Origin of the sequence: Plantactinospora soyae, assembly GCF_014874095.1 — a bacterium.
GTDB classification, from domain to species: domain Bacteria; phylum Actinomycetota; class Actinomycetes; order Mycobacteriales; family Micromonosporaceae; genus Plantactinospora; species Plantactinospora soyae.
On record NZ_JADBEB010000001.1, the window covers coordinates 9,415,353 to 9,473,023 of the forward strand.

A 57,671-nucleotide genomic window follows, 5' to 3' on the forward strand; every position below is an offset into this window, starting at 1 on the left:
TCCTGCACCTGGGCGACTACCAGTACGAGTACACCAAGGACTCGTACAACATCCCGGGCGGCAACCCGCGCGACCACGAGGGCCCGGAGACCGTCACCCTGGCGAACTACCGGCAGCGGCACGCGCAGTACAAGTCCGACCCGGACCTCCAGGCGGCGCACCAGGTCGCCCCCTGGGTGGTGGTCTTCGACGACCACGAGGTCGACAACAACTGGGCCGACGAGGTGTACGAGCGGCCGGACATCCCGCAGCCGGACTTCCTGGCCCGGCGGGCGGCGGCGTTCCAGGCGTACTACGAGAACATGCCGCTGCGCCGTACCTCGATCCCGCGCGGCATCGACCTCCAGCTCTACCGCCGGATCCGGTGGGGGCGGCTGGCCAACTTCCACATGCTGGACACCCGGCAGTACCGGGACGACCAGGCCTGCGGCGACGGCACCCGGGACTGCCCGGCCGCGCTCGACCCGGCCCGCTCCATCACCGGCGCCGAGCAGGAGCGCTGGCTGATCGACGGCTTCCGCCGCTCGGAGGCCCGCTGGGACGTCCTCGGCCAGCAGGTCTTCTTCGGCCAGCGGGACACCGACGCCGGCCCGGCCAAGTTCACCTCGATGGACAGTTGGGACGGGTACGTCGGCTCCCGGGACCGGATCACCCGGGGCTGGGTCGAGGCCAGGGTCCGGAACCCGATCGTGCTGACCGGGGACGTGCACGCGCACTGGGCCACCGACCTCAAGCTCGACTACGACGACCCGACCTCGCGTACGGTCGGCAGCGAGCTGGTCTGCTCCTCGATCACCTCGGGCGGCGACGGCGCCGACTCGGTGACCGGCAGTCACCCGTACTTCCCGCACAACCCGCACCTGAAGTTCCACAACAACCAGCGCGGCTACGTGCTGACGAGGTTCACCGAGCGGGCGTTCAGCGCGGACTTCAAGGTGCTGCCGCAGGTCACCACGCCGGGCGCCCCGGTGCACACCCGGGCGTCGTTCGTGGTCGAGGACCGGGTGCCGGGGCTACGGCAGACGTACGACCGACCGGTCGACCCGGCCACCGCCGCCGCCCGGTCCGCCGTGGACCCGGCCGCCGAGACCCGGGCCCAGGAAACCCTCCGCCCCTAGTTCGGTGCAAGGAAGGGCCCCTTCCTATCGCTTTTTGTAGAAGAAGGGGCCCTTCCTAACACCCTGGGCCCCCGTGATCAGCCCGGCAGGAACGAGAACCGGACCTGCCGGGTGGTGTTGTCGCCGTTGGTGTCGACCAGGCAGATCGACTGCCAGGTGCCGAGTGCGAGCCGGCCGCCCAGTACGGGCAGCGTCGCGTACGGCGGCACGAAGGCCGGCAGTACGTGGTCGCGCCCGTGCCCCGGTGATCCGTGCCGGTGCCGCCAGCGCTCGTCGGTGGGCAGCACATCGTCCAGCGCGGTCAGCAGGTCGTCGTCGGAGCCCGCCCCGGTCTCGATGATCGCCAGCCCGGCCGTGGCGTGCGGCACGAAGACGTGCAGCAGCCCGTCACCCCTGCCGGCGAGAAACTGCTCGGCCTCTCGGGTGATGTCCCGGACCACGGGTCGGGATCCGGTCCGGATCGTGATCACCTCGCTCTGCATGAGCCTCAGTCTGCCGGAACGGGCGACTCCGGCGCAGCCGGGCGGCACGGCGGACGGGCGCTGACGCAACGCGCCTCAAAATGATCTTCGACCGGAAGATCTGCGGCGAAGACCGCCATGTTGCCGGAAAGTTACCCCCTGGTACCTGTGTCGAGCATCGCGTCTGCGCGGTCTAGACGTGACGGAGCTAGGCATGAGGAGGCAGGATGGCGCTAGAGACCTATCCCACACACAACCTAGGGACAGCCTGTGGCCACGGAACGCAAGCGCCCGGTGATCAGTGACGGCCTGCCGAGCCAGCTTCCGGACATCGACCCCGAAGAAACCAGCGAGTGGGTCGAGTCACTTGACGGTGTCATCGACGACCGAGGTGCCAAACGCGCCCGGTACGTCATGCTGCGCCTGCTGGAGCGGGCCAGAGAGCGCCAGGTCGGGGTGCCGCCCCTGACCACCACCGACTACATCAACACGATCCCGCCGGAGCAGGAACCCTGGTTCCCCGGCGACGAGCACATAGAGCGACGGATCCGGGCGTACATCCGATGGAACGCCGCCATGCTCGTGCACCGCGCCCAGCGGCCGGAGATCGGCGTCGGCGGACACATCTCCACCTACGCCAGCTCGGCCTCGCTCTACGAGGTCGGCTTCAACCACTTCTTCCGGGGCAAGAACCATCCGGGCGGTGGCGACCAGATCTTCTACCAGGGCCACGGCTCGCCGGGGATGTACGCCCGGGCGTACATGGAGGGCCGGCTCTCCGAGGACCAGCTCGACGGCTTCCGGCAGGAGCTCTCGCACCCGGGCGGCGGCCTGCCGTCGTACCCGCACCCGCGGCTGATGCCGGACTTCTGGGAGTTCCCCACCGTCTCGATGGGGCTCGGTGGGATCAACGCGATCTACCAGGCCCGGTTCAACCGCTACCTGCACCACCGGGGCATCAAGGACACCTCCGACCAGCACGTATGGGCCTTCCTCGGCGACGGCGAGATGGACGAGGTGGAGTCGCTCGGTGCGATCGGGGTGGCGGCCCGCGAGGAGCTGGACAACCTCACCTTCGTGATCAACTGCAACCTCCAGCGGCTGGACGGCCCGGTCCGGGGCAACGGCAAGGTGATGCAGGAGCTGGAGGCGTTCTTCCGGGGCGCCGGCTGGAACGTGATCAAGGTGGTCTGGGGCCGGGAGTGGGACCCGCTGCTCGCGGCGGACACCGACGGCGCGCTGGTCAACCTGATGAACACCACGGCGGACGGCGACTACCAGACCTACAAGGCGGAGTCCGGGGCGTACGTCCGGGAGCACTTCTTCGGCCGTGACCCGCGGACCCGCAAGATGGTCGAGCACCTCTCCGACGACGAGATCTGGAACCTGAAGCGGGGCGGGCACGACTACCGGAAGCTCTACGCCGCGTACAAGGCGGCCACCGAGCACACCGGCCAGCCCACCGTGATCCTGGCCAAGACGATCAAGGGTTGGACGCTCGGTTCGAGCTTCGAGGGCCGCAACGCGACCCACCAGATGAAGAAGCTGACCCTGGACGACCTGAAGACCTTCCGGGACCGCCTCTACCTGGACATCCCCGACAAGCAGCTGGAGACGAACCCCTACCTCCCGCCGTACTACCACCCGGGCGAGAAGTCCGAGGAGATGGAGTACCTGCAGGAGCGGCGGCAGCAGCTCGGCGGCTACCTGCCCTCGCGGCGGACCGCCTGGACGCCGCTGCCGGTTCCCGGCTCGGAACGGTTCGCCGACGTCAAGCGGGGCTCCGGCAAGCAGAAGATCGCCACCACGATGGCGTTCGTCCGGCTGCTCAAGGACGTGATGAAGGACCGGGAGTTCGGCAAGCGGTTCGTGCCGATCATTCCGGACGAGGCCCGGACCTTCGGGATGGACTCGCTCTTCCCGACCCAGAAGATCTACTCTCCGCACGGCCAGAAGTACACCTCGGTCGACCGGGAGCTGTTCCTGTCGTACAAGGAGTCGACCAGCGGGCAGATCCTGCACGAGGGGATCAACGAGGCCGGCTCGGTCGCGTCGTTCACCGCCGCCGGCTCGGCGTACGCCACCCACGGCGAGCCGATGATCCCGCTGTACATCTTCTATTCGATGTTCGGCTTCCAGCGCACCGGTGACGCGTTCTGGGCCGCCGCCGACCAGATGGCCCGGGGCTTCGTGCTCGGCGCCACCGCCGGCCGGACCACGCTCAACGGTGAGGGGCTGCAGCACGAGGACGGTCACTCGCACCTGATCGCCGCGACCAACCCGGCCGTGGTGGCGTACGACCCGGCGTTCGCGTTCGAGATGGCGCACATCTTCGAGCACGGCCTGCACCGGATGTACGGCGAGAAGCCGGAGAACGTCTTCTACTACCTGACCGTCTACAACGAGCCGATCCTGCAGCCGGTGGAGCCGGCCGAGGTCGACGTGGACGGGCTGCTCCGGGGGATCTACCGGTACTCGCCGGCCTCCTCGGTCCCGGGTCAGGACGGCGGCGACGGCCCGCGGGCCAACATCCTGGCCTCCGGCACCGGTATGCAGTGGGCGTTGAAGGCGCAGAACCTGCTGGCCCAGGACTGGGGGGTGGCGGCCGACGTCTGGTCGGTGACCTCCTGGACCGAGCTGCGCCGGGACGCGGTGGAGTGCGAGCAGCACAACCTCCTGCACCCCGGCGACGAGCAGCGGGTGCCGTACATCCAGCGCAAGCTGGCCGACGCGCAGGGGCCGGTGGTGGCGGTCAGCGACTGGATGCGGGCGGTACCCGACCTGATCTCCCGCTGGATCCCGGGCGACTACACCTCGCTGGGCACCGACGGCTTCGGTCTCTCGGACACCCGGCACGCGCTGCGCCGGCACTTCCACGTGGACGCGGAGTCGGTGGCCGTGGCCACGCTGCGCCAGCTGGCGCTCCGTGGGGTGGTTCCGGCCTCGGTACCGGTCGAGGCGGCGAAGAAGTACGCGATCGACGACATCGGGGCGGCTCCGGTGGGCGAGACCGGCGGGGACTCCTGAGCGGCGGTCGCTGAGCAAGGTCCGCGAGGGGCGGGTTGTCGCAGCCGCGACACCCCGCCCCTCAGCCGACCGTGGCCATCCCGGTGAGCCGGGCGAGTGAGCCTTCGAGGTCGGCACCGACCCGGCGCATCCCCCAGCGCAGCAGCGCCCCGCTGACCGGGCCGGCGGGCCACCGCACCATGATCAGACGAACCGAGGTGCCGTCCTCCTCCGGCGTGAGTTCGACGTACACCTCGGTGCGCGCCTCGGCGCGGGCGCCGGAGCCCTCGACCCGCTCGCGCCACGCGATCAACGTCGGCTCCTGGTAGGCGATCACCTCGGCGTCCAACGCCCGCCCGGCGGCGTGCACCCGTTGCCGTCGGCCGATCCCCTCGCCCGAGAGCACCTCCGCCTGTCGCACTCCGGCCAGCCAGCCCGGCAGGTCCTCGGCCCGCTGGACCAGGTCCCACACGGCCTCGATCGGCGCCGACACCCGTGCGCTGCGTTCTATGAGCATCATCCCTAGCCGCCTCCATTGCGGACAACCTGTGACCATTCGCAGCTTATTCACAATTACGGGCGAAATCGGACGATTGCGGGATGACACGCCGAAATGAACTACCACGGTGAAGTTCGACCGGGGGACGAAACCTGGTGGCGGCCGGCTCGGGAGGTCTGCGTAGGCTTGGGCCGTGACGGTACGCGTACGCTTCGCCCCCTCCCCGACCGGAATGTTCCACGTCGGCGGTGCCCGCTCGGCCCTGCAGAACTGGATCTACGCCAAGCAGCAGGGTGGCGTCTTCGTGCTCCGGGTCGAGGACACCGACGCGGCCCGGAACCGGCCGGAGTGGACCGAGGGGATCCTGTCCGCGCTGGACTGGATCGGGATCGAACGGGGCAGCTACGAGGGGCCGTACTTCCAGTCCGCGAACGCGAGCGAGCATCGGAACGCGGCGACCCGGCTGCAGAACGAGGGCCGGGCGTACTACTGCGACTGCACCCGGGAGTCGATCCAGGCGCGTACCGGCTCGCAGTACCAGGGCTACGACGGCTTCTGCCGCGACCGTGGTCTGGAAGCGGGCCCCGGCCGAGCGCTGCGCTTCCGTACACCGGACGAGGGCGAGACCGTGGTGGTCGACCTGATCCGCGGCGAGCCGACGTTCGAGAACAAGTTGATCGAGGACTTCGTGATCGCCCGGGGTGACGGCTCGGCCGTCTTCCTGCTGGCGAACGTGGTGGACGACCTCACCATGGGCATCACCCACGTCATCCGGGCCGAGGAGCACCTGCCGAACACGCCCAAGCAGCAGCTGCTGTGGGACGCGCTCGGGGTCAAGCCGCCGATCTGGGCACACGTACCGGTGGTGGTCAACGAGAAGCGGCAGAAGCTCTCCAAGCGGCGGGACAAGGTCGCCCTGGAGGCGTACCGCGACGAGGGCTACCTGGCCAGCGCCATGCGCAACTACCTGATGCTGCTCGGCTGGGCGCCCTCGGGCGACCGGGAGATCGTGCCGTGGTCGGTGATCGAGTCGGAGTTCCGGCTGGCCGAGGTGAACCCGTCGCCGGCGTTCTTCGACGAGAAGAAGCTGCGCGCGTTCAACGGCGAGTACATCCGGGCCCTGCCGGTCGAGGAGTTCGTCGATGCCTGCCAGCCGTGGCTGACCGGCACCGACACGATCGCCCCGCCGCCGTGGCGGCCGGAGGAGTTCGACGCAGCCGCGTTCGCCGCCGTGGCACCGCTCGCGCAGACCCGGGTCGCGCTGCTCAGCGAGATCGTCGCGAACGTCGACTTCCTCTTCCTCGAATCCCCGCTGATCGACGAGGCGGCCTGGGCGAAGAGCACCAAGGGCGACGCCGCCGAACTGCTCGACGACGCCGTCGCGGCGTTCGAGGCGCTGCCGACCTGGGAGACGGAGCCGCTCAAGGCGACGCTGGAGGAGGTCGGCACCCGCCGTGGGCTCAAGCTCGGCAAGACCCAGGCGCCGATCCGGGTGGCGGTCACCGGGCGCAGCGTCGGACTGCCGCTGTTCGAGTCGCTGGTCGTACTCGGTCGGGACCGGACCCTCACCCGGCTACGCGCGGCCCGGGTCCGGCTACAGCCCTGACCCGGCCGGGGCCCGTGCCCTGCGGCCGGAGCGTGCCGTCAGGCGCGGCACGGGGGCGCGCCGTTACTCCGCAGCGCGGGAGCGTGCCGTCAGGCGGCGGCGGAGCAGCAGTCCGCCGGCCAGCGCCGCGAGCAGCAGCGCCCCGCCGACGACCCATGGCCACCATGCCGAACCGTCCTGGTCGGCGGCCCGGCTCAGCGGCTGCGCCGCCGCCGGACTCGACGTTGCGGCCGCGGACGGACTCGGCCCGGCCGGGGGTACGTCGGTAGCCGTCGCCGCGGGTAACGGTGACGCGGTCGGGGCAACTCCCACGGTGAGCGTGAACCGGACCTCCCCCTTGATCGGGTGCCCGTCGCCCGAGGCGACCTGGTACTGGACGATGTAGAGCCCGGCGACGCCCGGCCGGAACGGAACGGTCACTCGGGAACCGGCATAGGAAGGTTTCCCCGCCGTTGCGGAAATGTTGTCGGGGCCCGTTACCGTGACCCGGGTGGTGGTCGGATCGAGCCGTGCGAGGAAGGTCAGCCGCACGTCGGCCGGCGCCTTCCCGAGCCGGACACCGTTGCGGGGATCGCTGCCGGTCAACGAGTTGTGCGCAGCCGCCGGAGCGGCCGGCAGGAGCACCCAGAGCACCCCTGTCACGACACTGAGCAGCAGTGTTCCCACACGGGTGACCCGGCGCCCCATGATCCCCCCCATCCCGCTACGATTCGGCGAACTGATCAATGGCTCGACACTTAGTCGACCCTGGATCGCAGATAGTTCCAATTACTGCTCGTGCGGGTGCAACCGAGCGACGTCCTGCGGAGTCTTTGTAGTTAGCACGGCAGGTCCATCTGCGACAGTGTCGTGCGCTTCACCGACCAACCAGCACGTGACCTGCATCATGGCCACCATCGAGACGGGGCGAGGAGGTCGGCGATGGCCGGAGAGGTGAGTCGTCGACTAGTCGGCGCGGTCACGCTGCTGGTAGCGGCGGGCAGTTGGTTGGCGATCGGCGGTGTGGCGTCCGCCAAGCCGGCGCCGAAACCCACATCGATAGTCATCACGAGCAAGAGCATGCCCGACCCGCTGACCCTGCGGGCCGACGGCAACGAGGACCTCTTCGAGGCGGTCCTCGACCAGGTGGACTGGCTGACCGGTGACGGACCCGCCACCGCACCGAAGGCCGCCGATCTGGGGATGAAATTCACGGTCGTGGTGCACGTCGGTGACGCCGCCAAGAAGTCCTACGATCTCTACCCGCTGGCCAAGGGCGGCCCGCGTGCCTTCCGACCGGCCAAACAGCCGGACCGGACCCAGCCCGGCGCGGGCTGGTTCTTCGGCCGACTGACCATGGGAGAGACACTGCTGGCGGCCGGTGCCCCGTTGCCCGAGCAGAACATCACCCTGCACGGCGGTGGTGTCGGCGGCGGCGAACGGGTGATCCCGGACGACGCGATCGGCACCGGCGAGGACGTCAACCGACTGCTCGGTGAACTGCGCCAGTTGATGCTGTTGAACGGCGCCGTACTGGTCTCGATCACGCTCGGGTTGGCCGGCATCGCACTGCTGGTACGGCGCCGTACCCGCTGAGCTGCTGGCGCAGCGCCGTACCCGCTGAGCTGCCGATCGCCCGGTGCCGGCTCAGCACCAGCGGCGCGGTGGACGGTCCCGCCGGACCGCTCGGCGAGAGGGCCGTACCGCGCCGTGGCGGTGCGCTCCGGCCCAGCCAGGCCGGTCGGTCTGGCAACCCGGCGTACGGCGGCAGTCCACGTCGTCCGCCTCGTCGTCCGGTGCCCCACCGGAGCCCTCCGCCGATCCGGTGGCCTCGCCGACCTCCTCGGGAATGCCGAGGCGACCCGGCTCGGCGGCGGCAGGGCGACCCGGCTCGCCCGGCCGGGGCCGGGGAATCAGTCGCGACCGCTCCCGACCTCGTTCCGGTTCGGCGCTGCCGGTACTCCGGTCGACCTCGTCCGAACCGGCCCCCCGGCCGGAACGGGCGGCCGGGTCCGCGGCCCGCGTCGCGTCGAGCTGATCGCCCGGCGCCACCCGTGGGTCCAGGTCGGCGCGCTCCGCCGGATCTCCGGACTCGACGCCGGGCCGGCCGGGAAGCCCCTCGACCGGTCCCGCCGGTAGTCCGGCACTCGCCCCGCACACCCAGCGGAGCCGGTTGGCGGGGCCGAGCGGAGGCAGCGAGTCATGATCACCAAGCAGCGGATTCGGCTCACCGTCGGCACAGCCGTGCTCAGCGTCATGCGCCACCCAAGCCTCCTCACACTCGCCGCCGGATGGGCGGTCGCCCCGGTGGGAAGTGGTGCCACGTCCGTGATCGGTGGTCAGGACGGAGCATCCGCGTCGTCGGGACCATGTCACCGTACTGGTCCGAGGTGACGGACTCGACGCCGCCGTGACGAGAACTGGTGCAATCCGCCCCGAACAAGGTCCAGATGTCCCGCGCGTTCAGTCCTCGGCCGGCTTCGGAAACACGGTGGCCCAGAGCGGGAACGCGACGAGCCAGATCACCATCGCGACGGTGAGCCGCGCGATCCAGCCGAACAGTTCCTGCGTACGGCTCAGGTCTCCGACCAGAAGAATGCCCAGGCCGAGCAGTCCGCTGGCGATGAACCAGCCCAGCAGTCCCTTCCCCCACTCCCGCCACTCGTAGCGCGTCCGGGCCGGGCCGCCCTTCGGTGGTTTGACCGGCGGCGGTCCTCCGGCGAAGCGGTGGGCGAACCGCTGGTCGGCCCAGCGGATCATGCTGGGCCCGAACGCGACGGAGAATCCGAGGTAGGCGGCGGCCAGGCCGTGGACGAACTCGGCCGTCGCGCCCCGGCGCAGATCCAGCACGGTCGCGACCAGGATGACGAGGTCGATCAACGGCGTGGCGAACAGCAGCAGGGCTCCCAGCCGGGGCAGCCGGAGCAGGTACCGGGCGATCAACCCGGCGCCGAGCAACACCCAGAAGCCGATCTCGCCCCCGACGATCACCGCCACCACCGTCGGTACCTCCCCTGTTTGCGCTGCCGACCGTCGTGCCAAGTCTGTCCGGGCACCTCGGCCGTAACGTCGCCACCGCTGCCGAGATGCGGGTCCGCCGAAAGAGGTACGGCTACATCCTTCGACGGACCCGCGCCGCCCGGCCTCGTCGGCAGGACTGACGGCAACGGTCGGAGGATGTGATGGGATCAGTAACGTGACAGCCCGCCTGAGCCTGGACCGAGGGACACTGTCCCGCGACATCGCGCTGGGGTTCGCCTCGCTCGCGGGCGGTCTGGTGATGCTGGCTCTCGGCATCTACCAGCCAATCAACCCCGGCCTCCTGGACGCCTCACCACTGGTCACCCTCGGTACGCTCCTCGCCACCTGTACGGCCGTCGCGCTGCGCCGGGTGGCCACCCGGGCCGGTCTGGCACTCGGTACGGTCGCGTTCGCCGTCGACCTGGCCTGCGGCTCGTCGCTGCCCACCACCCTGGTCTACACCCAGGTGCTCTTCGACTCCTGCGTCTACGGGCCGCCGAGGCTGTGGCGCCGGCTGTTGTGGATCAACCTGACCGTCACCGGACTCGCCGCGCTGACCGGCGTGCTTCTCATGCGTCCGGCCTGGCAGGGCATCGGGCTGGCTGTTCCGGTGGTGCTGATCGGCGTACTGCCGGTGGTCGGTGGCATCAGCGTCCGGCAGTACCGCGACCAGGCCGCCGCCGAACGGGCCAGGGCCGAGCAGACCGCCCGGCTGGCCGAACTCGACCGGCGGCAGGCGGTGGCGGCGGAGCGGAGCCGGATGGCCCGGGAACTGCACGACGTCATCGCCAACCATCTGAGTGCGGTCGCCATCCACGCCACGGCGGCGCTGTCGGTGTCGGGGCTCGACCGCGCCCAGCGGGACCAGGCCCTGCGGGTGATCCGCGAGAACAGCGTGCAGGGGCTCGTCGAGATGCGACAGATGATCGGCCTGCTCCGCGAACCGGCCGAGACCGAGCCGATCTCGCTCGGTGCGTTGGATGATCCGATCCGGGCCCGGCTGACCGAGGTCGACCGACTCGTCGACCAGGCGCGCAGCGCCGGCCTGCCGGTGCGGTTCGAGACGATCGGTCCGGCCCGGCCGTTGCCGGTAGGTGTGGATCTGGCCGCGTACCGGATCGTCCAGGAGGCGCTGACCAACGCGCTCAAGCACGGCTCCGGACCGGCCACCCTCACGATCCACTACCAGGAGCGGGGTGTCGTCCTCACGATCGAGAATCCGGTCGTCGAGCCGACCGGCTCCGGCGGCTCGTCGTCGTACCGGGTCGCGGCGGGGGCCGGGCTGCCCGGCGCGGGGGCCGGGCTGATCGGAATGCGGGAGCGCGCCACCCTGCTGCACGGTCGGTTCGACGCCGGACCGCACGGGCCGGGTTGGCGGGTGCACGCCGAACTTCCGCACGCCGAGCCCGCACCCCAAGCCGAGCCCGCACCCCAGGCCGAGCCCGCACCCCAGGCCGAGCCCGCACCCCAGGCCGAGCCCGCACCCCAAGCCGAGCCCGCGACGGCCGGGTCCGCGACGGCCGGTGGGCAGGCCGGTGTCGGTGGCGGAGACACCCCGGCCGCTTCCGGACCCGCCATTCGGACCGGTGTCGTGGCCGCATCGCGACCGCTGTCATGATCGGGACCGATCGAAGTGGTGCCGGGACCAGCGGGGCGGCCGACCACGACCGGGCGGCCGGGGCCGTACCCCCGATCCGGGTGGTGATCGCCGACGACCAGGACGCGGTCCGGGCCGGCCTGGTGCTGATCCTCGCCGCCGCGCCGGGCCTGGAGGTGGTCGGCCAGGCCGCCGACGGGGAGGAGGCGGTGGCGCTGTGCCGGGAACTCCGGCCGGACGTGGCCGTGCTCGACGTGCGGATGCCCCGACTCGACGGTGTCTCCGCGACCCGTGAGATCGTCGCCGAGCGGCTGGCCGACGTCCTGGTGCTGACCACTTTCGACCTCGACGAGTACGTCTTCGGCGCGCTCCGGGCCGGCGCGTCCGGATTCCTGCTCAAGGACACCGACGCCGAGGGGCTGCTCGACGCGGTACGCACGGTGGCCCGGGGCGAGGGGATCATCGCCGCCGCAGTCACCCGGCGACTGATCAGTGCCTTCGCCGCCACCTCGCCCGGCGCCCCGGCGGTCCACCGGGCTGCCGTGGACGAACTCACGCCACGGGAGCGCGACGTGCTCGCCTGCCTCGGCCGGGGACTGTCCAACCAACAGATCGCCGACCGGTTGTCGATGGCCGAGAGTACCACCAAGACCCACGTCAGCCGGATCCTCGGCAAGCTCGGCCTGCGCAGCCGGGTGCAGGCGGCGATCCTCGCGCAGGAACTGGGGCTGCCGAACCCCTGAGCCGGCCGGCCACGTCCCGGACGGCACCCGCAGGTCGGCTACCGGACGACCCGGTCGGTCCGGTCCCCGGACATCCGCTCGGCACCGCCACCCCAGCGGGTCGCGGCCCGGGCCGCCAGCGGTACGACGACGAGAGCCAGCAACCAGCCGCCCAGTACGTCGGCCGGCCAGTGCGCCAGCAGCGCCAACCGGGTCAGCCCGACGAAGACCGCGAACGCCACGGCCAGGGTGACGGTGACCACCCGGCCGAGGATCGCCAGGTGCGGCCAGAGCAGGAGTACGGCCGCCAGCGCCGCCGCCGCCGCGTTGCTGGTGTGCCCGCTCGGGAAGCCGTTGCTCTCCACCACGACGAAGCCGTCCACCGGTCGGGGATGGTGCACGAGCCAGTGCATCAGTCCCCAGAGCACCGGCACCGAGACGGTCACCAGGGCACACAGCATCGCGGGCCGGCGCTGGGAGAGGGTCGCGAGGGCGATGCTGATCACCAGGCCGGCGACCACGAACGGCACGGTGGCGGCCACGTCGGTGGCCACCCGCAGCACGTCGACGAGGGTGGGGCTGGCGTCGCCGTACCCCCGGAAGCCGTCGCTGAGCGCGTCGTCGAACTCCTCCAGCGGAGCCCAGCCACCGGCGGTCAACGCGAGCAGCACCAGGAACCCGGCGAGCGCGAGCAACGGGACGACCAGCGGTGGACGGGCGATCATCGGGAAATGATGCCACGGCCGGGTGGCAGTGCCCCGGGGTACGCGTGGCACGCTGGGCCGATGGGGACCGAGGCGGGCGACGGTGAACTGGCGGCCACGCTGCGCCGGATCGAACGGGCGGCGGGCACGCTGGCCACCGCCAGTGTGGGCCGGATGGACGAGACGCTGCCCTGGTTCCGCGAACTGCCGGCCGAGCAGCGCTCCTGGGTGATGCTGGTCGCCCAGGCCGGCGTCCGTTCGCTGGTGGAGTGGCTGCGGTCCCTGCCGAGCAGCACCGATCGGAACGCCGGTGGCCCGACGGACAGCCCGCAGGAGGTCTCCGACGAGGTTTTCGCCGCGGCGCCCCGCGCGCTGGCCCGGTCGATCAGCCTCCAGCAGACGGTGGCCCTGATCAAGGTGACCATCGACGTGGTGGAGCAGCAGGTCCCGCACCTGGCGGCACCGGGCGAGGAGCGGCTGCTGCACGAGGCCGTACTCAAGTTCTCCCGGGAGATCGCCTTCGCGGCGGCCCGGGTGTACGCGCGGGCGGCCGAGTCGCGCGGCTCCTGGGACGCCCGGTTGCAGGCGCTGCTGGTGGACGCGCTGCTCCGGGGCGACTCCCCGGACGTGCTGGCCAGCCGGGCCGCGGCCCTGGGGTGGTCGGACGCCCCGCCGGTCGCGGTGGCGGTCGGCCGCTCCCCCGGCGGCGAGGTCGCCGCCGTGCTGCACACCATCTACCGGGTCACCCGGCGGCTGGGTCTGGAGATGATCGGCGGGGTGCACGGCGATCGGCTGGTGGTGGTGCTGGGCGGCGTGGCCGACCCGCTGGCCGCCACCGAGAAGCTGCTCGCCGGCTTCGGCCCGGGGCCGGTGGTGGTGGGGCCGGCGGTGCCGAGCCTGGACTCGGCCACCGACTCGGCGCGGGCGGCCCTGGCCGGGTTCCGGGCGGCACCCGCGTGGCCGGCGGCGCCCCGCCCGGTGTCCGCCGCCGACCTGCTGCCGGAGCGGGCGCTGGCCGGCGACCCGGAGGCCCGGCGGAGCCTGCGCCAGGACGTCTACGCCGCTCTGGTCCGGGCGGGTGGGGAGCTGCTGGAGACGTTGGACGCGTTCTTCGCGGCCGGCGGGGTGCTGGAGAGCGCGGCCCGCACGCTGTTCGTCCACCCGAACACCGTCCGGTACCGGCTGCGCCGGGTCGCCGATGTGACCGGTTTCTCACCGCTGACGGCCCGGGATGCCTTCGCTTTGCGGATGGCGCTGACGATCGGACGCCTGGATCCGTCCGCACCGGTCGGACCAGGCACGGGACATTAGGCGACGTTTAGGACAGACGTCCCGTCAACTCCGTGATCTTGATTGATCTTTGTAGGAACCCCACAAAGCTGGTAGTGCGGATTGGTACATCACGGCAAGCACACAGCGGCCGATGATCCAGGAGAGTCGTAGGGGTGCTCGCCGTACTCTCACCCGGCCAGGGTTCACAGAAGCCCGGCTTCCTGACTCCGTGGCTCGACCTCCCCGGCGCCGAGGCGCGACTGCGCTGGTGGTCCGCGCTGGCGGGCATCGACCTCGTCCGACTCGGCACGGAAGGGGACGCCGACGAGATCAAGGACACCGCGCGGACCCAGCCGCTGCTGGTCGCCGCCGCCCTGCTCGCCGCCGAACACCTTCCGATGTACGACGTCACCGTCACCGCCGGACACAGCGTCGGTGAGCTGGCGGCGGCGGCGCTGGCCGGCGTACTGCCCCCGGAGACCGCGATCACCCTCGCCGGGGTACGCGGCCGGGAGATGGCCGCCGCCTGCGCGCTCGAACCGACCGGCATGTCCGCGATACTCGGCGGCGACCGGGACGAGGTGCTGGCCGCGATCGAAGCCCACGGACTGCACCCCGCCAACTTCAACGGCGCCGGCCAGATCGTCGTGGCCGGGGCGCTCGACCGGCTGGCGAAACTGGCCGCCGAGCCGCCCGCCGGCAGCCGGCTGATCAGCGTGAAGGTCGCCGGGGCGTTCCACACCCCGTACATGGCCCCCGCCGAGCAGGCGCTCGGCGCCGTGGCGGCCGGGATCGTTCCGACCGATCCGACCCGGATCCTGCTCTCCAACTTCGACGGCGCCGCCGTCAACCACGGCCGGGAGATGCTGCAACGCCTGGTCCGCCAGGTGACCGCGCCGGTCCGCTGGGACCTGTGCATCCGCAACCTGGCCGACCTCGGCGTCACCGCCGTGATCGAGCTTCCTCCGGCGGGCACCCTGGCCGGGCTGATCAAGCGCGAACTCAAGGGCAGCGGCGCCCTGCCGGAGATCGTCACCCTGAACACCCCGGACGACCTGGCCGCCGCCCGGGACCTGATCGCCCGGCACGGTGCCCCGGCCGGCCACGAGCCGACCATGCAGTTCCGGGTCGTGGTGGCCGCCAACGCCGGCACCTTCGCCCCGGCGGAGGAACTGACCGAGGGTGACATGATCAACTCCGGGCAGATCATCGGTCACGTCAACACCCGGCAGGGCGCCGTCGAGGTCGCCGCACACGGCTCCGGGGTACTCACCGAATGGCTCGCCCACCACGATGACCCGGTCGCCCCGGGCCAGCCCCTCGCCCGCATCGGAGGACAGCTCTCATGACCGGTCACCGAGAGATCACCGACCACCGCCCGGTGGTGGTCCGGTGAGCAGGATGATCGCCCTAGGGCACTACCAGCCCTCCCGGATCCTCACCAACGACGACCTCGCGCAACTGGTCGACACCAACGACACCTGGATCCGCGACCGGGTCGGCATCGCCACCCGGCGGATCGCCGACTCCGAGACGGTCGCCGACATGGCCGCCGCCGCCGCCGACAAGGCGCTGGCCAACTCGGGCCTCGCCGCCTCCGACATCGACCTCGTCGTGGTGGCCACCTGCTCGGCCATCGACCGCAGCCCGAACACCGCCTGCCGGGTCGCCGCCAAGCTGGGCATCGACGCCCCGGGGGCGTTCGACCTGAACACGGCGTGTTCCGGCTTCTCGTACGCGCTGGGCACCGTCGACCACGCGCTGCGGGCCGGCGCGGCCCGCAACGCCATCGTGATCGGCGCCGAGAAGCTCTCCGACTTCGTCGACTGGACCGACCGGTCGACCTGCATCCTGTTCGGTGACGGTGCCGGCGCGGCGGTGGTCAGCGCCACCGGCGAGGGCGAGCCGGACGGCATCGGACCGGTGGTCTGGGGCTCGGTTCCGGAGCGCAGCGACGCGGTACGCATCGAGGGCTGGCGCCCGTACATCAAGCAGGAGGGGCAGGCGGTCTTCCGCTGGGCCACCACCGCGCTGGCCCCGCTCGCCCTCCAGGCCTGTGAACGGGCCGGCGTCGACCCGTCGGAGATCGCGGCGTTCGTGCCGCACCAGGCCAACCTCCGGATCATCGAGGGGATCGCCAAGCGGCTCAACATGCCCCAGGCGGTCATCGCCAAGGACATCATCTCCTCGGGCAACACCTCGGCGGCGAGCGTGCCCCTGGCGCTGTCCAAGCTGGTCGAGCGCCGTGAGGTGCCGTCCGGCGCCCCCGTACTGCTGTTCGGCTTCGGTGGCGGCCTCACGTACGCCGGACAGGTCGTCCGGTGCCCGTGACGGCCCGGCGCCCGTACCCGGGTGCCGCACCGGCCGACCGTGACCTACCACCACCCAGGTAACCACCGGCCGGCTCCACGCCGACCGGCCGTGGCGGACCGTTCCGCCACCGCAACATCCATCCATGGAGAGGAAACAACCGCAATGACCCGTGACGAGATCACCGCCGGACTCGCCGAGATCCTTGAAGAGGTCGCCGGCGTGAGCCCGGACGACGTGGCCGAGGAGAAGTCGTTCACCGACGACCTTGACGTCGACTCGCTCTCCATGGTCGAGGTCGTGGTGGCCGCCGAGGAGAAGTTCGGCGTCAAGATCCCGGACAACGACGTACAGAACCTCAAGACCGTTGGCGACGCCGTCGCCTACATCGAGGCGCAGTCCTGATCATGAGTCGCCCTGACGTTGTCGTCACCGGGCTCGGCGCGACGACCCCGCTCGGCGGGGACGTCGCGTCGACCTGGGAGGCCATGTTGGCCGGTCGCTCCGGGGTGGGTCCGCTCACCCAGGAGTGGGCCGGGCAACTCCCGGTACGGATCGCCGCCGAACTCGCGGTCGAACCGACCGAGAGACTCGACCGGGTCAAGCTGCGGCGGCTCGACCGGTCGGAGGCGATCGCACTGATCGCCGCGCACGAAGCCTGGGCGGATTCCGGGCTGGCCGACTCACCACCGGAGCCGGAGCGGATCGCGGTGAGCGTCGGCTCCGGTATCGGCGGCGCCCAGACCCTGCTCGCCCAGGACGACATCCTGGAGGCGTCCGGCCCACGGCGGGTCTCCCCGCACACGGTGCCGATGCTGATGCCGAACGGACCGGCCGCCTGGGTCGGGCTGGAACTGGGGGCGCAGGCCGGGGTCCACTCGGTGGCCAGTGCCTGCGCCACCGGCGCCGAGGCGATCGCACTCGGGCTGGACCTGATCCGCTCCGGCCGGGCCGACGTGGTGCTGGCCGGCGGCACCGAGGCGGTCATCCACCCGCTGCCGATCGCCGGGTTCGCGTCCATGCGGGCGATGTCGACCCGCAACGACGACCCGGAACGGGCCTCCCGCCCGTGGGACAAGGGGCGCGACGGTTTCGTCCTCGGCGAGGGCGCCGGCGCGGTCGTGCTGGAGCGGGCCGACCACGCCGCCGCGCGCGGTGCCCGGGTGTACGCCCGGCTGGCCGGCGCCGCACTCACCTCCGACGGCTACGACATCGTGCAGCCGCATCCGGAGGGCCGGGGCGTGATCCGGGCGATCAACATGGCGATCGCCGACGCGGGCATCTCCCGCTCGGACATCGTGCACGTCAACGCCCACGCGACGTCCACCCCGGTGGGCGACCTCGCGGAGATCACCGCGCTCCGGACCGCGCTGGGCAACCATCCGGTGCTGACCGCGACCAAGTCGATGACCGGACACCTGCTCGGCGCGGCCGGTGCACTGGAGTCCATCGCCACTATCCTGGCCATTCGGGATTCGGTGATTCCGCCGACGATCAACCTCGACGATCCCGACGATGCCCTCGACCTGGACGTGGCCGTACACAAGCCGCGGCACATGGAGGTACCCGCAGCGCTGAACAACGGATTCGGATTCGGTGGCCACAACGCCGTTCTCGTCTTCGCGCGGGTGTGACGCCCGTCTGACACACGATCGGCGTGCCCCCTGCCCGCGTCACCCGGCCGGCAACTGATTTGGAGGCTTCCGTGACCACCACGTCCGTGAACCCTGATTCGTCCACCGTCGACCACCGTGATCCGGAGTTGCGGCTCCGGTCGCTGTTCGACGCCGGTTCGCTACGGCTGGCGACCCAGCGGGACGACTCCGGGGTGCTGTGGGCCCGGGGTGAGGTGGAGGGCACGCCGACGATCGCGTACGTCACCGACGCCACGATCATGGGTGGCGCGATGGGGGCGCTGGGCTGCCAGCACATCGTCGACGCGATCGACACCGCGGTCCGGGAGCGGGTGCCGGTGCTCGGGCTGTGGCACTGCGGCGGCGCCCGGCTGGCCGAGGGCGTGGTCTCGCTGGACGCCGTCGGCCAGGTCTTCGCGGCGATGGTGCGCGCCTCCGGGCGGGTACCGCAGATCTCCGTGGTGCTCGGCCCGGCCGCCGGTGGTGCCGCCTACGGGCCGGCGCTGACCGACATCGTGATCATGAGCGGCGCCGGCCGGATCTTCGTCACCGGTCCGGAGGTCGTCCGCAGCGTGACCGGCGAGCAGGTCGACATGGAACGCCTCGGCGGCCCCGAGCCGCACGGCCGGCGCTCCGGCGTGGTGCACGTGACCACCAAGGACGAGGCGTCGGCCGTCCACGAGGCACGCCGGCTCGCCGAACTGCTGGGCCGGCAGGGTCGGCTCAGCCCGGCGGACATTCCGGCCGAGGCCTCGGCCGGGCAGGACATGGCCGCGCTGATGCCGGCCGAGACCAACCGGGCGTACGACGTCAAGCCGGTGGTCAAGGCGCTGCTGGACGCCCCCGGGGTGGAACTGCACGCCAAGTGGGCGCCGAACATCGTCACCACCCTGGGCCGGTTCGCCGGCCGTACGGTCGGGGTGATCGCCAACAACCCGCTGCGGCTGGGCGGCTGCCTCGACGCGTCGAGCGCGGAGAAGGCGGCCCGGTTCGTCCGGATGTGCGACTCGCTCGGCGTACCGCTGGTCGTGCTGGTCGACGTGCCCGGTTACCTGCCCGGGCTGGGCCAGGAGTGGGACGGCGTGGTCCGGCGCGGCGCCAAGCTGCTGCACGCCTTCGCCGAGGCCGTGGTGCCCCGGGTGACGCTGGTGACCCGCAAGGCGTACGGCGGCGCGTACATCGCGATGAACTCCCGCTCGCTGGGTGCCACCGCCGTGTTCGCCTGGCCGAACGCCGAGGTCGCCGTCATGGGCGCCTCCGCCGCGGTGCAGATCCTGCACCGCAAGAGGCTGGCCGCCGCACCGCACGAGGAGCGCGACGCGCTGCGCGAGCGGCTCATCGAGGAGCAGACCCGGGTGGCCGGCGGGGTCAACCGGGCGCTGGAGATCGGTGTGGTCGACGACGTGATCACGCCCGGGAAGACCCGCCGCCGGATCGCCGAGGCGCTCGCGGCGGCTCCGGCCGCCCGGGGCGCGCACGGCAACATCCCGCTGTAACGAGTCGGTACGACGGCCCGGCCCCGATCCCGGAGCCGGCCGCGACCGTGCCCCGAACCGGGTACGCCCCGATGGTAGGTTTCGTCGGTCGAGTCCCGCCCCGCCCGACGGGCGCGACGGGAGTCGGTTTCCGGGACGGGTAGCCGAGGAGAGACGCAGTTGTTGACAGCGATCAAGGGTCTGCTCGGGCACGAGGCGCTGTACGTCGCCCTGCAGAAGGGCCTCGGCGCGGACCGGCTCCGCTACCGGTGCCTGGACGAGCTCGGGCTCACCGACGGCGACACGGTCATCGACGTCGGCTGCGGCCCGGCCTACTACTTCGGGCGCCTGCCCCGGGTCCGCTACTACGGCTTCGACACCTCGGAGAAGTACATCGCGCACGCCCGTAAGCGCTGGGGCAGCGACCAGGCGGAGTTCCGCTGCGAGGTCTTCGGCGAGCAGCACCTGGCGGAGATCCCCCCGGTCAACGCGATCCTGCTGCTCGGCCTGCTGCACCACCTCTCCGACGCCGACTCCCGGCACCTGTTGCAGGTGTCGGCCCGGGCCCTCGTCCCCGGCGGCCGGGTGATCGCCGTCGACCCCACCCTGGTACCGGGCCAGCATCCGGTCTCCCGGTGGATGTCGAAGAACGACCGTGGCGAGTACGTCCGGGAGCCGGAGGCGTTCGTCGCGCTCGGCCGGGAGTCGTTCGACGACGTCGACGGCGAGGTCGTCGACGACGCCACCCGGATCCCGACGAGCCACTGGATGATGCGGATGCGGACTCCGGTGTTCGCCCGGGACGGCTCGTAGCCGTACCGCCGGAACGGCGATCGATCGACCACCCCTCGAACGCGTCAGACACCCCCGAAGAGGTTGACGATGACTGGACCGATCACCAACTGGGCCGGCAACGTCGACTTCGGCGCCAGCCGGCTGCACCGGCCCGGGTCCGTGGCCGAGCTCCAGTCCCTTGTAGCCGGTAGCGACCGGGTACGGGCCCTCGGCACGGCACACTCCTTCAACCGGATCGCCGACACCACCGGTGATCTCGTCTCGCTCGCCGCCCTGCCGCCCACCGTCGAGATCGACACCGGACGGGCCAGCGTGAGCGTCGCCGCCGGCATCCGGTACGGCGAACTGGTCGAGCGGCTGCACCGGGCCGGTTTCGCGCTGCACAACCTCGGGTCGCTGCCGCACATCTCGGTGGCCGGCGCCTGCGCCACCGCCACCCACGGCTCGGGTGAGGGCAACGGCAACCTGGCCACCGCCGTCTCCGGGCTGGAGCTGGTCACCGCCGACGGCGACCTGGTGACGCTGCGCCGGGACTCGGGCGGCGACAACTTCCTCGGCCACGTGGTCGGGCTCGGCGCGCTCGGCGTGGTCACCCGGCTCACCCTCGATCTCGTCCCGGCGTTCGACATCGAGCAGTACGTCTACGACGACCTGCCCCGCGAGCAACTCGACGGGCACCACGCGGAGATTCTCGGCGGCGACTACAGCGTCAGCCTCTTCACCGACTGGGCCGGCCCGCACGTCAACCAGGTGTGGCGCAAGCGCCGGGTGAGCGGCGCCGGCGACTGGAACGCTCCGGCCCGCTGGTTCGACGCCACCCTGGCCACCGAGGCCCGGCACCCCGTACCGGGGATGTCGGCGGTGCACTGCACCCAGCAGCTCGGCGTACCCGGGCCCTGGCACGCCCGGCTGCCGCACTTCCGGCTGGAGTTCACCCCGAGCAGCGGCGAGGAACTCCAGACCGAGTACTTCGTGCCGCGCCGGGACCTGGTCGCGGCGCTCACCGCGCTGGACGGCATCCGGGACCGGATCGCCGCCGTCCTGCAGATCTCGGAGATCCGCACGATCGCCGCCGACGAGCTGTGGCTGAGCCCGGCCTACCGGCGCGACAGCGTGGCGCTGCACTTCACCTGGGTCAAGGACACCGAGGCGGTGCTGCCGGTGCTGGCGGCGATCGAGGAGCGGCTGGCTCCGCTCGCCCCCCGCCCGCACTGGGGCAAGCTCTTCGTCACCCCACCCGAGGTGCTGCGCGACCGGTACGACCGGCACGCCGACTTCGTCGCGCTGATGGGCCGGTACGACCCGACCGGCAAGTTCCGCAACGAGATGCTGGACCGCTACTTCCCCGCCGGGTAGCCCCGCCCGGCCCTCGGCCCGGAGTACGGCCGGCTCAGGAAAGCTGGTAGACCGCCATCCGGCCGTTGTCGAAGCCCAGTCGGGCGAGTCGGCGCAGCTCCGGAGACTCCGGCCCGACCGACCGGTCCACCACCAGCCACCGTACGGCGTACCGGTCCCGCAGCTCGCGCAGTCCGGCCTCGGTCGGTGCGGTGATCGCCGCGTCGTTGCGCCGCAACAGGTCCTGGTCCCAGAACGGGGTGTACGCCCCCAGCGCCGCCACCCGGGGCGCGAAGCCCCAGCCCTCGACCAGTACCCGGCGTTCGGCGTACGCGCTGAGCCAGAACGAGCGCGAGTCGCACCAGCCGTTGACCACCGCCAGGCAGTGCACGTTGGTCGCCAGCACGTCACCCGGAGCGCTGTGTTCCCGGGTCCAGCGGGCCGCGTCGATCCGGGACTTCGGCAGCGGTATCACCGCGTACGCCCCGCCGTTCGGTGACCGGGCCGACTTCTGCATGTCCATCACCAGGCCGGGCGCCCCGACCACCAGTACGGCGGTGAGCAGGGCGATCGCGCCCCGGCCCCGGAGCGCCGCGATGCCCTGACTCGCCGGCAGCCAGACCCCGACGGCGAGCACCCCGATCACGGCCAGGCTGCCGGCCCACCAGAGCAGTGGCCGGAGCCAGTCCGACGGCGCTCCGGCCGGGGCCGGGTCGGCGTACCGGAGTTGGATCGCGACCAGGACGACGGCCAGGACGAGTGCGAACAGGCCCAGCACCGTCCGGGAGCGCCGGGTCAGCTCGGCCCGCTCGGCGAGCAGCACGTACCCCCAGGCCGACAGCACCACCGCGAAGGTGAAACCGGCCCGGGTGAAGTACTGGTTGGCGCCACCGGGCTGCTCCAGCAGGAGGAAGAACGCCGGGCCGGCCAGCGTGCCGCCGAGCAGGAACCACTGCACCGGTTCCAGCCGGCCCCGGCGCAGCCACAGCAGCGGGCCGACGCCCACCACCCGGAGCTGCATGTTGACCAGGAAGGCGGCGCAGACGGCCGCCACCGCCAACGGGCCGGTCCAACCCAGCCCGTCCGGCGACAGGGTCCAGTACGGCGCCAGGCTGGCGAACGGGTCGACCTCGATGCCGTACGCCTTGAAGCGGTAGAGCACCGCCGTGGCGAAGAGTTGGGCGGCTGCGGCGGTCAGTCCCGCCCCGACCACCGCCCACGGGATCCGACGCGTCCGGATCAGCATCGCCAGCGCGGTGACCGCCAGCGCCACCCCCACCACCGGCAGCGAGCTGGCCTTCGCACCGCTGGACGCGAACATCAGCAGTGGTACGAGGACGAACACGCCCCGGCCGATCGGGGCGACCGGTCGGTCGGGGCGACGGTCGACCAGATCGGCCAGTACGGCGATCAACGCGATCAGCAGCACCCAGCTGTAGATCATCGACATGCCGTGCCAGATCACGAACGACGCCTGGGTGCCGAACGGCATCGTCACCGGGTCGGTGAAGTTGGTCTCGCCGACGACGAAGAACAGCGCGGCGGCGATCGCCCCGACGTACGGCCGGCCGCTGACCCGCCAGCCCAGTACCGCCGTCAGCACGATCGCGGCGGCGCACAGGGCCGGGATGGTCAGCCGCAGCGCCACCACCGGCAGGTCGATGTGCCCGATCAGGCTGGTCGCCGCCATGTGCACGTACCCGAACCAGTGGTAGTCGAGCGGCTCCTGCGCGACCTGGGGTACGTGGATCGGGAACTGGTGCTTCGCCTCACCGGCCAGCGAGAGCTGGTAGGCGAGGTCGAGGTACTGGAGGGTGCCGTCCGAGGTGGGCAGGACGGGGTTGCGTTCCAGGAAGGTGATCGACAGGTAGGTGGTGAAGAACGCCACCGCGCCGACGACGGACCACGACCAGCCGACCGGGGTGGGACGGTAGCCGTCGACCCGCCAGTGCCGGCGCAGTTTCGGTACGGCGACGAAGACCGCCACGATCGCCGCCGGCCAGGTCCATAACCAACCACCGAGGCCGAGTACGGCGTAGCCGGCCCAGGCGGGCAGTTCGAGCACCAGCCCGACGGCGGCGCCCATCGCCACGTCCTCGACCAGGGTGTGCGGCTGTCGGCGCAGGGCCCGGTAGACCAGGGTGCCCGGCAGGATCAGCGCCAGCAGGACGTACCCCGCGTAGCGGACGAGGTCGAGCGGCGAGGTGTCGGCCGCCAGCAGCACCACGACGAAGTAGCCGACCCCCACCACGAGCGGCGACCAGCGGCGCAGTGCGCTGGCCGGGGCCGACGTCGTGGGAAGGGAGGAGTCCGCCACCGCCGGAGCGGTAACACTCACCGGCCGAAACCTTCCGTTCGCGACTGCGGGGCTCGCAAAACCGGCTCACTCCTCGCGCTCACCATGCCAGCTTCCGTTCGCGACTGCGGGGCTCGCAAAACCGGCTCACTCCTCGCGCTCACCGAACCGACCTCGTGGCGCCGTTGCGGGCGGCCGGTGCTGCCGCCGCGCTCGGCGGAAGCGGCTCAGCGAGGTCGGCATCCGGCGCCGGCTGCTCGACCAGGTCTGCGGTGTCCGAGCCGACGAAGTAGCTGGGCCGGCCCTGCACGGCGGTGTAGATCCGGGCGATGTACTCGCCGAGCAGCCCCAGGCAGAGCAGCTGGACCGCACCGAGGAACAGCACCGCCACGTAGAGCGAGGCCCAGCCGGTGACGGTGGAGTCGCGGAAGTAGGCGATGATCGCCAGCACCAGCATCACGGTGCACAGCAGCATGCCGCCGGCGCCGAGCCAGGTCGCCAGCCGCAGCGGCGCCCCGGAGAAGCTGGTGATGCTGTCGGTGGCCAGCCGGACCATCCGGGACAGCGAGTACTTCGTACTGCCCGCCGCGCGCTGATCGCGGACGTAACGCACCTCGCCGCTGGGGAAGCCGAGCCACGGCACCACCAGCCGGAGCACCGGACGACGCTCGGGCAACTCGCGCAGCGCCTCGACCGTCGCCCGGCTGAGCAGTCGGAAGTCGCCGGCCTGGGCCGGAACGGTGTTGCCGACCAGTCGGCGTACCAGGCGGTAGTAGAGGCCGGCCGTCGACCGTTTGAACGCGGTGTCGGTGGACCGGTCGGCGCGTACCCCGTAGACGATGTCCAGGGTCTCGTCGCGGGCCAGTCGCAACATGTCGACCAGGACCTCCGGCGGATCCTGGAGATCGGCGTCGATGCTGGCGACGTAACCGCCCCGGGCCCGGAACAGGCCGGCGGTCAACGCCGCCTGGTGTCCGCTGTTGCGCCGGAGCCGGATGACCCGCAGTTGTGGCCAGCCGCGCCGCAGTCCGGTCAGGACGATCGGGGTCGCGTCGGTGCTTCCGTCGTCGACGGCGACCACCTCGTACGGCTCGCCGAGCCCGTCCAGCACCGGACGCAGCCGCTCGACCAGTAACGGAAGGACGCTCTCCTCGTTGAACATCGGCACGACCACGGACAGGGCCGGTTCCCGGCTCGTCACAGTCCGTACACCCCCGTCCGATGGATCTGCCGACAGCCGAACGCTACCAGCAGCCCGGGTGACCGATCTCACCAGCGCCGCAACCGGGCGTGACGCCTCAGCCGGCCGGACAACTCGATCGCGGAAGGCCGGTGACCTGCACCGGAGACCTTCCGGTCGGCTTGGCCCGCCCGGCGAGTACGTCCGCCAGCGCGGAGATCGACACCGCCGTCGACGAGTACGTCGCCAGCAGCACCGGCGACTTCGCCCGGCCGAGCAGGTACGGCGTGTCCATCCCCACCGTGACGGCGGCGTCGGCCCGCAGGTCGCCGGCACCGTCGTTGTAGCCGACCAGGTGCACCACCTTGCCGCCGGACGGGACCACCTTGACCCCCGCCGCCCGCAGGGCCTTGATCAGCCGGTCCCGGCTGGTCCCCCGGCCGTCCGCCGCGGTCACGGTCAGCGGCCCGGCCACCGGCGCCGCGCCGCACTTGCCCCGCAGCATCGTGATCGACGCGGTGGCCGCGCGCCGGGCGGCCTCCTGGTGGCCGGCGCTGTTCAGCGTGCTCATCTCCGGCCGGGGCCGGTCGGCCAGCCGGAACTTCAGCGTCAGCACCCGGGTCACCGCCTCCACCAGCCGGGCCCGGGGCAGCGAGCCGTCGCGCAGCGCGGCCAGCACCCCGTCGTACGCCTCGGTCACGTTCGGCGACATCAGCACCAGGTCGTTGCCGGCGTTGAGCGCCCGCACGGCGGTCTGGCCGGGCGGCTGCTCGGCGACCGCTGCCATGTCCATCGCGTCCGTGACCAGCACGCCGGTGAAGCCGAGTTCGGTGCGGAGCACGTCGGTGAGGAGCTTGCGGGAGAAGGTGGCCGGTACCCCGGGGTCCACCGCCCGGACGTCGAGGTGTCCCGCCATCACCAGCCAGGCCCCGGCGCCGATCCCGGCGGCGAACGGCGGCAGGGCGGAGGCGTCGAGCTGCTTGCGGTCCTGGGTGACCACCGGCAGGCCCTTGTGCGAGTCGGCGGCGGTCTGGCCGTGCCCCGGGAAGTGCTTGAGGGTGGCCGCGACGCCCGCCCCCTGTAGGCCGCGTACGGCGGCGCCGACCTGGTTCGACGCCGCCTTCGGGTCCGAGCCGTACGACCGGGAGCCGATCACCTTGCTGTTCGCGCCGAGGACGTCGGCGCTCGGCGCGAAGTCGACGTTCACCCCGAGGGCGGCGAGTTCGGTGCCGGCGCTCCGCCAGGCCGCCTCGGTTAGCGCGGGATCGCCGGCCGCGCCGAGGGCCATCGCGCTCGGCAGGTTGGTGACCCCCTCGGAGATCCGGGTGACCACGCCGAACTCCTGGTCGATCCCGATCAGCGCCGGTACGGCACCGACCGGCAGCTTGCCGGCCGCGGCCTGGAGGCCGGAGGTCAGCTCGCGTACCTGCGTCGGGTTGTCGACGTTGGTGGTCGGCTGGTTGCCGCCCGTGGGGTCGTCGGCGGAGAAGCCGACCAGGATCAACCCGCCCAGCCGGTACTTGGCGATCATCTGGGCCGGGGTCTCCACTCCGGCGAGCCTCTTGTTGCCGGCCGCCGACCCGGCGGACACCTCGCTGGCCGAGTTGCCGTAGGCGTACGGCATCAGCACCTGGCCCACCAGGTCCTCGTCGGCGAGGGTGCCGACCAGCTGGGCGGCTCGGACGCCCGGGTCGGGTGGCGCGGTCGGGCCGGTGCTGGACGGCGACGACGGCGCGGGGGTGGCTGTCCCCTCCCGGTCGGGCGTACCGGCACAGCCGGAGACGATCAACAAGGAGAGAACGGCGAGCACGGCCGGAGCGCGCCGGAGGGGAGTCGACACGCCCGCTATCCCATCAGCCCGCCCCTGGCCGGGCAACTTGACCGTGGTCCGGCCAGCCGCACCGACCCGCTCGGCCGGTGCCGTGACCCGCTCGGCCGGGGACGTAGACGCGCCGACCGGACCCGCGGCGGCGGTGATGGCCGCCGCAGGCGAACCCGACCGGCCCGGAACTCAGCCGACCCGGGTGAGCAGGGTGATCGGCGCACCGTCCCCCGCGTACCGGTAGGGCTCCAACTCGGCGTCCCAGGCCGTACCCATCGCCTTGTCGAGGGCGTGCGCGAGGGCCTCCGGCGCCCGCGCGGACTCCATGATCGAGCGGAGTCGGTCCTCGCCGAGCTGGATGTCGCCGGCCGCCCCGGCGGTGGCACGGAAGAGCCCTCGACCGGGCACGTACATGAACCGCTCGCCGTCGACGCCGGGACTCGGTTCCTCGGTCACCTCGAAGCGGATCATGGGCCACTGTCTCAGGGCAGCGGCCAGTTCCGCGCCGGTCCCTGGCCGGCCGGTCCACCCACATTCCGCTCGACGGGCGGCCGGATCGACCGGCTGGCCCGTCCAGTGCAGGTTGACCGGCGCGGTAAGGACGCGCGCGATCGCCCACTCGACGTGCTGGCACACGGCGAGTGGGGTCGAGTGGACGTATACGACGCCACGCGTTGGCACGGTGACCTCCCGGAGAGCGAGGTGCGTCTTCCCCTACGACCTCGCCTCACCGAACGAGCCTCACCGAACGATGCTGGAACACATGATGACGGTTGTGACGGATGGTACGCCAGGGATTCACGAAACTGCCCCGGGGGAATAGCCGTACCGGTGAGGGTAGTTGGACCCCATGTCAGCGGCGGTAGCCGACCGGTCATCACCGCTGTCGTGTAAAATTTGCCCGGCGGCGTCTGCCGCTCAAGTTCGGCCAGTACCCAAGCCGGGCGGCGCAGTACTTTCCGGCGGCCTGCCGCCGGCTGTCCCCTCGGACTTTCCCGTCCTCCCGTACGTCATTCAAGGAGTACCGCCGTGGCGAGCAACACGTCCAAGACCGCGCGCGCATCCGTCCGCGCCGGCCAGGCCGGTCAGGGTGGCGCCCTGAGCGTGCTCGGTGAGTTCAAGTACCTGATTCCGCTCAATGGCGGCAAGCACGCCTACGTGCGGAACCTGACCAACGGCAAGACCTCGCACCTGAGCACGAACTCCGAGGCGTTCGTCGAGGAGATCCGGGTGCTGGCCGGTGCCGGTCACGCCATCAAGATCCGCGCGGAGCTGAACAACCTGGCCGCCGCGTACCCGGGTGACGGTTGGGACAGCACCGAGAAGCGGCTGGTCGAGGCCGGCGTCTTCGGGGCCTGAGTCCGCGAACGCACCACCGACACATCCGTAACGCCCCGGCACCGGTTCACCGGCGCCGGGGCGTTACTGCGTGCCGGCCCGGTTCAACCGGCGACCGGGAGCTTCCCGCCGGCCCGGCCGGCCCCGCATTCCCCCCACAAGGGGCGGGTCGGGGACGGGGTCGGGAGGATTCACCGCGCGGCGGTGCGGGTATCCCACGATCGGCGACGTGTTCCGGCACGCGGAAAGCCGACAGAACCACCCCGCCCGCCGGAACGTCGCATCGGGCAGGATAGTTACCCGTGGGTACGGCTTACCCCCGGCGCGACGCGGAGGTGACCATGCCCGACCCCGGCTCGGTACGGCTGGCGGACGGCGTCCGGCTACGTGTGCACACGTACGGTCCGGACACCGCCGACCTGACGGTCCTGCTGCTGCACGGCTGGACCCTGGACGGGCGTACCTGGCACCGCCAGGTGACCGCGCTGCAGGAGACGTTCGGCACGGCGGTACGCGTGGTCACCTACGACGCGCGCGGACACGGCAGGTCCGGTCCGGCCACCCTGCATTCGGCCACGCTGGCGCAACTCGGCGACGACCTGGCCGAGGTGATCGCCGAGGTGGCCCCGACCGGCCCGATCGTGCTGGCCGGCCACTCGATGGGCGGGATGACCGTGATGGAGTACGCCCACCGGCACCCCGGGGACTTCGCCCGTCGGATCGCCGGCCTGCTCTTCGTCTCCACCACCGCCGAGGGCCACACCCACACCGGGTACGGCCTGCCGGGGCCGGTCGCCCGGCTGCTCCGGATCGCCGAACTGGCCGGCGCCGGACTCCTGGCCCGGTGTGGCGGCTGGCGGACTCCGCTGCCACTGCTCTACGCGCTCCGCCCGCCCCTGCGCTGGCTGCTCTTCGGCGACGCCTGTGAACCGGCCGACATCCGGCTCACCACCTCGGCGGTGGCCCGCGCCTCACTGGTCTCGATCGGCGGGTTCCGGCCGTCCATCGGCGCCCAGAGCCGGCTGGCGACCCTCGCCGAGCTGGGCGACCTACCGGCGGCGGCACTGGTCGGCGACCGGGACCGACTCACCCCACCGCCCTGCGCGGTGTCGATCGCCGAGGCGTTGCCGTCGGCGGAGCTGACGGTCTGTCCGGGCGCCGGTCACATGCTGATGCTGGAACGCGCCGACGAGGTCACCACCGCGCTGCTCTCGGTGACCACGCGGGCGATGTCGCGGCCCAAGGTGGTCCGGAAGGCGACGGCGCGGGCCGGGGTACGGGGCGGAAGGTCGATCGTGAAACAGCCGCGACGCCGGGGAGACCGCCACGGCGCAGCGTGTACGTGAGTTCCGGCAGCCCGCCCGTCGGCGACCACGACGACGAACGCGCCCGTCGTCACACCCCGGGCGGCCCTCGTCACACCGGTGACGTCGCGCGGATCAGGCGCGGCGGAGCCGGGGCGAGCGGGCACGGCGTACCCTCGCTTCCTGGCAATTACGCGGCACCCGAGCGGCCGGACCGATGGTCCCGGACGACGGTGTGGCCAGATATCGATCTCCGGGAGCACTCGCGTTGACCGACCACACCACGCTGCGGCAGGAGATCGAAGCCGAACAGCGCCATCTCGATCGGGTCTACGCCCGGCTGGCGCAGCTACGGCGGTCCGCCGAGTTGGCCGAGAAGGACGGCTACCAGTTGGCCCGGGTGGGCAACTTCGGCGCGCTGGTCGAACGTGACGCGATGGTCTTCCACGCCGCCCGGCGCCGGCACACCCTCGACGCGGAACACGAGGGCCTGGTCTTCGGCCGGTTGGACCTCCGATCCGGCCAGGTGCTGCACATCGGCCGGCTCGGCGTACGCGGCGAGCACGCCGAACCACTCGTGATCGACTGGCGGGCCCCGGCCGCCGCCGCCTTCTACCAGGCCACCGCGGCGGACCCGCGCGACGTCGTACGGCGTCGGGTCATCTCGTCCAGCGGCGAGCGGGTGACCCGGATCGAGGACGACCTGCTCGACCCGGCGGCGGCGCCGGAGGGGATGCGGGTGGTCGGCGACGGCGCCCTGCTCGCGACGTTGTCCCGGACCACCGGCCGCGGAATGCGGGACATCGTCGCCACCATCCAACGGGAGCAGGACGAGGCGATCCGCTCCCCCGCCGGCGGGGTGACCATGGTGTCCGGCGGACCGGGCACCGGCAAGACGGCGGTGGCCCTGCACCGGGCCGCCTATCTGCTCTACTCCGACCGCAACCGGTTCGCCGGCGGCGGCGTACTGGTGGTGGGTCCGTCCGCGGTCTTCGTCGAGTACATCGCCTCGGTGCTCCCCTCGCTGGGCGAGAACGCCGCGACCCTGCAATCGCTGGGCTCGCTGTTCGAGGGGGTGACCGCGACCCGTACCGACCCGACGGCGGTCGCCGCGATCAAGGGGTCGCTGCGGATGCGCCGGGTGCTGGAGCGGGCGGCCCGGGACCAGGTCCCGGACGCGCCCGGCGAACTGCGGCTGCTGTACCGGGGCGAGTTGCTCCGGCTCACCACCGCCGAGCTGGAGACGATCCGGACCCGGGCACTACCGCCGGGCGCCCGGCGCAACGAGGTACGCCGGGCCGGCTTCGACGGGATCTTCAACGCGCTCTGGGCCCAGGTGCAGCGGCTGCGGGTCGGCCGACTGCCCGACCAGCGGACCTTCGAGGACGAGATCGCCGAACGGTCCGACTTCCGGGACTTCCTCCGGGCCTGGTGGCCCCGGCTGCATCCCCGGCACGTGCTGGCCTGGCTGGCCCGGCCGGAGCGGCTGCGCCGGTACACCAACGGCCTGCTGTCGAACGCCGAGTCCCGGCTGCTCGCCGAGGCGTACCGCACGCTGGACGGCGACACGTTCAGCGTCGGCGACGTGGCCCTGCTCGACGAGCTCGACAACCTGCTCGGCCGGCCCGCGCGGCCGGCCCGGCGCAGGCGCGACCCGTACCAGCTCGTCGGCGGGGTCCGCGAGGTGACCACGTACGCGGACCGGCAGCGGGCCGCCCGGCGCGACGCCGAGCGGCCGGCGGACTACCGCGAGTACGCCCACGTGGTGGTCGACGAGTCCCAGGACGTCTCGCCGATGCAGTGGCGGATGCTCGGCCGTCGGGGCCGGCTGGCCTCCTGGACGGTGGTCGGCGACCCGGCCCAGACCGCCTGGACGGGCGACCCGGCCGAACTGTCCCGGGCCCGGAACAAGGCCCTGGGCCGGCGACCCCGGCACGATTTCACCCTCTCCACCAACTACCGCAACTCGGCCGAGATCTTCGCGGTGGCGGCGCGGGCGATCCGCGAGGTCTACCCCGACCTGCCGCTGCCGGTGGCGGTCCGGAGCACCGGGGTGCAGCCGGTGGAGCTGACGGTCCCGGCGGCGGACCTGCCCGGGGCGGTCCGCGAGGCGACCACGAAACTCCTGGCCGAGGTCGAGGGCACGGTCGGGGTGATCGCGCCGGTGCCGCGCCTGGCCGAGGTCGCGAGCTGGCTCGCCGACGCCGCCGACCCGCGACTCCAGGTGGTCGACGCCATGCAGGCCAAGGGCATGGAGTACGACGGCGTCGTGCTGGTCGGGCCGGACCAGATCCGCGCCGATTCGGCGGCCGGGGTACGCACGCTCTACGTCGCCCTCTCCCGGGCCACCCAACGCCTCACCACCGTCGACTGGAGGTAAGGAAGGGCCCCTTGTTATCGCTTTTTGTAGAAGAAGGGGCCCTTCCTAACCACCCTCAGGGGCGGGGAACCGCCACCGCCGTGTACGGCGTGCTCGGGGTCGGTGTGGTGGTGAACCGGGCGTTCGGCAGGTAGAGCCGCTTGCCGTACGCCGCCACCGTCGTCGGTACGTCGAATCCGGCGTCGGTCACCCGTTCGACCACCCGGCCGCTGTCACCGGACCGGTCCAGCCGGAGCACCGCGAGGGTGTTCAGCCGGTTCTGCACCACGTAGAGGGTCCGCCCGTCGAGCAGCAGGCCGTCCCCGTTGGGCAGCAGTTCCGCACCGAGGTCGACGGTCCGGGTCACCCCGGTCGCCGGGTCGACCCGGAACAGCAGGCCGGTGCCGGACTGCACGATCACCAGGGCCCTGCCGTCCGGGGTCCGGGCGATCCCGTTGGCGTTGATTCCGGTGCCGTAGACGATGTCGCCGGTCAGCGGGACCCGGACCACTCCGTCGGCGCCCGGCAGGGCACCGTGCCGGCCCAGTGGCACCCGGTAGAGCACCGGGTTGGTCGAGTCGGTGAACCAGGCCGCGTCCGGGGTGAGCACGACGTCGTTGACGAAGCTCGGCTGGTCGGTGAACCGGTAGCTGGCCAGCAGCCGTCCGGTCCGGGTGTCGATCACCCGGCCGTCCCCGCCGGACCCACCGGCGACGAAGAGCCGGCCCCGACCGTCGACCTTCATGCCCAGGGACGGGGTGCCCGGCCCAGTGTTGATCACCTTTCCCTGGCCGGTGAACAGGTTGGCCTGGTAGATCGCCCCGGTTGCCCGGGATCCGAAGTACGCGTACGGCAGCGCGCCGATCGCGATTCCCTCCGGTTGGAAGCCGGCGGGCAGGTCGATGGTCGATGGTCCGAGCGGGGTACGGCCGCCCGCGCTGGCCGGCGCGGCGGCGGTGCTGGCCACCAGCGTGGCGACCAGGGACAGGGTGGCGGCGACCAGGACGGGGATACGTCGGCGGCGACGCATTGATAGCTCCCTTCACGGCCCGGTCCGGGCCCCGCGCCGCAGGCCGGACCGGCGGGTCGCCTCTCGGCCGGCCCGACCCGGTCCACGCCTCGCGACCCGAGACCACCGGGCATCGACGAGTGTCACCTGGAACAGGTTCCGATAATGCCAGGTGTCGAGCTGTCCGCATCTCGACATCTCGATCGCCTCGGCGGCCCGGTCCCGGTGACACTGGCCGGATGCGGCCCGAGCCCGGTGACACCCGCCCGTCCCGGCCCGAGCCCGCGCACACCCGCCCGTCCCGGCCCGAGCCCGAGCCCACCGACAGTTGCGTGGTGCCGCTCGCCGGACCGGTCGGCGCGCCGCTCCCCCGCCCGGTTCCGGCGCCGGGATGAACCGGCCGCTGCTCCGCCTTGCCCTGGCCAATCTGCGTGCCCACGCCGTACGGCTCGCGCTGACCGGTTTCGCGGTGGTGGTGGCGGTCGGTTTCCTGGCCGGCACGCTCGTCTATGGCGACACCGCCCGCGCGGCGTTCTACGGCGACCTGGCCCGCTCGGCCCGGAACGTGGACGTCGTGGTGGAGCCGGAGGCCGGGCTGGTTACCCCGACAACGGTCGAGCGGATCCGTGCCGTGGACGGGGTGGCGGCGGTGGACGGGCGGGTGATCGCGTGGCTCGGCGTACTGGACCGGAACGGTCGGCTGATCGAGAGCCAGGAGCACATCGGGTACGCCCTGTCGGTGCCCGGCGTCGCCGCGCTGGCCCCGTATGACCTGGCGGGCGGGCGGCTGCCCCGGGTGCCGGGCGAGATCGCTGTGGACCGCGCGACGGTGGCCGGCGCGGGATTCGTACCCGAGGGGCCGGTGACCGTGCTGGACCAGGCCGGCACCCCGCACCGGATGCGGCTGGTCGGCGTACTCGATCTCGGGGTGAACCGGCTCTTCGGCGGGTCGGCGGTCGCGGCGTTGAGCCCCGCCGATCTGGAGACGTTGACCGGCACCACCGACTACGCCCAGGTGGTCGTCAGCGCGACCGACGGCACCGATCCGGCCGAGCTGCGGGACCGGGTGGCCGCCGTGCTGGGTCCCGGTCAGCAGGCCCTGACCGGGGCCGGGCTGCGGGACCGGCTCGCCCGGCAGGCCGCGAAGTACGTCGACGGGTTCCTCGCGGTGCTGCTCGGCTTCGGCCTGGTCTCGCTGACCGTCTCGGCGTTCGTGATCTACAACACCTTCGCCATGCTGGGTGCGCAGCGCGCCCGGGAGCTGAGCCTGCTGCGCTGTGTGGGCGCGTCCCGGCGGCAGGTGGCCGGTGCCGTACTCCTGGAGGCGAGCCTGCTCGGGCTGCTGGCCTCGATCGGTGGCCTGCTGGCGAGCCTGGTGGTCGGGTACGGCCTGATCCGGGGTCGGGAACTGGTGGCCTCGGACATCCCGCTGCACGCGCCGGTGGTCCGCTGGCCGACGGTGGCGGTGGCGCTGGGCTTCGGCACCCTGGTGGCGGTGCTGGCCGCGCTGGTGCCGGCGCTGGATGCCAGTCGGGTGCCGCCGCTGGCCGCGCTGCTGGCCCGGGACAGCACCGAGGCGGGCGCCGGACCCGGGCGGCGGAGGCGGCTGCGGATCGCGCTCGCCGGCACGCTGACCGGAGTGGGCCTGCTCGCCGTCGGAACCGGACTGCCGCTGGCCTTTCCGGGTCTGCCGCTGGTGCTCGGCGGCGGCATGGTCGTCTTCCTCGGCGCGGTGGTCGCGGCGCCGCTGCTGGTCCCCCGGGCGGTCCGGCTGGTCGGTTGGCTGCCGGCCCGGATCTTCGGCCCGGCGGTACGGCTGGCCGTCGCCAACGCCCGACGCAATCCGCGCCGGGCTGCCGCGACGACGTCGGCGCTGACCATCGGGGTGGCGCTGATGGCGATGTTCAGCGTGCTGCTGGCGACCGCCCGGGACCAGGCCGGCCGCGAGCTGACCGAGAACTTCCCGGTGGAGTTCGTGCTCGACCGGGTCCGGACCGACGGCGCCCCCTCGGCGGTACGCGGACCGCTGCCGGCCGGACTGGCGTCCCGGCTGCGGGCGGATCCGGCGTTCGCCACGGTCGCCGAGGTACGCCGGGCCACCGCTCCGCTGGACGCCGGGATCCGGATCTGGGCGGTCCCGCCGGAGCAGTTCCGTGGCCCGATCCGCCCCGAGGTGACCGCCGGCAGCCTGGCCGGGCTGGGTCCGGGGACGGTGGCGCTGAACCGGCAGTTCGCCCAGGAGCGCGGCCTGCGGATCGGCGACCGGCTGACCCTGGCCCCGTCCGGCCCGCTGACCGTGGTCGCGCTCTACGACGACGCGCCCACCGACGGTGCCGCCCTGGTCTCCTGGCCACAGTTCCTCGCCACGTACGGCGTCGGGGAGCCGGACCGGCTCCTCGTCGACCTGGCGCCCGGGGTGTCGACGGCGGCCGGCCGGCAGGTGATCGACACGGTGCTGGTCGACTATCCGGCGGTCCGGGTCCGTGGCCTCGCCGACCAGACGGACGCGCTGTCGGCGACCCTCGACGAACTGCTGGGCATCTTCGCGGCCCTGCTCGGCATGTCGGTGCTGATCGCGGTGCTGGGGATCGGCAACACCCTCGCGCTGTCGGTGTTCGAACGTCGCCGGGAGTCGGCCACCGTCCGGGCGCTGGGACTGTCCCGCCGACAACTGGTGGGCATGCTGCTGACCGAGGCGGCACTGGTCGCGGCGGTCGGGACGCTGTCCGGCACCGTCCTGGGGGCCGGCCTCGGCGTGGCGGCGGCGGTGGGCCTGATCGACAGCTACGGGCACGGGCTGCCGGCCGTACCGATCGGCCAGCTCGCCCTCTGCGCGGCGCTGGCGGCCACGGCGGCGGTCCTGGCCAGCCTGCTGCCGGCCCGGCGCGCCGGGCGGGCACCGATCGTTCCCGCCCTCGCCGACGACGGATGACGGGCCGTGGCGCGACGGAGGCGACGCAGGACGGGCGCCGAGGGGTACGGAGCGGCCCACTTCCTATCGTTTTCTGGATAGGAGGGCTCCCCGACCAACCCGGGCCCGGCAGTATCGGAGCGGGGCGGGCCGAGTGAGGAAGGGACGCGGGTGGGGGCAGGTCATGACCACGGGGGGCAGCTGACCCGCGCCTCGGAGCGGCACCTGGGGCGGTTGTGGGGTGCCTTCGCGCTCCTCGCCGCCCTGATGGTCGTCGAGGCGGCCGCCGCGCTGGTCACCGGGTCGCTGGCACTGCTCTCCGACGCAGGACACATGTTCACCGACGTACTCGGGATCGGGATGGCCCTGGCCGCGATCACGGCGGGGCGACGGGCCGTCGGCGACCCGCAGCGGACCTTCGGTCTCTACCGCCTGGAGGTACTGGCGGCGCTGGCCAACGCGGTACTGCTGTTCGGGGTGGCCCTCTACGTGCTGGTCGAGGCGGTACGACGGTTCGGCGACCCGCCCGAGGTGGCGGCCGGCCCGATGCTGGTGGTGGCGACGCTCGGACTGCTGGCCAACCTGGCGGCGTTCTGGCTGCTCCGGGCGGGGGCGCGGGAGAGCATCAACCTGCGCGGCGCCTACCTGGAGGTCCTCGGCGACCTGCTCAACTCGGCCGGCGTGATCGTCGCCGCCGTTGTGATCATCTTTACCGGCTGGCGCTGGGCCGACCCGATCGTGGCGCTGGCCGTCGGGCTGTTCATCCTGCCCCGCACCTGGCGTCTGGGCCGCAGCGCGGTACGCATCCTGGTGCAGGCCGCTCCGGAGCACCTCGACGTCGGCGCGGTCCGGACCCGGCTCTCCGACCTGCCCGGCGTCTGCGACGTACACGACCTGCACGTCTGGACCCTCACCTCCGGCATGGAGGTCGCCTCGGCGCACCTCACCCTGGACACCGGTGCGGAGGTCGCCGCCGTGCTCGCCGCGGCCCGTTCGGCGCTGCACGAGGACTTCCACATCTCGCACGCCACGCTCCAGGTCGAGCCGAGGACCGCGGCCGGCGGGTGTGGTCCCACGGACTGGTAGCCAGCGAGGCTCACCGATGGTTAGCCGCATCTTAAGTTTCGGCGTGTCACCGGTCGAATTTGTCCGGTTACATCCGTCCGAAACAGGAGAATTGGGGATCCAACCCCGAACACCGCCCGTGTCCCCGGGTGGCAACTGCCGGTAGGCTCGGCCCCGGTCTTCGCTAGGTGGCACCCTCCGGTGCCTGCGGGGGCCGTCGCCTAATCGCCACGCGCGAGCCGGGGAACCACGTACCAGGGGTGTATCCGCGTCAGCGGTAGGGATCTTCCGTCCCGAACCCGTCAGCTAACCCGGTCGGCGGCTGACGGAAGGAAGCTGTCATGCCGTTCCTGGCACCCACCCGAACGTCTCCGACCTTCGTCTGGCGCGCCCCGACATCCGCCCGGAAGGCGGTAGCACGGCTCGCCGCCGTGGCAACCACGATGCTCACCCTGGGCGCGCTCGTCGCGACCCTGGGCGCCACACCCGGGTACGCAGCACCCGGCCCACTGGCCCAGGCACCCAGCAGCAGTGAAGACGAGGGAGGCAGCGACAGCCTGCGCGAGCAGCTCCAGACGGCGAGCAAGGGCTACGTCACCGCCAAGAACAAGTTGGACAACTCCGTCAAACGACAGAAGGAACTGACCACCCGGCTCGGGACGCTGCGTACCGAGGTGACGACCCGGAGCGAACGGGTCGCCCAGTTGGCCGGGATGGCGTACCGGACCGGTCGACTGGGACAGGTATCCGCCCTGCTCAGCAGCGGTTCCCCGACCAGCCTGGTGGACCGGGCCGCCGCCCTCGACACGATCTCGGCGAACGAGAGCCGCGAGCTGCGCGGCCTGCGGGACAGCGTCGAGGAGGAGAGCCGGGCGAAGGAGGCACTCGACCAGGAGGTCCGCGAGCAGCGCAAGCAGGTCGAGGTGATGGAGACCCGCAAGAAGCAGGCCGAGAAGGCGCTCGCGGCGGCCAACAGCGGCGGATCCAGCTCCGGGATCAGCGGCAGCGGCTCGGCGTCGGCCAGGCCGGCGCCACGCAACTCCGACGGTTCCTTCCCGGACGAGTCGTGCAGCCTCAACGATCCGACCACCAGCGGGTGCATCACGGCCCGGACGCTGCACGCGCTGAACCAGGCCAAGGCGGCCGGCTTCACCCGCTTCGTCTCCTGCTTCCGCAGTGGCGGCAGCGGCGAGCACCCCAAGGGGCAGGCCTGCGACTTCGCCGCCCAGAAGGGTGGATTCGGCGGGGTGGCGACCGGCGGCGACCGGACGTACGGCAACAACCTGGCGGCGTACTTCGTGCGGAACGCCGACCGGCTCGGCGTGCTGTACGTGATCTGGTTCAAGCAGATCTGGCTGCCGAGCAGCGGTTGGAAGACCTACAACGGCGGTAACGGCGATCCGTCCAGCGACCACACGAACCACGTGCACCTGTCGATGAACTGAAAGCCGTCCGTCGGCACCGCCCGCCACCCCTGGGCGGTGCCGACGGGCCCGTTCGGCGTCCGTCACCCGGTGTTTTTCCAGGTGACGGACGCCGAACCGTAGGTGCTGCCAACCGGTGTCGGTACCGGTCGCCTCAGCAGCCGATCCGGGTCGAGCCCAGCGCGACGTCGTCGAACCACAGCGTGTCCGCGCCCTCGCCGTAGCTCTCCCAGCCCAACCGCAGGTCGGTCAGGTTCGGCCGCCAGTTCGCCCGGTTGAGCCACTGCCCGTCGACGTCGTGGGTCGGGGTGCCGTCCGCGGTCAGCCCCGTCACCGCCGAGCCGTCGACCCAGGTCGACAGCCGGCCCTGCGTACCGTCGACCATGAACTCGACACAGGTCCACCGGTTGACCGGCAGCGGAAGACTGAGTGCGACACCGTTCGGACTCTGCTCGGGCAGAGTGGCGTCGTCCGAGGCCCGGTTCCATTGCAGGGCGCCGTTCTGGCCGCCCATCCGCAGGTCACGGTTGCCGTCGTTGGCGTCCCGCATGGCCAGGAACGTCACGTGCTGGGTCGGCAGCGCGGTGGTGTGCCGGACCCAGAGTCGGGCGTACCGGACCGCGCCGAGCCCGCTCAGGTCCCGGCTCGACCGGACGAACACGTGGTTGCAGTAGCCGGCGGTGCCGTTGATCCGTACCGATCGGGTGCCCTGGCGGGCGACGGTGGTGTCGATGCTGGCGGTACCGGTCCCCTGACAGTCCGGGTAGTTCACGCTCCAGTCGCCGGACGGCGCGGACCCGGTCTGGTTCTCGAAGCCGTCGCAGAGCGCGGCGCTGCCGCAGCCGGCCGGCGGCCCGGTGGTCGGCGGAGGCGTGGTCGGCGGCGGGGTGGTCGGCGGGACCGTGGTCGGCGGCGGGGTGGTCGGTGGAGCCGTGGTCGGCGGGGTGGTCGGTCCGGCGCCGTTGCACGGTACGCCGTTGAGCGTGAAGCCGGTCGGGGCCGCCGCGCTGCTGGCGTAGGTGCCCTGCACGCCGAACTCGGTCGACCCGCCGGCCGGCAGTGAGCCGTTCCAGGCGATGTTCCGGGCGGTCACGGCCGTGCCGGACTGGCTGACCTCGGCGTTCCAACTGCTGGTGATCCGCTGGTCGCCACCGTAGGTCCAGGTGACGGTCCAGCCGTTGACGGCGGTGTCCCCGGCGGTCACCCGGACGGCGGCGGTGAAGCCACCGGTCCACTGGTTCGCCTGGTAGCCCACCAGGCATCCGGCGGCGGCCTGGGCGGATGGCACCAGGGTCAGGCTGACCACGGCGACGATGCTCGCGGCGAGTGCGGTCACCAGGGCGACGACCAGGGACACGCGGCGGTACGGTGCGGAGACCCTCATGGGATTCCTCTCGACAACTGCCGGGCACCGCACACCGGGTGCCGGCAGTGCTGCTGCTGGGATGACGGTCGGCGGTGCACGACGAGACGTGCACGGCCGTCCTGCGCCTCCCGCGATCGATCGGCTCCCGCGATCGGACGGCGATCGGCGCGACGACCCGGCCAGCCCGAGCCCGGATCGTCCACTGCCGACGCCCGGCTCAGCTTAGAGACAGATATCGATGCCTGCAACCGGCCGTCGCCCCGGTCCCGGTCCCCCACCGGCCCCTTGCCCGGCACGGCCCTGGCCTGCGGAGACAATGAGCGGCATGACCGTGGCCCGCTCGCTGCTGCTGTTCCTGCTCGCCGCCGTCGCCGAGATCGGCGGGGCCTGGCTGGTCTGGCAGGGCGTCCGCGAGCAGCGCGGACTCCTGTTCGTCGCCGCCGGCATGCTGGCCCTGGCCGGGTACGGCTTCGTCGCGGCGTTCCAGCCGGACCCGCACTTCGGCCGGGTGCTCGCCGCGTACGGCGGGGTCTTCGTCGCCGGCTCGCTCGGCTGGGCCGTACTGGTGGACCGGTTCCGGCCGGACCGCTACGACCTGACCGGCGCCGCCGTCTGCCTGGTCGGCGTCGCGATCATCATGTACGGCCCACGCGGCTGAGCAGGTAATCGCAGGCCGGGACGGATCAAGACCTGAAAGTTCTGCAAGACGGGTACGCCAGCCGCCCGGCCAGGACCTGCGGCGATGCCGAGCGGCGCCGGCGCGACGGCGGGTTCCCTGCAAACGGTAAGCGAACAAACCAGCTCAACACCACCCAGACATCCAAGTCCGGCGATGCTTTACGCCTCCGCAAAGCGGTGATAGCTTCCCCGCAACATTTGCAAGAACTTGCAGGCCGGAGCCGCCGCACCGCCCCGCCACCTGACCCGTCGACGGTGCTCCGCGCCCGGCACCCCGTCCCCGCCCGCTCCGCGCAGAGGAGGTTCCGATGCGTACCCGAAGAACCCTCGCCGCCGTCCTGACCGCCGTACTCGCCGTCGCCGCGACCGTCACCGGTGGCGTCACCGCCCGACCCGCCGCCCCCGCTACCGCCAGCCCGGCCAGTCCCGGCGCCAAGGACGTGATCGTCCACCTGTTCCAGTGGCCCTGGGCCTCGATCGCCACCGAGTGCACCACCGTGCTCGGCCCGAAGGGCTTCGGCGGGGTGCAGGTGTCGCCACCGCAGGAGCACGTCGTACTGCCCGGCCGGGGTTACCCGTGGTGGCAGGACTACCAGCCGGTCAGCTACCAGTTGACCACCCGGCGCGGTGACCGGGCCGCCTTCGCCAGCATGGTCCGGACCTGCCACGACGCGGGCGTGAAGATCTACGTGGACGCGATCGTCAACCACATGGCCGGCGGCGCGTCGACCGGGGCGGGCAGCGGCGGCTCGACGTACGGCCACTACTCCTATCCGGCGGTGCCGTACGGCAACGACGACTTCCACCACTGTGGGCGGAACGGCAACGACGACATCGCCAACTGGAGCGACCGCTGGGAGATCCAGAACTGCGAACTGGTCGACCTGTCCGACCTGCGGACCGAGGCGTCGTACGTGCGCGGCAGGCTCACCGCGTACCTGAACGACCTGGTCTCGCTCGGCGTGGACGGCTTCCGGGTGGACGCCGCCAAGCACCTTCCCGCCGCCGACCTGGCTGCGATCGTCGACCCGGTCAGCGGCAGCCCGTACGTCTTCTCCGAGGTGATCGAGGGCGGTTCCGGTGAACCGACCCCGGAGGAGTACGCGGGAGTCGGCGACGTCACCGAGTTCCGCTACGGCGACGTGGTGGGCAACGCGTTCTCCGGCGGCAACCTGGCGAACCTGAACAACCTCGCCTCGTCCATGCGGCTCAGCTCCGGCGACGCGGTGGCGTTCGTCGACAACCACGACACCCAGCGCAACGGGCGGGCCCGGCTGACGTACAAGAACGGTTCGGCGTACGCGCTCGCCGAGGCGTTCATGATCGCCTGGCCGTACGGCGTACCGCAGGTGATGTCGAGTTTCACGTTCAGCGACCCGGAGGCCGGGCCGCCCCGCAACGGCAACGGCACCACCAGCTCGGTCAACTGCGCCAACGGCTGGGCGTGCGAGCACCGCTGGCGGACCACCGCCAACATGGTCGGGCTGCGCAACGCCGCCGCCGGGGCCGGCGTCACGAACTGGTGGAGCAACGGCGGCAACCAGATCGCCTTCGGGCGCGGCAGCACCGGGTACGCCGCCTTCAACCGCAACGGTGGGGCGCTGACCCGTACCTTCCAGACCAGCCTGCCGGCCGGCACCTACTGCGACGTGATGAACGGTGACTTCAGCGGCGGCGCCTGCACCGGTACGACGTACCCGGTCAACAGCGCCGGCCAGGTCACCGCGACCGTTCCGGCGAACGGCGCGCTGGCGCTGCACGTCAACGCCCGCACCTCGGCAACCCCCGGCCCGAACCCGACCACGACGCCGCCGCCGACCGGCGGCACCTGCGGCACGGTCGCCACCACCTTCGAGGTCGACACCGGCACGGTCTGGGGACAGAACGTCTACGTCGTCGGCAACGTCCCGGCACTGGGCAACTGGGATCCGGCGAACGGTGTTCCGCTCTCCTCGGCGAGCTACCCGGTCTGGCGGGCCACCGTCGGCCTGCCCGGCGGAACGGCCGTGCAGTACAAGTACGTCAAGCGGAACGGCGCTCAGGTGGTCTGGGAGAGCGATCCGAACCGGTCCCGGAGCACCCCGTCCGCCACCCCCTGTACCGCGACCTGGACCGACACCTGGCGCTGATCCCCCGGCAGCGTTAGGCGGACGACCCGCCCGCCGCGCCATGCCACGGGTACGGGTGCCCGCACCGAACGGGCGCCGCCGGTCAGCCGGCGGCGCCCACCCGTACGTCCGGTGACGTATCCACGTCGTACACACTCGCACGACGCCACGAGGGCGCCTGCTCGGGAGCATTATCGGCATGAAGCTCTCTCCGCCCTGGCGAAAGGCCCTGCTCACCCTGCACGTCGTCACCGCCGTCGGTTGGCTGGGCGTCGACGTGGTGCTGTTGACGCTCGGCGTGGCCGGGGCGCGTGGCGCCGCCCCGGGCGTGGTCTATCCGGCCATCGGCCTGATCGGCCTGACCCTCTTCGTCCCGCTCAGCGTGCTGGCCTGGCTGGTCGGCATCGTCAGCTCGCTGTGCACCCCGTGGGGGCTGCTGCGGCACCGCTGGGTCATGGTCAAACTGATCATCACCACGGTGATGCTCGGCGCCGTCCTCTTCGCCCTGATGCCGAACCTGCGTACCGCCGCCGAGTTGGGCGCGGCGACCCCGGCCGAGGCCCGTACGGGGCTGCTGATGGCGTCGATCGTCTCCAGCACCCTGCTGATCGTCGCCACCGTCCTGTCGACCTACAAGCCGTGGGGTCGGCTACGCCGGGGCAAGCGGTTAGGAAGGGGCCCTTCTTCTACAGAAAACGATAAGAAGGGGCCCTTCCTTACCCCTCCAGGGCGGCGGGGAGGCGAGCCGCCAGCGTCTGGTGGGCGGCGCGCGCCTGCCGGAAGGCGTACGGAAACAGCGGTGCGGGCGCGGACAGGGTGATCTCGACGTCGACCCGGACCAGTCCGTCGGGTTCCCGGGTCAGCCGGGTGTGGTTGTGCACCGTGGTACGCGGCCACTGCCGAGCCACCAGCACCACCTCGTCCGGCCCGACCCGGAGCGTGTCGGCCCGGTAGTTGATCCGGAACCGGAAGGGGCCCCAGACCAGCCGGTCGGTGACGAGTTGGCTGCCCAGAACCCCCGGCCCGGGTGACAGGGGGCGAACCCGGACGATCAGCGGATGCAGCTCGGCCTGTTGCCGCACGTCGCCGAGCAACCGCACCGCGTCGGCCAGCTCGCACCGGGCCCGCGCGCTGTACCGGAACGAGCCTGTCCGTGGCATCCGCCGCCCCTGGTCCCCGGGTCGACTATGACCGTCGACACCGCATCGATGGATGAATAGGCTCCCATCGTGGACTGTCTCGCCTGCCGGAACAATGATCTGCTTCCGGAGTTGCCACCCCGGGAGCGGGTGGCCGAAGATCCGCACTGGCGGGTGGCGCACGCGTTCGACACGTCGTTGCCCGGTTGGCTGGTGCTGCTCCCCCGCCGGCACGTGACCTCGATCGCGGAGCTGACCGGGGCGGAGGCGGCGACGCTCGGCGTCTGGCAGGTCCGGCTCGCCCGGGCGCTCAGGGCGGTCACCGGCTGCGCGAAGACGTACGTGATCCAGTTCGCCGAGCAGGACGGCTTCGAGCACGTCCACTTCCACGTCGTACCCCGGATGCCGGACCTTCCCGCCGACCGGCGCGGCCCACGGGTCTTCGGCTACCTGCATCCGCCGGACGACCAGCTCCTCGACGAGCATCGCCGGGACGAGTTGGCCGTCGCGCTCCGGACCCGGCTCGACGCCGATGTACCGCCGGATTGATGCCGCGAACGAGGGTCTCCGGCTGAGTTGAGTGCATAAATAGTGCCCCAAGAGGGTATGTAACGGGCATGAGCGGACATGTCATGGTCTTCGCCCCCGATCCCCAGCTCACGGTCACCATCGACCAACCGGCCGACGAGACCGAGATCCACCTGCATCCGGGCGGCCAGGGCGTCTGGCAGGCCAGGATGATCAAGTGTCTGGGCACTCCGGTGGTGCTCTGCGCCGGGCTCGGCGGTGAGATCGGGCAGGTGCTCGAACCCCTGCTGGCCGGCGAGGGAGTCGACCTCCGGGTGATCCACCGCGAGTCCACCAGCGGCGGCTACGTGCACGACCGGCGCAACGGCGAGCGCCAGGAGATCGCCTCGGTACCGGGCCACGCGCTCAGCCGGCACGAGCTGGACGACCTCTACAACCTCGCCCTGGGCGAGGGACTGGGCGCCGAGGTGAGCATCCTCAGCGGCCCCGGCCAGCCGAACCTGGTCGCGCCGGACATCTACCGCCGGCTCGCCGCCGACCTGGGCCGCAACGGCAGCCGGGTGATCGCCGACCTCTCCGGGGCACACCTGGCCGCGGTGCTGGACAGCGGCGTGTCGGTGCTGAAGGTCAGCCACGAGGAGCTGATCCGGGACGGCTGGGCCGCCGACGACAGCGAGGGGGAACTCGTCCGGGTCGCCCACGCGCTGCACGCCAACGGCGCCGAGTCGGTGGTGCTCAGCCGGGCCGAGAAGCCCGCTCTGGTCCTGATCGACGGGGAGGTCGCCGAACTCGACATGCCCCGGTTGGAGGTGGCGGACCGACGCGGTGCCGGCGACTCGATGACCGCCGGGGTGGCGGCGGTGCTGGCCCAGGGCGGCGACGTACGGCTGGCGGTCCGGACCGGGGCTGCGGCGGGGGCGCTGAACGTCACCCGGCACGGCCTCGGCACCGGCCGGCCCGAGGCGATCGCGGGCCTGGTCGACCGGGTCCGACTGGCGCCGATCGGCAGCGACCGGCAGGATCGGATGACACCCGACGAACTGGCGCACCGGACGACCAACTCATGACACTCCGCGTACTGATCACCAACGACGACGGCATCGCGGCCCCTGGACTGCGCTGGCTGGCCCGGACGGCCGCCGCCCGGGGCCTGGAGGTGGTGGTCGCGGCGCCCAGCGAGGAGGCCAGCGGGGCCAGCGCCGCGATGAGCGCGGTCGAGCGGGACGGCCGGGTGGTGGTCGAGGAACACTCGATCGAGGAGCTGCCCGGCGTACCGGCCTACGGGGTCGCCGGCTCACCCGGGCTCATCACCCTGATCGCCCTGCACGGCGCGTTCGGTCCGGCACCGGCGGTGGTGCTCTCCGGGGTCAACCGGGGCGCCAACGCCGGCCGGGCGGTGCTGCACTCCGGCACGGTCGGTGCGGCGTTCACCGCCGCCGCCAACGGCTGCCACGGGATGGCGGTCTCGCTCGACGTACTGTCCGCGGGCGAGGCGAGCGCCGGCAGCGGGGGTGCCGCGATAGCGGTTCCGCGTCGCGACCGGGACGAGCGACGGCACTGGGCGACGGCGGCCCGGGTGGCGCTGGACCTGCTGCCCCGGTTGACCGCCGGACCCAAGGAGAGCGTGCTGAACGTGAACGCCCCCGACCTGCCGTACGAGCGACTGCGCGGAGTCCGGCGCGGCTCACTGGCCGGGTTCGGGCAGGTGCAGATGACGGTGGCGGAGGCGGGCAAGGGGTTTGTGCGTACCGCCCTGGAGGAGTCCGGTGAACGCGTCGTGCCGGGCACCGATGTGGCGTGGCTGGCGGAGGGCTACGCCTCGGTGACGGCTATCCGGGCAATCACCGAGGCGTCCGACGTGGATCTGTCCGACCTGGACGATCCACGGGGAGGTTGACTGGGTGGTCCGGTACGCGACGCTGGGCCGCCGACCGGATCGCGGTCAGGCGCCGGGGACCTTTACTTCCTCGGCGGCGGACGCGGCACCCGCGAAGTAGGGTTCCGGGGCGCCGAAGAGGCCGAGCAGCCCGGTGACCCAGAGTTGCCGGTGGACGAACCGACTCGGTTCGGTGACCACGAGCTTGACGCCGCTGACCTCTGCGGTCTGGAAGCCGGCGACCATGGCGCTGATGCCGACCGAGTCGATGAAGCTGACCAGTCGCATGTTGAGCTCGATCCGTGACGGCCGTCCCTTGGTCAACACCCCGGCGATCGCCTCACGAACCTCGTACGCCGTATCGACGTCGATTTCTCCACGAGGGGCGATCTCCACTACTCCACCGGGCAGGACCGACTTGACGATCGACAGGCTCACGCGAGCACCTCCACTCGCCCATGTCCGGGCGCCTAATCAGTACGCGGGCCGCGACCGAGAGTATTCCTCTGACGGCCCCGATCGCCACCCTTCCGGAGGGGCAATCTGTTCAACGAGCCGACAAACCAGCCTGGTAACGGGGCAAACTACGCTAAATTTTCCTGCCCGTACCGGGATCATCACTACCCTCGCCACCCACAGCCCTCAGCCTAGCCGTCAACCGGTCGGCGTCGCTCGACCAGCACACTGTGTCGTGGCCCGCTCGGTTCGCCGGCACCCGTCCCAGCGGTTCCCGAGCCCGGCCGGGCCCCGCTCCGACCTGCGGGCAAGCGTGGCCGAGAAGCCCGGGGGCGGGTGGTGCGGGCGCGGCGGAAGGGGGCGGCTGTGTCGCAGACCACCTACCATGAGGCGGACCGCCGTCGCGCGGGACGGCCCTCCAGGTTCGGGAAGGGACACCTGATGCTGAGGAAACTGATCGGACTGGCCGGCGTCGGCGCGCTGCTGGCTCTGGTACTGGCCTGCGGCTTCGGCGGCGGGGGCGATGACGACGACGATGACGATGACGATTTCGCCCAGCGTGCGTCGGTTGTCCTGGTTCGCTGAGCACTTGGGCGGTACCGGCAACGGTCGCCGTCCGGTTCCGGCAGACTTCGAGGCGTGATCGCGGGTTTGCCAGGAAAGACGCCTGGGCACCTCCCGAGTAGCAAGCCGCAACCGCGCCGAACAGACGCCTCTGTCCGAAGTGGCCGCTGATTTCGGCAACCGAGGAGGTAGCACGATGCTCGGAACCAACCTGCTGAAGCACCAGAGCAAGCCCGAGCGGGTCACCGACCAGGCGTGGGAACACCTGACCAACGTCGTCAACTCGGCCGGTGACTCGGTGCGGCACGCCGCCCGCGACACCGCCCGCTCGGCCCGACGGACCAGCTCCCACCTCACCGAACCGGTCGTCGACCGGGTCGGTGCCGTGACCGACGAGGCATGGCACCGGGCGAACCGGGCGTACGACGCCCTCGCCGGCCGCCGCCCGGGCCTGCCCTGGGCCTGGCTGATCGGGGCAGGGCTGGTCGGGGCCGCGCTGGCCTGGGCCGCCACCACCGCTTCCCGGGCCGCCCTGGCCCGGGCCGAGCAGGAACTGCCCGCCAGCGACCGACTGGAGTACGTGGACGTCGACCGGGCCAACCCGGCGGTCCGGCTCGACACCCCCTGATCCGTCCCCGAACCGTCGGCCGGCTCGACCGGTCGACGCTGGTACGGAAAACCGGGGCCCGCCGCGATCGCGGCGGGCCCCGGTCCGGGTGGAGTCAGCCCCGCGCGCAGCTGACCGTCGCCGGTACGGCGTTCGTGCCGGTCCCGCCGCCGATGAAGCCGAACGTGGTGGACGAGTTGACGGCCAGGTTGCCGTTGTACGCCGCGTTGCGCACCGAGACCGACGAACCGGTCTGGGTGTGGGTGCCGCCCCAGATCTGGCTGATCGTCTGTCCGTTCGCGAAACTCCAGCCCACGGTCCAGCCGGTCATCGCCGACGTACCGGTGTTCTGGACCGTCACCTCGGCCTGGAAGCCGCCCTGCCAGGAGCCGGTCACCCGGTAGGCGGCCGAGCAGCCACCACTCGGCGGTGCCGAGGTGGGTGGTGTCGTCGGCGGCCGGGTGGTGGGTGGCGTGGTCGGCGGCCGGGTGGTGGGTGGCGTCGTGGTCGGCTGGGTCGTCGGCGGTCGGGTGGTCGGGGTGGCGGTCGGCCCGCCCAGCCGATCGGCGACCAGGATCCCCCGGCCGTTCGTACCCAGGTAGACCCGGCCGTAGACCCTCGGGTCACCGGTCAGCGCCTCGCCCATGTTGCCGTACTGGTGCTGGTCGTCGTTGATCCGGACCCAGACCCCACCGGAGTTGTCCGACCGGTACACCCCGCGTACGCCGTCGACGGTGCCGACCAGGAAGACGGCCGGGTACGTCTGCCCCGGTGCCGCCCGGCCGAAGCCGACGTTGACCGCGCCGCTCACGTTGGCGAGCTTGGTGAAGCTGGCACCGGAGTCGGTCGACCGGAACAGCCCGGTCTCCCCGGCCAGCCAGATGTCGCCCTCGGCGCCCGCCACCGCCTTGAACTTCGCGTCCGTGCTCGGCAACCCGGTCGCGGCGGTGGCGGTGAAGCTCTGCCCACCGTTGGTGCTGACGTAGAACCGGCCGGCCGAGTAGCCGTAGAACTTGTTCGGGTTCACCCGGTCGGACTCGATCCGGGCGTTGGCCGGGATGCCGCTGGACTGGCTCCACGAGTTGCCGTACCCGACCGAGTAGACCACCTGCTGGCCCGAGTCGCCGGGTGCCCAGACGAACCGGCTGCCGTCGGCCGCCGTGGCGACCGTGCCGCCGTTGTTGATCCCGCCCGGCTCCTGCGCCTGGAACCAGTTCGCCCCGCCGTCGGTGGAGAAGGCGACGTGGCTGTCGTTGGGCCGCTCGGAGTCGGCGAAGTTGCCGGTCCGGACCATGATCCCCGGGTTCAGCTCGGCGAAGTCCAGGCTGGTGGTGCTGGTGAAGTACGGCTGCTGGAACATCATCGGCGGTACGGCGTCGATGTTGGCGTGCCGGAAGCCGCCGATGTCGCCGAGCCCGCTGACCAGCGGGGCACCGGACGGCGGGCTGATCAGGTCCAGTACGGCGGTCTCCTCCAGCCCCCGGACCATCGGCCGGATGGTGAGGGTGCCGCCGCTGTCCCAGTTGCGCAGGTTGGTGGTGCCGTAGATGGTGGCGCCGGTGCCGTACATCAGCCGGTTGCCGTCGAACGGGTCGATCTCCAGGGACTCGTTCATCCAGCCGAGCTTCGGCGCCTCCTCCGGCGGGGCCGGGTTGGCGCCGAGGGAGAGCCACGGGACCGAGCTGATGTCCATGGTGTAGCGCTTGGTCCGGTTCGGGTACGCCCCGAAGTCCCAGATCCGGGTCCAGGTCGCGCCGCCGTCCGTACTGCGCCAGAAGATCGCGTCCGGCCACCAGGAGATCTGCGTGGCCACCATGATGGTGTTCGGGTTCTGTCGGTCGATGGTCAGACCGCTGTACCCGAAGTACGCGTCGGCGCTGCTGGACGGGATCGGGCTGATCTGGGTCCAGGCGCCGGTCGAGCGGTTGAACTTCCAGACGTCGCCCTTGGCCCCGTCGTACGGGCCGCCGGTGTCGCTGGTGGCGATGTAGAGGAACCCGCCGACCGGGTCGACGACACCCTTGTGCGCGAGGTAGCCGGTCGGCTGCCCGGCGATCCGTTCCCAGCTCGTACCGCCGTTGGTGCTGCGGTAGACCGGGTTGGCCTTGTCGGCGACCCCGACGTAGATGGTCTGGGTGGCGTTGCCGGCGGTGCCGGTGCTCTTGTCGAAGCTCACCCAGGTGACACCCTGGTTGCCGTTGAGGTAGTTGTTGGGGTCGTTCGGATCCTGGGCGTAGTTGCCGACGTTCGGGAAGTTGGTCACCTTCGCCCAGGTGGCGCCGTAGTCGGTGCTGCGCCAGAGCCCGTTCCCGCCCTCGGCACCGTAGTAGAGGGTGCTGTTCCGGTTGGGGTCGACCGCGAGCCGCTCGCCCTGGCCCCGGCCCGGCATGTTGCCGCCGACCTTGAACGGCAACTGGTACGCCTGCCAGGTGTTGCCCCTGTCGGTGGAGCGGAGGATCCCGCCGTTGTTCGGGTCCCAGTCGTTGGTGTACATCCCGACGGCCGCGTACACCCGGTTGGTCTGCACCGGATCGGTGGCCATGCTCAGCACGCCGTTCCAGCCCCACCGGTCCCAGCCCACCCAGTCCAGCAGCGGGGTCCAGGACTGGCTGGACTGCTCCCAGCGGTAGGCCCCGCCGATGTCGGTACGGGCGTAGATCAGGTTCCGCTCGGTGGGGTTGAAGATGATGCCCGGAACGAAGCCGCCGCCGTCGATCCGGACGTTCCGCCACGAGTACGGCTCGGCCGCGGCCGCCGAGGCCGGTGCGGCGGAGGGGCTGACGGCGACCTGGGCCACCACGGCCACCGCGCCGGCGGCCACTACGGCCGCGAGCGCACTGGCGAGACTTCTACGCATGTACGGCTCCCTGTGTCGAAGAGCTTGCGCCGACCGGCGTACCCGGGGGAACGGCACGCCGGAGAGGACAACCGCCCGGCACGGCGAGCGTTCCGCGGATGGTCACCGGAGACGGTCCGAGCCGTCCGGTTCCGGCGGTCGCGTACGTGGACCTGTTCCGGCGGTCGCGTGCGTGGACGTGCGATCTCGATCGGGAGCTGCCCTGGGCTCCCGTGGCGTCGTCCTGGCTCCCTCGACGGCCTCGTGCAGACGTTCACACACGCCTGCGCTCGCTGTCAATAGTTTGACTAGTAAACTAAGCCTGGCCGCCCGCCCGCGCTCCATCGTGGATGGGGCGGGCGGGCCGCGCGTCAGCCGAGTCGGAACACCACCGAGCCGGAGACCTCTTCGCGGGAGATGCCCAACCCGTCCACCGGCCGGATCAACGCGTCCTGCCACGGCGTACCCGGCAGATACTCCGGCAGCACCACCACGGTACGGATGCCCAGGTCACGCAGGTAGCTGACGCTGCCCTGGTCGGGGAAGGCCGCCGTCATGGCGTGGGTCTGCGCCTGCGACTCCGGGGTGAAGGCGGCCAGCCCGTTCACTATCTTCGGGAAGTTGTCGGTGGACCAGAGCATCACGCTGAACTCCAGCGTTCCGCTGGCCGGCAGCACCAGCAGTGGCCCCTGCGCCGTACGCATGGCCGCCGGCTGGGGCAGCACCGGCGCGTGTGGAGTGGTGTTGACGCCCTCCAGAAGGATCAGGGCGAGCGGCACCAGCGCGAGCAGCCGTACCAGGATCTTCCTGACGTCGGCGGCCCGCTCGGCCGGCGCCTTCCGGTCGGTGTCCTCGACGCCCGGCGGCGGCTGGTACGCGGCCGGCCGCAGCAGCGGCACCGGCCCGTCCGCCCGCTCTGCCGGTCCGGCGTCCACGGCATCCGACCCGCCGGACGATCCGGCGTCCGGGTCCGGGTCCGGGTCCGCCCCGACGGACGACCCGGCCGGCGCCCCGGCCGCCGACGCGCCGGAACGCGCGGGGTCGGCGGCTGAGTCGGCGGCGTGGCCGGCGCTGGTGGAGTCGTCAGCGTCGGAGTCGGAGTCGGCGGCCTTGCCCGGAGCCGTGTCCGCGGTTCCGTTCGGGTTCCGGCCCGGGTCCCGGTCGGCGGGACGGTCGGTGGCCGACGGCCGCGCCGTCATCGCGCTGAGCGCCCCGGCGGCCAGGATCCCGAGCAGCAGCGTTGTCCAGATCACGAGCCGGCCGGAGGTACGGATCGCGTCCCAGCCGGGAGCGTGCAGCACCAGCGTGGCGTACCCGGGGTTACCGTCGCCGCCGAAGTTCGTGCCGCTGGCCAGTGCGACGCTGACCAGTACCCCGACGCCGAGCAGCACCCGGTGCCGCAGCCGCCACACCGAGAAGAAGAGCCCGGCGAACGCGAGGCCGATCAGCACGACTCCCGGCAGCAGGGTCATCTCACCGGCGAAGCTGAGGCTCTCCCGGGCGGCGGCGTGCCGCTCGCCCCAGAGCCAGTTCTCCGGCGGCGCGGTCAGGAAGCCCCGCATCGGTGGCGAGAACTGCGCCACGTGCTCCAGCGTCCGCCGACCGGCCGGATGCCGGGCCACCACCTCCAGATACGGCAACGCCATGAGCAGCGTGACCCCGGTGAACACCACGCCGCCAGCCAGGTCGGCGACGAGCAGCCGGCGCCCGAACACCGGGCGGCTCCGACGCCACCAGGACCAGCCGAACGTGCCGACCGCGGCCAGGCAGACCAACGCCAGGACGTAGCCGAAGGGCAGCCCGATGCCGAAGCCCAGCGTCATCTGCCACGCCGCCACCAGCCAGCCGGCAAAGGCCCAGCCGGGACGTCGCCGGTCCGGCCGGTACCCGTGCCGCAGTGACCAGCCGTGTCCCCGGGCCAGCATCGCCAGGGCCAGCGCGATGCCGCCGATCGACAGCACGTGCAGGTGGCCGGCCTGGGCCAACTTCCACGGGGCGTACCCGAAGGCGACCCCGGCCGCCGCCGCGCCGATCCGGCCCGCGCCGAGCTGCCGAACCAGGGCGTACGCGCCGACGAAGGCGAGGGCGTGGGTCAGGACGTACAGGATGTTGTAACGCACGACGCCCGCGACCGGGCCCTCGCCGATCATGCCCGCCGGGGCGTACCCGAGGAGGGTGTCGGAGTAGGCATAGGTGTACGGCTCGGGATAGAAGGTATTCGAGTGCCACAACTGGGTGGGATCGTGCAGCAGCCCGTGCCCGCCCCAGGCGATCTGCCAGGCCTGGAGGATCGGGTCACCGATGTCCTGTGGGACCGTCGAGGTGATGTCGCGCAGCGTCGGCCAGGTCAGCAGTACGGCGAGCAGCAGCCCACCGAGCACGGCGAGCATCCACTCGTGCGTGACCAGGCGTACGACGGCGCCCCGGAGCCGGCGCCCCGATCCGGTGCGCCCGGTACCGTCCCCGCCCGCCCCGCCCGCCCGGCGCGGCCCGGCCGTCGCCTCCGACCCGTCGCCGGTCCGTTCGTCCTGCCCGGCCGGCACTGTCTGCCGCTCGATCGTCATCCGCCATGTCCTTCCGGCTCGGGCCCTGTCCACCCGCAGCACACCGGCATTGATGATTCCTGATGTGGTTCGGGCTGTCACTCCCGCTCTTCCCGGCTCACCCCGGTGGGGTGAGGAGACCTCACCCGAGCACGAGCGAGGGTCGAGTCAACGGGCGTGACCGGCGGGCCGCAGCCTACCGGGCGCGGGATCCGTCGGGTCGCGCTCCCGGCACGGTGCCCGCGACGCCACACGCCGCCTGGAACCTCGACCGTGGGAGGAACGACCATGGCCACCCGGACGACGATCCGCAGCGACGAGGAGATCCAGCGTGACGTGCTGGAGGAACTGGGCTGGGAGCCCCGGGTCCAGCCGAACGAGATCGGCGTCGCGGTCCGGGACGGCGTGGTGACCCTGAGCGGCTGGGTGGACAACTACGCCAAGAAGTGGTCGGCGGAGCGCGCCGCACACCGGGTGAACCGGGTCCGGGCGATCGCCAACGACATCGAGGTACGGCTGCCGAGCTCCGCCGAGCGCACCGATCCGGAGATCGCGGCGGCCGCCGACCGGGCGCTGGAGTGGGACGCCTTCGTTCCGGTGGCGGCGCTCGACGTGACCGTCTCCAACGGCTGGGTCGTACTGCGGGGCGAGGTCGAGTGGGAGTACCAGCGGCGCGCCGCCGAGCAGGCCGTACGCCGGCTGTCCGGGGTACGCGGGTTGACCAACGGCATCTCGGTACAGCCTCGCGAGGAGCCGGCGTCGGACGAGATCTCCGAACGGATCCGAAGCGCCCTGCTGCGCAGCGTGGAGACCGACGCGGCCCGGATCGACATCCGGATCGAGGGCGATTCGGTGATCCTGGCCGGTACCGTCCGATCCTGGCTGGAACGCGAGGAGGCCGAACGGGTCGCCTGGTCCGCGCCCGGAGTGACCAGCGTGGACAACCACATCACCGTACGGCTGTGACGGCTCGCCCGGCCGCCCCTCAGAGCAGCTTCCGCTCGCGGGCCCGGCGTACGGCGTCCCGGCGTCGGGTCGCGTCGAGCTTCCGGTAGATGTTGCGGACGTGCGTCTTGATGGTGTTCACCGAGAGCGACATCTCCGCGGCGATCTCGACATTCGACAGGATGCTCTGGAGGTAGCGGAGCACGGTCAGCTCCCGCTCGGTGAGCGGCTCGCCGAGCAGCGGCGTCACCGTCGGCGACGGCCTGCCCGCACCGTCGATGGCGCCGAGCAGCTCGCTGACCAGGGGCCAGAACGCCGTACCCGCGTCGAGGTGCGCGGCGAGCAGCTCCCGTACCGGCGGATCGGCCCTGGTGAAGACCTGCCGGAAGCCCTCCGGCTCGGCCAACTGGAGCACCCGTTCCAGGCTCCGCGCGGCCCGTCGGTGATCGCCGGTCAGCCGGGTCGCCTCCGCGCCGAGCAGGCCGGCCTCCAGCCGGACCGGCAACGGCCAGCCCGCCGCGTCCGGACAGTCCCAGTCCGGCAGCGTACGCACCGTGCCGCGCGGATCCCCGGCCAACAGGTACGTCCGGGCGAGCGCGACCGCCACCGGTACGCCGCCCCCCTCCACCGCCGGAATCAGCAGTTCACGGGCCAGTTCGACGTCACCGTGCGCGATTCGCAGTTCGGCCTCGGCGATCAGCAGCCAGTGCGCCAGTGGTGAATTCTCGGCCCGGTCGCCCAACCGCCGGCGGCTCTCCGTCAACGCCTGGTGCGCACCGGTCAGATCGCCCCGATCGCGCAGCAACCGGGCCTGGAGCATGCCGATCAGGCCGACGACCAGCGGCTCGTCGGTGTCCTCGGCCGCCCGCACGCTCCGCAGCACATTGGAGCCGGCGTCGTCGCGGCGGTCCCGGTGCACTGCGACGAGGGCCTGGGCCAGGTGCGCGTGTACGCCATCGGCCGGCCGGACCAGGCCACCGAACGGTACGGCGCCCAGCGTCGCCCGAGCGGCCTGCTCGGCGGCGGTCAGTTCACCCCGGATCGCCCGGGCCAGTGCCAGCCGCCCGAGACACAACCGCGCGGTCCGGGACAGCCCGGTACGGGTCGCTTCGGCCATCCCGTCGACGATGTCGACCTCGGCGATCCCCAGTTGCCCGGTCCCGAACCGCAGTGCGGCGGGGACGATCCGGGCCACGGTCCGGCCCCACGCCTCCGGATCGGTCCGGTCGGCCCCGGCCGGCTGTAGCAGTTCGGCGACGCCGACCCGGACCACCCGCTCGCCGGAAGCCAGGGCGGCGGCCCCTCGGATCTCCGGCTCGTCCGGAGCCAGGGCAGCGACACCGACCCGGACCGCCGGCTGGTCGGGAGCCAGCGCGGCGACGCCGGCCCGGATTGCCGGCTCGTCGGCGGCCAGGTGGGCGACGGCCAGCCGCAGTGCCACGGCGATCCGCCGGAACCGGTCCCGCCGCACGTCGTCGAGCAGCTCCGCGTACTCGGACGCCCGGTCCAGATGACCGGTCGCGGCGATCGGGTCCCGGCCGTCCAGCCGCTCGGCGGCACACGCCAGGCCGAGTTCGGGATCGGCCCGGACCCGCTCGGCGGGGGGCGGCGACGGTGCCGGCCGTACCGGACCGCACTGGCCGTACGGGAGCAGGTCCGGCCAGTGCCGGAGCAGTACGGCGATCGCGTACGCCCGGTCGTCGGCGGCGAGCGCGTGCCGGAGGGCCTCGGCCGGCAGGTCGTTCGCGGCGAACCAGGTCGCCGCCCGACGGTGCAGCCGCGCCACCTGCTCCGCAGGGCGTCGGTTCACCTCGGCCCGGAGCAGTTCGCCGAGCATCGGATGGCAGCGGTACGCCGCAGGGCGGCTGCCGAGCGGAATCACGAACCCACCGTGCCGGTCGAGTTCGGTCAGTAGCCGGTCGCCATCGGTGCGGTCGGTCAACGCGTTGAGCAGGTCCGCCGAGAAGCCCGCCACCAGAGACGCCCGGCAGAACGCGTCGCGGGTCTGCGTGGACAGACCGGCGAGCACCTCTTCGGTCAGGTAGCCGGCGACCGCCGGATGTTCTCCGGTGAACTCGTCGACGAACCGGGCCGGATCGGGATGTCCCGGCAGGGCCAGGGCGGCGAACCGCAGCCCGGCGGGCCACCCCTCGGTACGGCCGTACAGCCCCCGGGTCTGTTCCGTCGGCAGGGGCACCGCGTACGCGGCGAACAGGTCCGCGACCTCCTCGGGGCGGAACGCCAGGTCAGCGGCACGAATCTCGGTCAACTCACCGCTGAGCCGCCAGCGGTGCAGGGCCAGCCCGGGATCCTTCCGGCAGCCGATCACCAGCCTGAGCCGGCCTGCCGTGTGCCGGAGCAGGAACTCCAGCCCGCTCGACACCTCGGGGTCGTCCACCTGGTGCAGGTCGTCCAGGACCACGATGACCGGTTCGGCCCGTCGGGTCAGCTCGTCGGCAAGCTGCTCCAGTCCGTACCCGGAAGCCGGTTGGTACCCGGCATCCGGTTCCTGTCCGGTCGTGGCCGAACCCAACGCGGCGGCCAGATATGACCAGAGCCGCTCTCCACCGTCCCCCGGCTCCAGTGAGAGCCAGCCCAGCCGGGGAGGTTCCGCCGGTGTGGCAGTCGGGTGCTCCGTTTCGCCGCGCGCCCGGTACCAGGAACTGAGCAGGACCGTCTTGCCCCAGCCCGCGGCGGCCGACACCAGGGTCAGCGGACCGGCCGTCCCCGCGTCGAGCAGCTCGAACAGTCTGGGTCGGGGCAGCAGAACCGCACCGGGTTGCGCGACGACGGCCAGTTTCGCGGTGAGCAGCGGCACCGTCGGGCCGGCGTCCGGGCGGGCCAGCACTGTCGCGCTGCCTCGCGGTGACGCGGTGGTGCTGCTTCGCGGTGGCGCGGTCGCGACGTCCTCGATCCGTTCCGTCGACAACGGTCCCCCTCCGGCCGACCCAGCTCAATTGCCCGAGGCGGATACCCCGACCGTCGCGGTTCACCCCTTGCGGACGAGCCAGGTTCACCCACCGGTCTCGGACGATGACGGCTCGGGGCGGCGGAGGAGCGTGGACGGCTCGGAGCGGCGGAGGAGCGTGGACGGCTCGGAGCGGCGGAGGAGCGTGATGAGCGAATGAGGGCCCTCTGCTGGCAGGGTCCCGACGAGATCGCCGTGGAGCGGCTGCCGGATCCGCGGATCGTCAACGCCCAGGACGCGATCGTCCGGGTACGGCAGAGCATGACCTGCGGCTCCGACCTGCACCTGATCGGTGGCCGGTTTCCGGGCATGCGGGCCGGTGACGTACTCGGGCACGAGTTCATGGGCGAGGTGGTGGAGGTCGGGCCGGAGGTACGTCGGCACTCGGTCGGCGACCGCGTCGTGGTCTGCTCGGTCATCGCCTGCGGCCGGTGCTGGTACTGCCGGCAGGGGCTCTTCTCCTGCTGCGACAACGGCAACACCGATCCCGCGACGGCGGAACTGGCCTGGGGGGCGGTACCGGCCGGATGCTTCGGCTCCTCACACGCGCTCGGCGGCTTCGCCGGCAGCCACGCCGAATACGTCCGGGTGCCCTACGCCGACCACGGCGCGTTCCGGGTACCGGACGAGGTGACCGACGACCGTGCGCTGTTCGCCTCGGACTCGGCGCCGGCCGGCTGGATGGGTGCCGACCTGGCTGGCGTACGGCCGGGTGACGTGGTCGCGATCTGGGGTTGTGGCGCGGTGGGCCAGTTGGCGGCCTGGGCGGCGGTGACCCTCGGGGCGGACCGGGTCATCTGCATCGACCGGCTCGA

General features: G+C 72.0%; 48 protein-coding genes and 1 riboswitch (2 of these 49 cut by a window edge). Of the genes, 31 read left to right on the plus strand and 17 right to left on the minus strand.

Annotation, left to right across the window (positions count from 1 at the left end):
* On the plus strand, positions 1-1,118 hold the 3' portion of the coding sequence (locus tag H4W31_RS41040) for an alkaline phosphatase D family protein (RefSeq protein WP_192771509.1). It extends 535 nt beyond the left edge of the window; the window shows 1,118 of its 1,653 coding nt (coding positions 536-1,653); its start codon lies off the left edge, out of view; the stop codon is at positions 1,116-1,118.
* Between the two features lie 77 nt (positions 1,119-1,195).
* On the opposite strand, the gene H4W31_RS41045 is transcribed toward H4W31_RS41040, so the two are convergent.
* Entirely contained in the window at positions 1,196-1,600 is a 405-nt protein-coding gene (locus H4W31_RS41045; protein ID WP_192771510.1) for a YjbQ family protein, read from the minus strand.
* 249 nt (positions 1,601-1,849) lie between these two features.
* On the opposite strand from H4W31_RS41045, the gene aceE reads away from it, so the two are divergent.
* Positions 1,850-4,606 (plus strand): pyruvate dehydrogenase (acetyl-transferring), homodimeric type, encoded by a 2,757-nt coding sequence (gene aceE, locus H4W31_RS41050; RefSeq protein WP_192771511.1) that lies wholly within the window; start codon positions 1,850-1,852, stop codon positions 4,604-4,606.
* Between the two features lie 61 nt (positions 4,607-4,667).
* On the opposite strand, the gene H4W31_RS41055 is transcribed toward aceE, so the two are convergent.
* Positions 4,668-5,105, minus strand: a complete 438-nt coding sequence (locus H4W31_RS41055; RefSeq protein WP_192771512.1) for an SRPBCC family protein — start codon at positions 5,103-5,105, stop codon at positions 4,668-4,670.
* A 172-nt stretch (positions 5,106-5,277) separates the two neighbouring features.
* Here H4W31_RS41055 and gltX point away from each other — a divergent pair, with 172 nt between their 5' ends.
* Entirely contained in the window at positions 5,278-6,690 is a 1,413-nt protein-coding gene (gltX, locus tag H4W31_RS41060; protein ID WP_192771513.1) for a glutamate--tRNA ligase, read from the plus strand.
* Positions 6,691-6,753: 63 nt separating this feature from the next.
* Here the strand turns inward: gltX and H4W31_RS41065 are convergent, their stop codons facing one another.
* Entirely contained in the window at positions 6,754-7,389 is a 636-nt protein-coding gene (locus H4W31_RS41065; protein WP_225945935.1) for a copper resistance CopC family protein, read from the minus strand.
* Positions 7,390-7,611: 222 nt separating this feature from the next.
* Here H4W31_RS41065 and H4W31_RS41070 point away from each other — a divergent pair, with 222 nt between their 5' ends.
* Entirely contained in the window at positions 7,612-8,265 is a 654-nt protein-coding gene (locus H4W31_RS41070) for a hypothetical protein (RefSeq protein ID WP_225945936.1), read from the plus strand.
* A 51-nt stretch (positions 8,266-8,316) separates the two neighbouring features.
* Here H4W31_RS41070 and H4W31_RS41075 read toward each other — a convergent pair whose 3' ends face one another.
* Both H4W31_RS41075 and H4W31_RS41080 read right to left on the minus strand, forming a co-directional pair.
* Positions 8,317-8,934, minus strand: coding sequence for a hypothetical protein (locus tag H4W31_RS41075; RefSeq protein ID WP_192772836.1), 618 nt, complete (start codon positions 8,932-8,934; stop codon positions 8,317-8,319).
* A gap of 198 nt (positions 8,935-9,132) precedes the next feature.
* Positions 9,133-9,669: a hypothetical protein gene (locus H4W31_RS41080; protein WP_192771514.1), complete on the minus strand. Its 537-nt coding sequence runs from the start codon at positions 9,667-9,669 to the stop codon at positions 9,133-9,135.
* A gap of 196 nt (positions 9,670-9,865) precedes the next feature.
* Here H4W31_RS41080 and H4W31_RS44635 point away from each other — a divergent pair, with 196 nt between their 5' ends.
* Together H4W31_RS44635 and H4W31_RS41090 are read left to right on the plus strand one after the other, a co-directional pair.
* Positions 9,866-11,308 (plus strand): sensor histidine kinase, encoded by a 1,443-nt coding sequence (locus H4W31_RS44635; RefSeq protein ID WP_192771515.1) that lies wholly within the window; start codon positions 9,866-9,868, stop codon positions 11,306-11,308.
* A complete protein-coding gene (locus H4W31_RS41090; protein WP_192771516.1) occupies positions 11,305-12,030 on the plus strand; it encodes a response regulator in 726 nt (241 codons plus the stop codon). Before H4W31_RS44635 ends, H4W31_RS41090 begins: the two co-directional genes overlap by 4 nt.
* 38 nt (positions 12,031-12,068) lie before the next feature.
* On the opposite strand, the gene H4W31_RS41095 is transcribed toward H4W31_RS41090, so the two are convergent.
* A complete protein-coding gene (locus H4W31_RS41095) occupies positions 12,069-12,734 on the minus strand; it encodes a phosphatase PAP2 family protein (protein ID WP_192771517.1) in 666 nt (221 codons plus the stop codon).
* A 60-nt stretch (positions 12,735-12,794) separates the two neighbouring features.
* Here H4W31_RS41095 and H4W31_RS41100 point away from each other — a divergent pair, with 60 nt between their 5' ends.
* The 8 genes from H4W31_RS41100 to H4W31_RS41135 all read left to right on the plus strand — a co-directional run bounded on the left by H4W31_RS41100 (position 12,795) and on the right by H4W31_RS41135 (position 21,555).
* Complete coding sequence (locus H4W31_RS41100) at positions 12,795-14,024, plus strand: PucR family transcriptional regulator (protein WP_192771518.1); 1,230 nt, start codon at positions 12,795-12,797, stop codon at positions 14,022-14,024.
* Positions 14,025-14,158: 134 nt separating this feature from the next.
* Entirely contained in the window at positions 14,159-15,334 is a 1,176-nt protein-coding gene (locus H4W31_RS41105; protein WP_192771519.1) for an acyltransferase domain-containing protein, read from the plus strand.
* 52 nt (positions 15,335-15,386) lie between these two features.
* A complete protein-coding gene (locus tag H4W31_RS41110; protein ID WP_192772796.1) occupies positions 15,387-16,316 on the plus strand; it encodes a beta-ketoacyl-ACP synthase III in 930 nt (309 codons plus the stop codon).
* Between the two features lie 144 nt (positions 16,317-16,460).
* Entirely contained in the window at positions 16,461-16,700 is a 240-nt protein-coding gene (locus H4W31_RS41115) for an acyl carrier protein (RefSeq protein WP_107261778.1), read from the plus strand.
* 2 nt (positions 16,701-16,702) lie between these two features.
* Complete coding sequence (fabF, locus tag H4W31_RS41120) at positions 16,703-17,929, plus strand: beta-ketoacyl-ACP synthase II (protein ID WP_192771520.1); 1,227 nt, start codon at positions 16,703-16,705, stop codon at positions 17,927-17,929.
* A gap of 71 nt (positions 17,930-18,000) precedes the next feature.
* Complete coding sequence (locus H4W31_RS41125; protein ID WP_192771521.1) at positions 18,001-19,425, plus strand: acyl-CoA carboxylase subunit beta; 1,425 nt, start codon at positions 18,001-18,003, stop codon at positions 19,423-19,425.
* Between the two features lie 159 nt (positions 19,426-19,584).
* On the plus strand, positions 19,585-20,217 hold the full coding sequence (locus H4W31_RS41130) for a methyltransferase domain-containing protein (RefSeq protein ID WP_192771522.1): 633 nt from the start codon (positions 19,585-19,587) through the stop codon (positions 20,215-20,217).
* A 69-nt stretch (positions 20,218-20,286) separates the two neighbouring features.
* Positions 20,287-21,555 (plus strand): D-arabinono-1,4-lactone oxidase, encoded by a 1,269-nt coding sequence (locus H4W31_RS41135; RefSeq protein ID WP_192771523.1) that lies wholly within the window; start codon positions 20,287-20,289, stop codon positions 21,553-21,555.
* A gap of 34 nt (positions 21,556-21,589) precedes the next feature.
* Here the strand turns inward: H4W31_RS41135 and H4W31_RS41140 are convergent, their stop codons facing one another.
* The 4 genes from H4W31_RS41140 to H4W31_RS41155 all read right to left on the minus strand — a co-directional run bounded on the left by H4W31_RS41140 (position 21,590) and on the right by H4W31_RS41155 (position 27,513).
* Entirely contained in the window at positions 21,590-23,872 is a 2,283-nt protein-coding gene (locus H4W31_RS41140) for a hypothetical protein (RefSeq protein WP_192771524.1), read from the minus strand.
* Positions 23,873-23,990: 118 nt separating this feature from the next.
* Positions 23,991-25,031 (minus strand): glycosyltransferase family 2 protein, encoded by a 1,041-nt coding sequence (locus tag H4W31_RS41145; protein WP_318783683.1) that lies wholly within the window; start codon positions 25,029-25,031, stop codon positions 23,991-23,993.
* A gap of 97 nt (positions 25,032-25,128) precedes the next feature.
* Complete coding sequence (locus tag H4W31_RS41150; RefSeq protein ID WP_192771525.1) at positions 25,129-26,850, minus strand: glycoside hydrolase family 3 protein; 1,722 nt, start codon at positions 26,848-26,850, stop codon at positions 25,129-25,131.
* A 171-nt stretch (positions 26,851-27,021) separates the two neighbouring features.
* Positions 27,022-27,513 carry a DUF3145 domain-containing protein gene (locus H4W31_RS41155; protein ID WP_192771526.1) on the minus strand — a complete coding sequence of 164 codons (492 nt, stop codon included), beginning with the start codon at positions 27,511-27,513 and terminating at the stop codon, positions 27,022-27,024.
* 348 nt (positions 27,514-27,861) lie between these two features.
* Here H4W31_RS41155 and H4W31_RS41160 point away from each other — a divergent pair, with 348 nt between their 5' ends.
* From H4W31_RS41160 to H4W31_RS41170, 3 genes are all read left to right on the plus strand, one after another.
* A complete protein-coding gene (locus H4W31_RS41160; protein ID WP_192771527.1) occupies positions 27,862-28,191 on the plus strand; it encodes a hypothetical protein in 330 nt (109 codons plus the stop codon).
* 320 nt (positions 28,192-28,511) lie between these two features.
* Complete coding sequence (locus tag H4W31_RS41165; protein ID WP_192772798.1) at positions 28,512-29,516, plus strand: alpha/beta fold hydrolase; 1,005 nt, start codon at positions 28,512-28,514, stop codon at positions 29,514-29,516.
* Positions 29,517-29,742: 226 nt separating this feature from the next.
* Positions 29,743-31,854: a HelD family protein gene (locus tag H4W31_RS41170; RefSeq protein ID WP_192771528.1), complete on the plus strand. Its 2,112-nt coding sequence runs from the start codon at positions 29,743-29,745 to the stop codon at positions 31,852-31,854.
* A 55-nt stretch (positions 31,855-31,909) separates the two neighbouring features.
* Here H4W31_RS41170 and H4W31_RS41175 read toward each other — a convergent pair whose 3' ends face one another.
* On the minus strand, positions 31,910-32,863 hold the full coding sequence (locus H4W31_RS41175; protein ID WP_192771529.1) for an SMP-30/gluconolactonase/LRE family protein: 954 nt from the start codon (positions 32,861-32,863) through the stop codon (positions 31,910-31,912).
* Between the two features lie 218 nt (positions 32,864-33,081).
* Here H4W31_RS41175 and H4W31_RS41180 point away from each other — a divergent pair, with 218 nt between their 5' ends.
* The 4 genes from H4W31_RS41180 to H4W31_RS41195 all read left to right on the plus strand — a co-directional run bounded on the left by H4W31_RS41180 (position 33,082) and on the right by H4W31_RS41195 (position 38,263).
* Positions 33,082-33,237 (plus strand): hypothetical protein, encoded by a 156-nt coding sequence (locus H4W31_RS41180; RefSeq protein ID WP_192771530.1) that lies wholly within the window; start codon positions 33,082-33,084, stop codon positions 33,235-33,237.
* A complete protein-coding gene (locus H4W31_RS41185) occupies positions 33,234-35,774 on the plus strand; it encodes an ABC transporter permease (RefSeq protein WP_192771531.1) in 2,541 nt (846 codons plus the stop codon). Before H4W31_RS41180 ends, H4W31_RS41185 begins: the two co-directional genes overlap by 4 nt.
* 150 nt (positions 35,775-35,924) lie before the next feature.
* A complete protein-coding gene (locus H4W31_RS41190; RefSeq protein WP_192771532.1) occupies positions 35,925-36,839 on the plus strand; it encodes a cation diffusion facilitator family transporter in 915 nt (304 codons plus the stop codon).
* Between the two features lie 187 nt (positions 36,840-37,026).
* Positions 37,027-37,155: riboswitch (cyclic di-AMP (ydaO/yuaA leader) on the plus strand.
* 4 nt (positions 37,156-37,159) lie between these two features.
* A complete protein-coding gene (locus tag H4W31_RS41195; protein ID WP_404825674.1) occupies positions 37,160-38,263 on the plus strand; it encodes a coiled-coil domain-containing protein in 1,104 nt (367 codons plus the stop codon).
* A gap of 133 nt (positions 38,264-38,396) precedes the next feature.
* Here H4W31_RS41195 and H4W31_RS41200 read toward each other — a convergent pair whose 3' ends face one another.
* Positions 38,397-39,626 carry a cellulose-binding domain-containing protein gene (locus H4W31_RS41200; RefSeq protein WP_192771533.1) on the minus strand — a complete coding sequence of 410 codons (1,230 nt, stop codon included), beginning with the start codon at positions 39,624-39,626 and terminating at the stop codon, positions 38,397-38,399.
* A gap of 307 nt (positions 39,627-39,933) precedes the next feature.
* Here H4W31_RS41200 and H4W31_RS41205 point away from each other — a divergent pair, with 307 nt between their 5' ends.
* The 3 genes from H4W31_RS41205 (at position 39,934) to H4W31_RS41215 (ending at position 43,214) form a co-directional block, all read left to right on the plus strand.
* Positions 39,934-40,266 (plus strand): YnfA family protein, encoded by a 333-nt coding sequence (locus tag H4W31_RS41205; protein ID WP_192771534.1) that lies wholly within the window; start codon positions 39,934-39,936, stop codon positions 40,264-40,266.
* 328 nt (positions 40,267-40,594) lie between these two features.
* Positions 40,595-42,415: a carbohydrate-binding module family 20 domain-containing protein gene (locus H4W31_RS41210; protein WP_192771535.1), complete on the plus strand. Its 1,821-nt coding sequence runs from the start codon at positions 40,595-40,597 to the stop codon at positions 42,413-42,415.
* A gap of 178 nt (positions 42,416-42,593) precedes the next feature.
* The gene (locus H4W31_RS41215) at positions 42,594-43,214 is read left to right on the plus strand and encodes a hypothetical protein (RefSeq protein WP_192771536.1); all 621 of its coding nucleotides are present in this window, start codon (positions 42,594-42,596) and stop codon (positions 43,212-43,214) included.
* Here H4W31_RS41215 and H4W31_RS41220 read toward each other — a convergent pair.
* On the minus strand, positions 43,111-43,554 hold the full coding sequence (locus H4W31_RS41220; RefSeq protein ID WP_192771537.1) for an SRPBCC family protein: 444 nt from the start codon (positions 43,552-43,554) through the stop codon (positions 43,111-43,113). The two genes, H4W31_RS41215 and H4W31_RS41220, sit on opposite strands and share 104 nt — an antisense overlap.
* A gap of 69 nt (positions 43,555-43,623) precedes the next feature.
* Between H4W31_RS41220 and H4W31_RS41225 the strand changes: the two genes are divergently transcribed.
* The 3 genes from H4W31_RS41225 to surE all read left to right on the plus strand — a co-directional run bounded on the left by H4W31_RS41225 (position 43,624) and on the right by surE (position 45,958).
* Complete coding sequence (locus H4W31_RS41225) at positions 43,624-44,082, plus strand: HIT family protein (protein ID WP_192771538.1); 459 nt, start codon at positions 43,624-43,626, stop codon at positions 44,080-44,082.
* Between the two features lie 68 nt (positions 44,083-44,150).
* Positions 44,151-45,128: a 1-phosphofructokinase family hexose kinase gene (locus tag H4W31_RS41230; RefSeq protein ID WP_225945939.1), complete on the plus strand. Its 978-nt coding sequence runs from the start codon at positions 44,151-44,153 to the stop codon at positions 45,126-45,128.
* The gene (gene surE, locus H4W31_RS41235) at positions 45,125-45,958 is read left to right on the plus strand and encodes a 5'/3'-nucleotidase SurE (protein ID WP_192771539.1); all 834 of its coding nucleotides are present in this window, start codon (positions 45,125-45,127) and stop codon (positions 45,956-45,958) included. Before H4W31_RS41230 ends, surE begins: the two co-directional genes overlap by 4 nt.
* A gap of 45 nt (positions 45,959-46,003) precedes the next feature.
* Here the strand turns inward: surE and H4W31_RS41240 are convergent, their stop codons facing one another.
* The gene (locus tag H4W31_RS41240) at positions 46,004-46,375 is read right to left on the minus strand and encodes an STAS domain-containing protein (RefSeq protein WP_192771540.1); all 372 of its coding nucleotides are present in this window, start codon (positions 46,373-46,375) and stop codon (positions 46,004-46,006) included.
* 459 nt (positions 46,376-46,834) lie between these two features.
* Between H4W31_RS41240 and H4W31_RS41245 the strand changes: the two genes are divergently transcribed.
* A complete protein-coding gene (locus H4W31_RS41245) occupies positions 46,835-46,978 on the plus strand; it encodes a hypothetical protein (protein WP_192771541.1) in 144 nt (47 codons plus the stop codon).
* A 175-nt stretch (positions 46,979-47,153) separates the two neighbouring features.
* Positions 47,154-47,585 (plus strand): hypothetical protein, encoded by a 432-nt coding sequence (locus H4W31_RS41250; protein ID WP_192771542.1) that lies wholly within the window; start codon positions 47,154-47,156, stop codon positions 47,583-47,585.
* Positions 47,586-47,679: 94 nt separating this feature from the next.
* On the opposite strand, the gene H4W31_RS41255 is transcribed toward H4W31_RS41250, so the two are convergent.
* Together H4W31_RS41255 and H4W31_RS41260 are read right to left on the minus strand one after the other, a co-directional pair.
* Positions 47,680-50,421, minus strand: coding sequence for a cellulose binding domain-containing protein (locus tag H4W31_RS41255; protein ID WP_192771543.1), 2,742 nt, complete (start codon positions 50,419-50,421; stop codon positions 47,680-47,682).
* A 350-nt stretch (positions 50,422-50,771) separates the two neighbouring features.
* Positions 50,772-52,964, minus strand: coding sequence for a hypothetical protein (locus H4W31_RS41260; protein WP_192771544.1), 2,193 nt, complete (start codon positions 52,962-52,964; stop codon positions 50,772-50,774).
* Between the two features lie 267 nt (positions 52,965-53,231).
* On the opposite strand from H4W31_RS41260, the gene H4W31_RS41265 reads away from it, so the two are divergent.
* On the plus strand, positions 53,232-53,909 hold the full coding sequence (locus H4W31_RS41265; RefSeq protein WP_192771545.1) for a BON domain-containing protein: 678 nt from the start codon (positions 53,232-53,234) through the stop codon (positions 53,907-53,909).
* Between the two features lie 19 nt (positions 53,910-53,928).
* On the opposite strand, the gene H4W31_RS41270 is transcribed toward H4W31_RS41265, so the two are convergent.
* Positions 53,929-56,817 carry a LuxR C-terminal-related transcriptional regulator gene (locus tag H4W31_RS41270; RefSeq protein WP_225945940.1) on the minus strand — a complete coding sequence of 963 codons (2,889 nt, stop codon included), beginning with the start codon at positions 56,815-56,817 and terminating at the stop codon, positions 53,929-53,931.
* Positions 56,818-57,012: 195 nt separating this feature from the next.
* Between H4W31_RS41270 and H4W31_RS41275 the strand changes: the two genes are divergently transcribed.
* Positions 57,013-57,671 carry the 5' portion of a zinc-dependent alcohol dehydrogenase gene (locus H4W31_RS41275; protein WP_192771546.1) on the plus strand. It continues 499 nt past the right edge of the window, so the window shows 659 of its 1,158 coding nt (coding positions 1-659); its start codon is at positions 57,013-57,015; its stop codon lies beyond the right edge, outside the window.

Excerpts from the sequence above, each read along its gene's own strand:
- H4W31_RS41045 (WP_192771510.1), bottom strand. The coding sequence starts at position 1,600 with ATGCAGAGCGAGGTGATCACGATCCGGACCGGATCCCGACCCGTGGTC.
- H4W31_RS41055 (WP_192771512.1), bottom strand. The coding sequence starts at position 5,105 with ATGATGCTCATAGAACGCAGCGCACGGGTGTCGGCGCCGATCGAGGCC.
- H4W31_RS41065 (WP_225945935.1), bottom strand. The coding sequence starts at position 7,389 with ATGGGGGGGATCATGGGGCGCCGGGTCACCCGTGTGGGAACACTGCTG.
- H4W31_RS41070 (WP_225945936.1), top strand. The coding sequence starts at position 7,612 with ATGGCCGGAGAGGTGAGTCGTCGACTAGTCGGCGCGGTCACGCTGCTG.
- H4W31_RS41090 (WP_192771516.1), top strand. The coding sequence starts at position 11,305 with ATGATCGGGACCGATCGAAGTGGTGCCGGGACCAGCGGGGCGGCCGAC.
- H4W31_RS41095 (WP_192771517.1), bottom strand. The coding sequence starts at position 12,734 with ATGATCGCCCGTCCACCGCTGGTCGTCCCGTTGCTCGCGCTCGCCGGG.
- H4W31_RS41100 (WP_192771518.1), top strand. The coding sequence starts at position 12,795 with ATGGGGACCGAGGCGGGCGACGGTGAACTGGCGGCCACGCTGCGCCGG.
- H4W31_RS41110 (WP_192772796.1), top strand. The coding sequence starts at position 15,387 with ATGATCGCCCTAGGGCACTACCAGCCCTCCCGGATCCTCACCAACGAC.
- H4W31_RS41115 (WP_107261778.1), top strand. The coding sequence starts at position 16,461 with ATGACCCGTGACGAGATCACCGCCGGACTCGCCGAGATCCTTGAAGAG.
- fabF (WP_192771520.1), top strand. The coding sequence starts at position 16,703 with ATGAGTCGCCCTGACGTTGTCGTCACCGGGCTCGGCGCGACGACCCCG.
- H4W31_RS41135 (WP_192771523.1), top strand. The coding sequence starts at position 20,287 with ATGACTGGACCGATCACCAACTGGGCCGGCAACGTCGACTTCGGCGCC.
- H4W31_RS41165 (WP_192772798.1), top strand. The coding sequence starts at position 28,512 with ATGCCCGACCCCGGCTCGGTACGGCTGGCGGACGGCGTCCGGCTACGT.
- H4W31_RS41175 (WP_192771529.1), bottom strand. The coding sequence starts at position 32,863 with ATGCGTCGCCGCCGACGTATCCCCGTCCTGGTCGCCGCCACCCTGTCC.
- H4W31_RS41180 (WP_192771530.1), top strand. The coding sequence starts at position 33,082 with ATGCGGCCCGAGCCCGGTGACACCCGCCCGTCCCGGCCCGAGCCCGCG.
- H4W31_RS41185 (WP_192771531.1), top strand. The coding sequence starts at position 33,234 with ATGAACCGGCCGCTGCTCCGCCTTGCCCTGGCCAATCTGCGTGCCCAC.
- H4W31_RS41195 (WP_404825674.1), top strand. The coding sequence starts at position 37,160 with ATGCCGTTCCTGGCACCCACCCGAACGTCTCCGACCTTCGTCTGGCGC.
- H4W31_RS41200 (WP_192771533.1), bottom strand. The coding sequence starts at position 39,626 with ATGAGGGTCTCCGCACCGTACCGCCGCGTGTCCCTGGTCGTCGCCCTG.
- H4W31_RS41205 (WP_192771534.1), top strand. The coding sequence starts at position 39,934 with ATGACCGTGGCCCGCTCGCTGCTGCTGTTCCTGCTCGCCGCCGTCGCC.
- H4W31_RS41210 (WP_192771535.1), top strand. The coding sequence starts at position 40,595 with ATGCGTACCCGAAGAACCCTCGCCGCCGTCCTGACCGCCGTACTCGCC.
- H4W31_RS41215 (WP_192771536.1), top strand. The coding sequence starts at position 42,594 with ATGAAGCTCTCTCCGCCCTGGCGAAAGGCCCTGCTCACCCTGCACGTC.
- H4W31_RS41220 (WP_192771537.1), bottom strand. The coding sequence starts at position 43,554 with ATGCCACGGACAGGCTCGTTCCGGTACAGCGCGCGGGCCCGGTGCGAG.
- H4W31_RS41230 (WP_225945939.1), top strand. The coding sequence starts at position 44,151 with ATGAGCGGACATGTCATGGTCTTCGCCCCCGATCCCCAGCTCACGGTC.
- surE (WP_192771539.1), top strand. The coding sequence starts at position 45,125 with ATGACACTCCGCGTACTGATCACCAACGACGACGGCATCGCGGCCCCT.
- H4W31_RS41245 (WP_192771541.1), top strand. The coding sequence starts at position 46,835 with ATGCTGAGGAAACTGATCGGACTGGCCGGCGTCGGCGCGCTGCTGGCT.
- H4W31_RS41250 (WP_192771542.1), top strand. The coding sequence starts at position 47,154 with ATGCTCGGAACCAACCTGCTGAAGCACCAGAGCAAGCCCGAGCGGGTC.
- H4W31_RS41255 (WP_192771543.1), bottom strand. The coding sequence starts at position 50,421 with ATGCGTAGAAGTCTCGCCAGTGCGCTCGCGGCCGTAGTGGCCGCCGGC.
- H4W31_RS41260 (WP_192771544.1), bottom strand. The coding sequence starts at position 52,964 with ATGACGATCGAGCGGCAGACAGTGCCGGCCGGGCAGGACGAACGGACC.
- H4W31_RS41265 (WP_192771545.1), top strand. The coding sequence starts at position 53,232 with ATGGCCACCCGGACGACGATCCGCAGCGACGAGGAGATCCAGCGTGAC.